Annotated in this window: 44 protein-coding genes and 2 pseudogenes (2 of these 46 only partly in view); 35 read left to right on the top strand and 11 right to left on the bottom strand. The window is 64.2% G+C overall.

Features of this window, described 5'->3' with window-relative positions:
- The 4 genes from hpaD to hpaH all read right to left on the bottom strand — a co-directional run.
- Positions 1-706 carry the 5' portion of a 3,4-dihydroxyphenylacetate 2,3-dioxygenase gene (hpaD, locus tag IVA88_RS07280; protein WP_247496600.1) on the bottom strand. 278 nt of this gene lie to the left of the window's left edge, so 706 of the gene's 984 nt are visible here — the first part of the coding sequence; the start codon lies at positions 704-706; the stop codon falls past the left edge of the window.
- Between the two features lie 105 nt (positions 707-811).
- A complete protein-coding gene (gene hpaE / locus IVA88_RS07275) occupies positions 812-2,350 on the bottom strand; it encodes a 5-carboxymethyl-2-hydroxymuconate semialdehyde dehydrogenase (protein ID WP_247496599.1) in 1,539 nt (512 codons plus the stop codon).
- Positions 2,343-2,741 carry a 5-carboxymethyl-2-hydroxymuconate Delta-isomerase gene (locus IVA88_RS07270; RefSeq protein WP_247496598.1) on the bottom strand — a complete coding sequence of 133 codons (399 nt, stop codon included), beginning with the start codon at positions 2,739-2,741 and terminating at the stop codon, positions 2,343-2,345. The genes hpaE and IVA88_RS07270 overlap by 8 nt, the downstream gene beginning before the upstream one ends.
- 28 nt (positions 2,742-2,769) lie before the next feature.
- On the bottom strand, positions 2,770-3,576 hold the full coding sequence (hpaH, locus tag IVA88_RS07265) for a 2-oxo-hept-4-ene-1,7-dioate hydratase (protein ID WP_247496597.1): 807 nt from the start codon (positions 3,574-3,576) through the stop codon (positions 2,770-2,772).
- Positions 3,577-3,686: 110 nt separating this feature from the next.
- Here hpaH and hpaR point away from each other — a divergent pair, with 110 nt between their 5' ends.
- From hpaR to IVA88_RS07185, 16 genes and pseudogenes are all read left to right on the top strand, one after another.
- Entirely contained in the window at positions 3,687-4,205 is a 519-nt protein-coding gene (hpaR, locus tag IVA88_RS07260; protein WP_247496596.1) for a homoprotocatechuate degradation operon regulator HpaR, read from the top strand.
- A 311-nt stretch (positions 4,206-4,516) separates the two neighbouring features.
- Positions 4,517-5,293: an aldolase/citrate lyase family protein gene (locus IVA88_RS07255; RefSeq protein WP_247496595.1), complete on the top strand. Its 777-nt coding sequence runs from the start codon at positions 4,517-4,519 to the stop codon at positions 5,291-5,293.
- Positions 5,294-5,459: 166 nt separating this feature from the next.
- Entirely contained in the window at positions 5,460-6,983 is a 1,524-nt protein-coding gene (locus IVA88_RS07250) for an altronate dehydratase family protein (RefSeq protein ID WP_247496594.1), read from the top strand.
- 104 nt (positions 6,984-7,087) lie between these two features.
- Positions 7,088-10,357: a transglutaminase family protein gene (locus IVA88_RS07245; RefSeq protein ID WP_247496593.1), complete on the top strand. Its 3,270-nt coding sequence runs from the start codon at positions 7,088-7,090 to the stop codon at positions 10,355-10,357.
- Between the two features lie 27 nt (positions 10,358-10,384).
- On the top strand, positions 10,385-12,910 hold the full coding sequence (locus IVA88_RS07240) for a circularly permuted type 2 ATP-grasp protein (RefSeq protein ID WP_247496592.1): 2,526 nt from the start codon (positions 10,385-10,387) through the stop codon (positions 12,908-12,910).
- Complete coding sequence (locus tag IVA88_RS07235; RefSeq protein ID WP_247496591.1) at positions 12,907-13,785, top strand: transglutaminase family protein; 879 nt, start codon at positions 12,907-12,909, stop codon at positions 13,783-13,785. Before IVA88_RS07240 ends, IVA88_RS07235 begins: the two co-directional genes overlap by 4 nt.
- A 215-nt stretch (positions 13,786-14,000) precedes the next feature.
- Positions 14,001-14,828, top strand: a complete 828-nt coding sequence (locus tag IVA88_RS07230) for an HD domain-containing protein (RefSeq protein ID WP_247496590.1) — start codon at positions 14,001-14,003, stop codon at positions 14,826-14,828.
- A 10-nt stretch (positions 14,829-14,838) separates the two neighbouring features.
- Positions 14,839-15,729, top strand: coding sequence for an alpha/beta hydrolase (locus IVA88_RS07225; RefSeq protein WP_247496589.1), 891 nt, complete (start codon positions 14,839-14,841; stop codon positions 15,727-15,729).
- A 138-nt stretch (positions 15,730-15,867) separates the two neighbouring features.
- Positions 15,868-16,494, top strand: a complete 627-nt coding sequence (gene folE / locus IVA88_RS07220; protein WP_018456940.1) for a GTP cyclohydrolase I FolE — start codon at positions 15,868-15,870, stop codon at positions 16,492-16,494.
- 26 nt (positions 16,495-16,520) lie between these two features.
- A complete protein-coding gene (locus tag IVA88_RS07215) occupies positions 16,521-18,044 on the top strand; it encodes an FAD-dependent oxidoreductase (protein ID WP_247496588.1) in 1,524 nt (507 codons plus the stop codon).
- A 72-nt stretch (positions 18,045-18,116) separates the two neighbouring features.
- A pseudogene (locus IVA88_RS07210) lies at positions 18,117-18,776 on the top strand (acyl-CoA dehydrogenase family protein); the annotation flags it as partial.
- A gap of 186 nt (positions 18,777-18,962) precedes the next feature.
- Positions 18,963-21,146, top strand: a complete 2,184-nt coding sequence (locus IVA88_RS07205) for a PAS domain S-box protein (protein ID WP_247496586.1) — start codon at positions 18,963-18,965, stop codon at positions 21,144-21,146.
- Positions 21,139-21,504 carry a response regulator gene (locus IVA88_RS07200; protein ID WP_247496585.1) on the top strand — a complete coding sequence of 122 codons (366 nt, stop codon included), beginning with the start codon at positions 21,139-21,141 and terminating at the stop codon, positions 21,502-21,504. Before IVA88_RS07205 ends, IVA88_RS07200 begins: the two co-directional genes overlap by 8 nt.
- 269 nt (positions 21,505-21,773) lie before the next feature.
- A complete protein-coding gene (locus tag IVA88_RS07195; protein ID WP_247496583.1) occupies positions 21,774-23,171 on the top strand; it encodes a PAS domain S-box protein in 1,398 nt (465 codons plus the stop codon).
- Entirely contained in the window at positions 23,164-23,556 is a 393-nt protein-coding gene (locus IVA88_RS07190; protein WP_247496582.1) for a response regulator, read from the top strand. Before IVA88_RS07195 ends, IVA88_RS07190 begins: the two co-directional genes overlap by 8 nt.
- A 642-nt stretch (positions 23,557-24,198) precedes the next feature.
- Entirely contained in the window at positions 24,199-24,690 is a 492-nt protein-coding gene (locus IVA88_RS07185) for a septal ring lytic transglycosylase RlpA family protein (protein ID WP_247496581.1), read from the top strand.
- A gap of 126 nt (positions 24,691-24,816) precedes the next feature.
- Here IVA88_RS07185 and IVA88_RS07180 read toward each other — a convergent pair whose 3' ends face one another.
- Positions 24,817-25,725 (bottom strand): LysR family transcriptional regulator, encoded by a 909-nt coding sequence (locus IVA88_RS07180; protein ID WP_247496580.1) that lies wholly within the window; start codon positions 25,723-25,725, stop codon positions 24,817-24,819.
- Positions 25,726-25,855: 130 nt separating this feature from the next.
- Here IVA88_RS07180 and IVA88_RS07175 point away from each other — a divergent pair, with 130 nt between their 5' ends.
- The 3 genes and pseudogenes from IVA88_RS07175 to IVA88_RS07165 all read left to right on the top strand — a co-directional run.
- The gene (locus tag IVA88_RS07175; protein WP_247496579.1) at positions 25,856-27,070 is read left to right on the top strand and encodes an MFS transporter; all 1,215 of its coding nucleotides are present in this window, start codon (positions 25,856-25,858) and stop codon (positions 27,068-27,070) included.
- A 99-nt stretch (positions 27,071-27,169) separates the two neighbouring features.
- Entirely contained in the window at positions 27,170-27,583 is a 414-nt protein-coding gene (locus IVA88_RS07170) for a cupin domain-containing protein (protein WP_247496578.1), read from the top strand.
- Between the two features lie 7 nt (positions 27,584-27,590).
- Positions 27,591-27,698 (top strand): annotated as a pseudogene (locus IVA88_RS07165) (IMP dehydrogenase); the annotation flags it as partial.
- A 216-nt stretch (positions 27,699-27,914) separates the two neighbouring features.
- Here IVA88_RS07165 and IVA88_RS07160 read toward each other — a convergent pair.
- Entirely contained in the window at positions 27,915-29,654 is a 1,740-nt protein-coding gene (locus IVA88_RS07160) for a HAMP domain-containing methyl-accepting chemotaxis protein (RefSeq protein WP_247496577.1), read from the bottom strand.
- A gap of 222 nt (positions 29,655-29,876) precedes the next feature.
- Between IVA88_RS07160 and IVA88_RS07155 the strand changes: the two genes are divergently transcribed.
- The 4 genes from IVA88_RS07155 (at position 29,877) to IVA88_RS07140 (ending at position 36,363) form a co-directional block, all read left to right on the top strand.
- Positions 29,877-31,259 carry an ethanolamine ammonia-lyase subunit EutB gene (locus IVA88_RS07155; protein ID WP_247496576.1) on the top strand — a complete coding sequence of 461 codons (1,383 nt, stop codon included), beginning with the start codon at positions 29,877-29,879 and terminating at the stop codon, positions 31,257-31,259.
- Positions 31,260-31,411: 152 nt separating this feature from the next.
- Complete coding sequence (locus IVA88_RS07150) at positions 31,412-32,998, top strand: B12-binding domain-containing radical SAM protein (RefSeq protein ID WP_247496575.1); 1,587 nt, start codon at positions 31,412-31,414, stop codon at positions 32,996-32,998.
- 6 nt (positions 32,999-33,004) lie between these two features.
- Positions 33,005-33,790, top strand: coding sequence for an ethanolamine ammonia-lyase subunit EutC (eutC, locus tag IVA88_RS07145; protein WP_247496574.1), 786 nt, complete (start codon positions 33,005-33,007; stop codon positions 33,788-33,790).
- A gap of 206 nt (positions 33,791-33,996) precedes the next feature.
- Entirely contained in the window at positions 33,997-36,363 is a 2,367-nt protein-coding gene (locus IVA88_RS07140; protein ID WP_247496573.1) for an MMPL family transporter, read from the top strand.
- A 122-nt stretch (positions 36,364-36,485) separates the two neighbouring features.
- Here IVA88_RS07140 and IVA88_RS07135 read toward each other — a convergent pair whose 3' ends face one another.
- A complete protein-coding gene (locus tag IVA88_RS07135) occupies positions 36,486-36,983 on the bottom strand; it encodes a hypothetical protein (RefSeq protein WP_247496572.1) in 498 nt (165 codons plus the stop codon).
- A gap of 461 nt (positions 36,984-37,444) precedes the next feature.
- On the opposite strand from IVA88_RS07135, the gene IVA88_RS07130 reads away from it, so the two are divergent.
- From IVA88_RS07130 to IVA88_RS07105, 6 genes are all read left to right on the top strand, one after another.
- Entirely contained in the window at positions 37,445-37,678 is a 234-nt protein-coding gene (locus IVA88_RS07130) for a hypothetical protein (protein WP_247496571.1), read from the top strand.
- A 193-nt stretch (positions 37,679-37,871) separates the two neighbouring features.
- Complete coding sequence (gene hpnC / locus IVA88_RS07125) at positions 37,872-38,756, top strand: squalene synthase HpnC (protein WP_247496570.1); 885 nt, start codon at positions 37,872-37,874, stop codon at positions 38,754-38,756.
- Positions 38,746-39,585 carry a presqualene diphosphate synthase HpnD gene (gene hpnD, locus IVA88_RS07120; RefSeq protein WP_247496569.1) on the top strand — a complete coding sequence of 280 codons (840 nt, stop codon included), beginning with the start codon at positions 38,746-38,748 and terminating at the stop codon, positions 39,583-39,585. The genes hpnC and hpnD overlap by 11 nt, the downstream gene beginning before the upstream one ends.
- The gene (hpnE, locus tag IVA88_RS07115; protein WP_247496568.1) at positions 39,585-40,853 is read left to right on the top strand and encodes a hydroxysqualene dehydroxylase HpnE; all 1,269 of its coding nucleotides are present in this window, start codon (positions 39,585-39,587) and stop codon (positions 40,851-40,853) included. Before hpnD ends, hpnE begins: the two co-directional genes overlap by 1 nt.
- A 51-nt stretch (positions 40,854-40,904) precedes the next feature.
- Positions 40,905-42,872 carry a squalene--hopene cyclase gene (shc, locus tag IVA88_RS07110; RefSeq protein WP_247496567.1) on the top strand — a complete coding sequence of 656 codons (1,968 nt, stop codon included), beginning with the start codon at positions 40,905-40,907 and terminating at the stop codon, positions 42,870-42,872.
- Positions 42,869-43,618, top strand: coding sequence for a phosphorylase (locus tag IVA88_RS07105; protein WP_247496566.1), 750 nt, complete (start codon positions 42,869-42,871; stop codon positions 43,616-43,618). The genes shc and IVA88_RS07105 overlap by 4 nt, the downstream gene beginning before the upstream one ends.
- Before the next feature lie 107 nt (positions 43,619-43,725).
- Here IVA88_RS07105 and IVA88_RS07100 read toward each other — a convergent pair whose 3' ends face one another.
- Positions 43,726-44,988, bottom strand: a complete 1,263-nt coding sequence (locus tag IVA88_RS07100; RefSeq protein ID WP_247496565.1) for an ROK family protein — start codon at positions 44,986-44,988, stop codon at positions 43,726-43,728.
- Positions 44,989-45,241: 253 nt separating this feature from the next.
- On the opposite strand from IVA88_RS07100, the gene IVA88_RS07095 reads away from it, so the two are divergent.
- The 4 genes from IVA88_RS07095 to IVA88_RS07080 all read left to right on the top strand — a co-directional run bounded on the left by IVA88_RS07095 (position 45,242) and on the right by IVA88_RS07080 (position 50,335).
- Positions 45,242-46,204, top strand: coding sequence for a sugar-binding protein (locus IVA88_RS07095; RefSeq protein WP_247496564.1), 963 nt, complete (start codon positions 45,242-45,244; stop codon positions 46,202-46,204).
- A gap of 50 nt (positions 46,205-46,254) precedes the next feature.
- Positions 46,255-47,781, top strand: a complete 1,527-nt coding sequence (locus tag IVA88_RS07090) for a sugar ABC transporter ATP-binding protein (protein WP_247496563.1) — start codon at positions 46,255-46,257, stop codon at positions 47,779-47,781.
- Positions 47,778-48,836 carry an ABC transporter permease gene (locus tag IVA88_RS07085; protein ID WP_247496562.1) on the top strand — a complete coding sequence of 353 codons (1,059 nt, stop codon included), beginning with the start codon at positions 47,778-47,780 and terminating at the stop codon, positions 48,834-48,836. The genes IVA88_RS07090 and IVA88_RS07085 overlap by 4 nt, the downstream gene beginning before the upstream one ends.
- A gap of 152 nt (positions 48,837-48,988) precedes the next feature.
- Positions 48,989-50,335 (top strand): carbohydrate porin, encoded by a 1,347-nt coding sequence (locus tag IVA88_RS07080; protein ID WP_247496561.1) that lies wholly within the window; start codon positions 48,989-48,991, stop codon positions 50,333-50,335.
- A 207-nt stretch (positions 50,336-50,542) separates the two neighbouring features.
- Here the strand turns inward: IVA88_RS07080 and hpnH are convergent, their stop codons facing one another.
- Complete coding sequence (hpnH, locus tag IVA88_RS07075; protein ID WP_247496560.1) at positions 50,543-51,703, bottom strand: adenosyl-hopene transferase HpnH; 1,161 nt, start codon at positions 51,701-51,703, stop codon at positions 50,543-50,545.
- A gap of 35 nt (positions 51,704-51,738) precedes the next feature.
- On the bottom strand, positions 51,739-52,665 hold the full coding sequence (gene ispH, locus IVA88_RS07070; protein ID WP_247496559.1) for a 4-hydroxy-3-methylbut-2-enyl diphosphate reductase: 927 nt from the start codon (positions 52,663-52,665) through the stop codon (positions 51,739-51,741).
- Positions 52,666-53,128: 463 nt separating this feature from the next.
- Between ispH and IVA88_RS07065 the strand changes: the two genes are divergently transcribed.
- Entirely contained in the window at positions 53,129-55,717 is a 2,589-nt protein-coding gene (locus IVA88_RS07065) for an MMPL family transporter (RefSeq protein ID WP_247496558.1), read from the top strand.
- On the opposite strand, the gene IVA88_RS07060 is transcribed toward IVA88_RS07065, so the two are convergent.
- A complete protein-coding gene (locus IVA88_RS07060) occupies positions 55,685-56,317 on the bottom strand; it encodes a DUF2147 domain-containing protein (RefSeq protein ID WP_247496557.1) in 633 nt (210 codons plus the stop codon). The genes IVA88_RS07065 and IVA88_RS07060 overlap by 33 nt on opposite strands.
- 141 nt (positions 56,318-56,458) lie before the next feature.
- Here IVA88_RS07060 and hpnO point away from each other — a divergent pair, with 141 nt between their 5' ends.
- A protein-coding gene (hpnO, locus tag IVA88_RS07055) for an aminobacteriohopanetriol synthase HpnO (protein WP_247496556.1) crosses the window boundary here: on the top strand, positions 56,459-57,671 show its 5' portion. It continues 179 nt past the right edge of the window; only the first 1,213 of its 1,392 coding nucleotides appear in the window; its start codon is at positions 56,459-56,461; its stop codon lies off the right edge, out of view.

Here is a 57,671-nt window from a genome sequence, read left to right as displayed (position 1 = left end):
CGAACCCTTGCGAGGCCATGACGTCGCAGAGATGGATGATGTTCATCGCCGTCGGCGTCCAGTACGCGAAGTGATGCAGCCGCGGGCCCTTGCCGTTGGTGATGGCAAAATCGTGGACATTGCCCTTGCGGTGCATCCAGGCAGCCGCGATGCGCCCGTTAGGTCCGTCTTCCTCGGCGTATTCGGTGAGACGGAAGCCGAGCCGGGCATAGAATTCGACGGTGTCCTGCACCTCGGCGGCGAAGACGTTGAAATGGTCGAGCCGCTGCGGGTGGCAGCCCCTGTAGAGGTCGTAGCGACGCAGCAGATGCGGCCGCCGGTCCATCGACGCATACAGCTCGATCTGGAAACCGAAGGGATCGGTGAATTGCAGCGTGCGGCCCTGGAAAGGCTGATCGACGAAGGCGTAGCCAAGGCCGTTCTCGGAAAGGAACTTTGCGGCCTTGTCGAGATCCCCGTCATTGCCGACCTTGAAGCCGAGCCGGTTGCAGGCAGGCACCGCCGCCTTGCGCAAGACCAGCGAGTGATGCTGATGCTCCTCGGCGGCGCGCAAGTAGACGACCTTGTCGTCGGCGTCCTCGACATGCAGGCCGACAACGCTTTCATAGAACTCGCGGCTGAGCTTCAGGTCAGTGACGTCCAGCACGGCATGGCTGGAGCGGATGATGTTGAACGGCGGCTCGAAGATATGTTGCGGCACGGGCATGGTGTTTCCCCTCTCTGGACCCCGTCATTCCGGGGCGGTCCGTCAGGACCGAAGCCGGAATCTCGAGGTTCCGGGTTCGCTTCGCGCCCCGGAACGACGGTGATTCTAGATTCCCAGCTTTTGAATTTTGTGCGTGCCCCGCGCGAGCGAGACGTGCTTGGTTTCCATGTAGAAGTCGAACGAGTAATCGCCGCCGTCGCGGCCGATGCCCGACGCTTTCATGCCGCCGAATGGGGTCGGCAGATGGCGGACGTTTTCTGAGTTCAGCCAGATCATGCCGGCTTCGAGTGCATCGGCAACGCGCAAAGCGCGGCCGAGATTGTTGGTCCAGACGTAGCCGGTGAGCCCATAACGGATGTCGTTGGCGATCTCGATCGCGTCTGCCTCGTCCTTGAAGGACAGCACGGTGAGGAAGGGGCCGAACACCTCTTCCTGTGCCACCCGCATCTTGCCATGCGCTCCGGTCACCAGCGTTGGCTCGACATAATGTCCGCCGCCCGGGCCGTCATAGGCCTTGCCGCCGACCGCGATCGTCGCGCCGTCCTGGCGTGCGATGTCGAAATAGGAGCAGACTTTTGCCAGGTGCCGCTCGTGGATCAGCGGCCCGATCTCGGTCGCGGGATCGAGGGGGTGGCCGACCTTCAAGGCTTTTACGCGCGCGGCCAGCTTCTCGATGAATTTTTCGGCAATGCTGGCCTGGATCAGCAGGCGGCTCGACGAGGTGCAGCGCTCGCCGTTGAGCGAGTAGATCATGAACACGACCCCATCGAGCGCGCGGTCGAGATCGGCGTCGTCGAATACGATCACCGGGTTCTTGCCGCCGAGCTCGAAATGCACGCGCTTCAGCGTCGGTGCGCCCTGAACCATGATCGCCGAGCCCGTCGCGCTCTCGCCGACGAAGCCGATCGCCTTGATGGCGGGATGCTCGGTCAATGCCTTGCCGGCCTCTTCGCCAAAGCCGTGCACGGTGTTGAGCACGCCGTCGGGAACGCCGGCTTCCTTGACGAGCTTTGCCAGAATGGCCGCCGTGACCGGCGACCACTCCGCCGGCTTGTGCACCACGGTGCACCCTGCTGCGAGAGCAGGCGCAATCTTCCAGGTCGAGAGCATGAACGGCGTATTCCACGGCGTGATCACGCCGACCGGGCCGATCGGCACGCGGGTCGAGACGTTCCAATGCTCGTCGCTCGGCGTGTTCTGGCCGTCGCGCGCCTCGCCGCATCTGTCGGCAAAGAAGCGGAAGTTTTCGGCGGCGCGGATCGCGGCCTTGGCCATGAAGCGATAGGCCTGGCCGGTGTCGATGCATTCGAGCACCGCGATGTCGTCGGCATTGTCCTCGATGGCGTCGGCGACCCGATGCAGCAGCTTCTTCCGCATCGCCGGTGCCATGTCGCGCCAGGACTTGAAGGCAAGGGCGGCCGCGGTGGCGGCGCGATCGATATCCTCGGCATTGCCGCGGGCAACGCTTGCGAGCGTCGCGCCGTCGACCGGCGATTTCGTCTCAAATGTCTCGCCTGAGATCGACGGCACGATCTTGCCATCGATCATGTGGCCGATGCCGTCGGCGCGCAGCGTCTTCAGCAGCGGTGCGACGCGTTCGCGGTTGGCCTGGAACACATCGGCTTTGGGCGTGGGCTTATCCATTGGCGGCCTCCATTTTCAGGGCGTCGTGGATGTTGTTGCGCTTCCAGCTCGTGTCCTTGTCGTTGATCTGCATGTCGAACGACAGGGCGAATTTCGAGCTTGCGAAGACGGGATCCAGATGCCGGGAGAGCGCCTGGAACACGTGCTCGCCGGCCTCCTTGCGGGTCTTGAGGTCGCGGCCTTCGCCGATGCGCAGCACCATGTCGAGAAAGCCGTAATCCTGCCTGTTATCGGCGATGGCATAATGCTCGCACCTGACGGCGCGGACGCGGATGCCGCCGAGCGGGAAGATGCCGGTCTCGACCGCCGCCTTGCGCACCACCTCGCACGCCGCGCCGATGTCGACGCGGCCGTCGAGATTGGCCGAATATTCGATCGTGAAATGCGGCATCGCGGTTTCACTCCCTATTTTTGTTGGCCTAAGCGAAGTAGCAGCTCACCGAGCCATAGGCGCCGTAATCGGCCTGAATTGTGTCGCCCTTGCGGGTCTCGATCGGACGGATGAAGGAACCGGCGAGCACGACCTGTCCGGGCTCGAGCGCAAGACCGAGCGGTGCGATCTTGTTGGCGAGCCAGGCGACGGCGGTCGCGGGATGATTGAGCACGCCGGCGGCAAGGCCGGTCTCTTCGAGCTGGCCGTTCTTGAAACAGAGCGCGCCGATCCAGCGCAAATCGGCGTCCAGCGGGCGGATCGGCCGTCCACCCAGCACGATGCCGGCATTGGCCGCGTTGTCGGCGATGGTGTCGAAAATCTTTCGCGTTGCCTTGGTCTGGGGATCGACGCGCTCGATCCGCGTGTCCAGAATCTCGAGCGCCGGCACCACGAACTCGGTGGCGTTCAGCACGTCGAATAGCGTGCAGTCGGGACCCGCGAGGCGCTTGCTCATGACGAAGGCGAGCTCGGCTTCGACGCGCGTCGCGATGAAGCGCTCCGTCGGGACGAAGCCACCATCGGCGAAGAACATGTCGTCGAGCAGCACGCCGGAATCCGGCTCGTTGATGGCGAGCGCACTCTGCATCGCCTTCGAGGTCAGGCCGATCTTGTGTCCCCTGACGATGCGCCCCTCGGCGATCTTGACGTCGACCCAAGCCTTCTGAATCGCGTAGGCGTCAGCGATGCTGATGTCGGGAAAATCCTGCGAGAGCTGCCGGATCTGCGTGCGGGTCTTCTCCGCCTGGTGCAGACGGTTCGCGCAAGCTCGGATATCGTCGTTGGATAGCGCCATTTGTGATCTTACAAATCGGGGTGCGGGAAGATACTTAACATGTTAAGTGAATGCGTCAATCGAATTGTGGGCTTGCTGCACTGCAACATTTCACGGATTGAAGGGGCATTATGGTGAAGAGACCGGCTGATCCAGCGGACGACGGCGCAGCCGCCGTGCGGCAGGTGCCGATGCGCGACTTCTCGCGTTCGCTGCCGATGTCGCTGCTGCGGGCACGCGAGGCGGTCATGCGGCAATTCCGTCCCTCGCTGCGCGAGCATGGCCTGACCGAGCAGCAATGGCGCATCCTGCGCGCGCTGGCCGCGATCGACACGGTCGAGGTCACGGAACTCGCGCGCACTGCGTTCCTGCTCGGTCCGAGCCTGTCGCGCATCCTGCGCGACCTGGAGGCGCGCAATTTGATCGAGCGCAAGACCGCGAAGGCGGACCAGCGCCGCAGCATGGTCTCGATCTCGGAAAAGGGCGTGAAGCTGATGGCTTCCGTCGCGCCGTCCTCCGAAGCGATCTATGCGGAGATCACGCGGCGCTTTGGCGCACGCAAGCTCGCCGAACTGCAGGAGATGCTCGGCGAACTCGAACGGAGTCTTGCAGGGCTTGGCGCGGCCGAAGAGGCAAGTGCCGGGGAGTGAAAGCAGATATGCGCGAGCGCGCGGCAACAATCATGGACATCGCCGCATTTTTTCGCTCAAGTGCCGCTCAAGCCGATGCGCAAAAATCGGCGGCCCTTGCCGGGCGGCAGCTGGGCGGCGATAGTGAACACCGCCCGCAAGGTCGGCGTCAGCGAAGTCAGCATCCAGAGGGCGACTGCATAGGTCTTGCGTCATTGCGAGCGTAGCGCGGCGCCTCGGTTCGCGGTAACAGCGGGTCTTGCCGTCGTGGCACGCCTTATGGTGACGATGGTCCCGACAACACGGTCCAAACAACGAAGAAGGAAGGCAACGTGGCGAACAAGGTCAAGGAAATCTGGAAGTCGGGCAAGGCCGTGGTCAACGCGTGGCTCGCGATTCCCTCCGGCTTCTCCGCCGAGATGATCGCGCAATGCGGCTTCGACAGCGTCACCGTCGACATGCAGCACGGGGTGCAGGATTATCTCTCGATGGTGCAGTGCTTCCAGGCGATGGACAAGCATCCGATCACGCCGATGGTCCGCGTGCCCTGGAACGAGCCCGGCATCATCGGCAAGGTGCTCGACGGCGGCGCCTATGGCGTGATCTGCCCGATGGTCAACACGCCGCAGGAAGCCAGGAACCTGGTTTCCTATGCCAAATATCCGCCGAAGGGCGTCCGCTCCAACGGCCCGATCCGCGCCGGCATGTACGGCACCGCGGGCTCCTACCAGAAGACGGCGAACGACGACATCGTGCTGCTGCCGATGATGGAGACCAAAACCGCCGTCGAGAACATGGAAGCGATCTTCGACGTCGAAGGGATCGACGGCGTCTATATCGGCCCGTCCGACCTCGGCTTCTCCTATGGCCTCGAGCCGAAGCTCGATCGCAGCGAGCCGGAGATCCTCGCGATCTACGACAAGATCATCAAGGAATGCGGCAAGCGCGGCCTCAATCCCGGCATCCATTGCAGCGGCGCCGAGGGTGCCGCGCGCGCCATCAACATGGGCTTCAAGCTGGTGACGCTCTCGAACGAGGTCGGTTTGATGACGACCTACGCGAAGATGCAGGTGAATGCGACCCGCAAGGATGCGGGCGGCAAAGCCTGAACTCCCTGTGTCCCGGACGCGGTGCGGCGCGCAGTGCCGCTCCGCAGAACCGGGACCCAGTCGTTTGCAACGTACGTGACGTGACAAGTGGACCCCGGATCAGCAGCGCACCGTTTCACGCTGCGCTGCGTCCGGGGCACGATAGTTTCGATACAGGAGACCTCCCATGACCATCAGCCCCGTCATTCGCCTGCATCCCGATGATGGCGTGCTGATCGCGCGCGCGAGCCTGCCGCCGGGAACGTTGGTGGCCGACGGCGTAACCACGGTCGAGCGCATTCCCTCCGGCCACAAGGTCGCGATCAAGCCGATCGCAGTCGGCGAGCCCGTGATACGCTACGGCCAGATCATCGGCTTTGCGACGGTGCCGATCGGGCCGGGCCAGCACGTGCACGTGCAGAATTGCGGCATGGGCGATTTCGCCAAGGACTACGCCTATTGCGTCGACGTCAAGCCGACGCCGAATTTCGACCTGCCGGCGACCTTCGAGGGCATCCGCCGCCCGGACGGCCGCGTCGCCACGCGCAACTATATCGGCATCCTGACTTCGGTGAATTGCAGCGCGCATGTCGCGAGCCTCGTCGCCGACGTCTTCAAGAAGAATCCGTTCACCGGCGCCAATCCGCTGGCCGACTTCCCCAATGTCGACGGCGTTGTCGCGCTGACCCACAAGACCGGCTGCGGCATGACGCAGAACGAGCCGCTGGCGCTGCTCCGCCGCACGCTCGGCGGCTATGCGCGGCACGTGAACTTCTCTCATGTGATCGTGCTCGGCCTCGGCTGCGAGGTGAACCAGATCGGCGGCCTGATGGAGGAGCAGAAGCTCGCGGGACGTCTGCGCGCGATGGACATCCAGGAGGTCGGCGGCACCCGCAGGACCGTGGAAGCCGGCATCGCCTTCGTGCGCGAGGCGCTTGCGGATTCCAACAAGGTCAAGCGCGAATCCGTGCCGGTGAGCGAATTGACCGTGGCGCTGCAATGCGGGGGCTCGGATGGCTATTCCGGCGTATCCGCCAATCCGGCGCTGGGTGCGGCCAGCGATCTCATCGTGCGTCACGGCGGCACCGTGATCCTGTCGGAGACGCCTGAGACCTATGGCGCCGAACATTTGCTCACGCGCCGCGCCGTCAGTCGCGAGGTCGGCGAGAAGCTCGTCGATCTCATGCGCTGGTGGGACGAATACACGACGCGCGAAGGCGCCGAGATGAATGCCAATCCGAGCCCCGGCAACAAGGCCGGCGGTCTCACCACCATTTTGGAGAAGTCGCTCGGTGCAATGGCGAAGGCCGGCACCACCAACCTCGTCGAGGTACTGCGCTATGCCGAGCCCATCACCAAGAAGGGTTTCGTCTTCATGGACACGCCCGGCTACGATCCTGTTGCCGCGACCGGGCAGGTCGCCGGTGGTGCCAATCTCATCTGCTTCACCACGGGCCGCGGCAGTGTGTTCGGCTGCAAGCCGGCGCCCTCGATCAAGCTGGCGACCAACACGCCCATGTACAAGCGCATGGAGGAGGACATGGACGTCAATTGCGGCACCATCCTCGAAGGCGAGGAGAGCGTCCAGCAATGCGGCCAGCGCATCTTCGAACTCATCCTGAAGACCGCCTCCGGCCAGCCGACCAAGAGCGAGAGCTTTGATTTCGGCGGTGCCGAGTTCGCGCCCTGGGTGCTCGGCGCGACGATGTAGCAAAGCCGCAGCCCGTGCCATAGGCACGGTCTGCCCGTTGTTAGTGCTTGATCGAGGTCACCAGCGGTGTTCTGCTCAAAAAAGCTGCTGGAGTACCGCATCCCGTGTCGATCTACGTCGCATTACACCACGTCACGCACTACAAATACGACCGCCCGATCGATCTCGGCCCGCAGACCATCCGTCTGCGGCCGGCGCCGCATACGCGCACGCCGATCCTGAGCTATTCGCTCAAGGTCACGCCGGCCAATCATTTCGTGAACTGGCAGCAGGATCCGCTGGGCAATTGGATCGCGCGTTACGTCTTCCCGGAGAAGACGACCGAGCTCAAGATCGAGGTCGATTTCACGGCGCAGATGACCACGGTCAATCCGTTCGACTTCTTCGTCGAGCCCTACGCCGACAGCTTTCCGTTCGAATATCCGCAAGATCTCAAGACGGAACTCGCGCCTTATCTCGAGACCGTCAAGCCGGATCGGCTGTTCGCGAAATATCTCGACACGATCCCGCACGAAGCCCCGAACACCGTCAACTTCCTGGTCGATCTGAACAGAGAGTTGCAGAAAAGGATTGGCTACGTCATCCGCATGGAGGCGGGCGTGCAGACGCCGGAGGAGACGCTCTCCTCCGCGGCCGGCTCGTGCCGAGACTCCGCCTGGCTTCTGATCCAGACCTTCCGTCACCTCGGTCTCGCCGCCCGTTTCGTCTCCGGCTATCTGATCCAGGTCCGTCCCGACATCGATCCGATCGAGGGGCCGCCGGAGGTCGAGAATGATTTCACCGACCTGCACGCCTGGGCGGAGGTCTACCTGCCGGGCGCGGGCTGGATCGGCTTCGACGCGACCTCGGGCATGCTTGCGGGCGAGGGCCACATCCCGGTCGCCGCGACGCCGCACTACCGCTCGGCGGCGCCGATCTCCGGCGGCGCCGGATTTGCCGAGGTCGAATTCGCCTTCGACATGAGCGTCCGGCGCATTCGCGAGGCGCCGCGCATCACAAAACCGTTCTCGGATGAATCCTGGATACGGCTCAACGATCTCGGCGAGCAGGTCGACGGCGATCTCGCCGCGCAGGACGTGCGTCTGACCATGGGCGGCGAGCCGACCTTCGTCTCCGTCGATGATCTCGAAGGCGCCGAGTGGAATACGGACGCCGTCGGCCCGACCAAGCGCGGGCTCGCCGACGATTTGATCCGCCGCCTGCGCGCGCGCTTCGGACCGGGTGGCCTGCTGCACTTTGGTCAGGGCAAATGGTATCCCGGCGAAAGCCTGCCGCGCTGGGCCTTTGGCCTGTACTGGCGCAAGGATGGCGTGCCGATCTGGAAGAATGCCGACCTCATTGCCAGCATCGAAAATCCGCGGCCGGCCCAGGCCAAGGACGTCAAGGCGTTCGTGGAGGGCACGGCGTTGCGGCTCGGGCTCGATCCCGGCTACATCATGCCGGCCTATGAGGACACCGCGTACTGGCTGCAGAAGGAATCCGAGCTTCCCGTCAACGTCGACCCGTCCGATTCCAAATTGTCCGATCCGGAGGCCCGCGCGCGGATGGCGCGGGTGTTCGAGCAGGGGCTCAACAACCCTCGCGGCTTCGTGCTGCCGGTGCAGCGCTGGAATGCGCCGCCACGCTGGCGCAGCGAGCGCTGGCAGCTCCGGCGCAGTCATCTGTTCCTGATGCCGGGCGATTCGCCGCTCGGCCTGCGCTTGCCGCTCGACTCGCTCGGCTATGTCCCGCCCGATCAATATCCCTACATCGTCGAGCGGGATCCGATGGAGCCCCGCGGCAAGCTGCCGGTGTTCAGCCTTCCGGCGCGTCCGGACTCGTCGGAGCAGCTCGAGCCCGAAGAGCTCAACACCTCCGTCCCGGTCCGCACCGCGATGTCGGTCGAGGTCCGCGACGGCGTGCTCTGCGCCTTCATGCCGCCGGTCGAGCAGATCGAGGATTATCTCGAGATGATCGCAGCGCTCGAAGCGACCGCCGAGGAGATGCAGCTCCAGGTCCATGTCGAAGGCTATCCGCCGCCGTTCGATCCGCGCGTCGACGTGATCAAGGTGACGCCTGATCCCGGCGTGATCGAGGTCAATGTCCAGCCGGCGAAGAACTGGCGCGAGGCCGTCGACATCACCACCGGGCTCTATGAGGATGCAGGCAAGACACGCCTCGGCGCCAACCGCTTCCTGGTCGACGGCCGCCACACCGGGACCGGCGGCGGCAATCACGTCGTGGTCGGCGGCGCCTCACCGCAGGACTCGCCGTTCCTGCGCCGGCCCGATCTGTTGAAGAGCCTGGTGCTGTATTGGCAGCGTCATCCCTCGCTGTCCTATTTCTTCTCCGGCCTGTTCATCGGCCCGACCAGTCAGGCACCGCGCATCGACGAAGCGCGCCACGACAGCATTTACGAGCTCGAGGTCGCGCTCTCGCACGTGCCGCCGCCGGGCTACCAGGCGCCGCTGTGGCTGGTGGATCGTTTGTTCCGGCATCTCCTCGTCGACATCACCGGCAATACCCATCGCGCCGAGATCTGCATCGACAAGCTCTATTCACCGGATGGCTCGACCGGCCGGCTCGGCCTCGTCGAATTCCGCGCGCTCGAAATGCCGCCGGATCCGCGCATGTCGCTGGCGCAGCAGCTCCTGATCCGGGCGCTGATCGCAAAATTCTGGCGCGAGCCGCAACAAGGCAAGTTCGTGCGCTGGGGCACCGCGCTGCACGATCGCTTCATGCTGCCGCACTTCATCTGGGAAGATTTCCTCGATGTGCTCTCCGAGTTGAAGCAGTTCGGCTATCCGTTCGAGCCCGAATGGTATCTGGCCCAGCTCGAATTCCGCTTCCCCGCTTTCGGCCGCATCCATCATGGCGGCGTGACGCTGGAGCTGCGGCAGGCGCTGGAGCCTTGGCACGTGCTCGGCGAGGAGGGCTCGGCCGGCGGCACCGTGCGCTATGTCGACTCATCGGTCGAGCGGCTCCAGGTCAAGGCGGAAGGCTTCGTCGAGGGCCGCCATATCGTCAGCTGCAACGGCCGCCGCCTGCCGATGACCTCCACCGCCCGCTCGGGCGAGGCGGTGGCCGGCGTCCGTTTCAAGGCCTGGCAGCCGGCCTCCGGCCTGCACCCGACCATTCCCGTTCACGCGCCCCTGACCTTCGACCTCATCGACACCTGGAACGGCCGCTCGCTCGGCGGCTGCGTCTATCACGTCGCCCATCCCGGCGGCCGCAGCTACGACACCAAGCCCGTCAACACCTACGAGGCCGAGGCGCGGCGGCTGGCGCGGTTCCAGGACCACGGCCATACGCCCGGTCCGATGCAGCCGCCGCCCGAGGAACGCACAAATGAGTTTCCGCTGACCCTCGACTTGCGGACTCCGCTCCTGCAATGAGTATGATGCCGGGGCAGGGAGAGGCGCATGGCCGAGGGCGCAGCCGAAGAGGACGACAAGGCGGGTAGGGCGCAAGGCCAGCGTGAAGGCCAGCGCCGCTTCGCGCAATGGGTCCGCGACTACAGCCGCCTGCCCGGCATCCCCGACGAGTTTCTCGGCCCGGACGGCAAGCCCCGCGCGGTCTGGAGCCGCTTCTTCGATGCCTTCGGCGCACTCGCGCCCGACGAGGTCGAGCGGCGGTTTGGCATGGCCGACCGTCATCTCCGCGAAGCCGGCGTCACCTATCGCGCGCCCGGCGAGAGCGCCGACCGGCCCTGGTCGATCAGCCATCTGCCGCTGCTGATCGACGAGGCCGACTGGAAGCAGCTGTCCGACGGCATCACCCAGCGCGCCGAGCTGCTCGAGCTCGTGCTGCGCGACATCTATGGCGAGGGCCGCCTCGTCGCCGAAGGCGCGCTGCCGGCGGCTGCGATCGCCGGGAGCCCCGAATATCTCCGCCCCGTCTGCGGCGTGCCGCCGCCGGGCGGGCGCTATCTCTCGCTCTATGCCGCCGATGTCGGCCGCGGGCCCGACGGCCGCTGGTGGGTGCTCGGCGACCGCACACAGGCGCCGTCGGGCGCGGGCTATGCGCTGGAGAACCGCCTGGTGCTCTCGCGCGCCTTCTCGGATCTCTACAAGTCGATGAACGTCCCGCGCGTCGCGCCGTTCTTCGAGGCGTTTCGCGACAGCCTTCGCGCGCGTGCCGACCGCGACGAGCCGCGGATCGGCGTGCTCACGCCAGGCAGCTTCAGCGAGACCTATTTCGAGCACGCAACATTGGCGCGCTATCTCGGCTTTTTGCTGGTCGAGGGCGATGATCTCGCCGTCAGCGACAATCATATCCACATCCGTACGGTCGCGGGCCTCAAGCGCCTCGACGTGCTGCTGCGCCGTGTCGATTCCAATTCGCTCGACCCGCTCGAGCTCGATGCCTCCTCGCGGCTCGGCGTGGCCGGCCTGATCGACGTGCTGCGCAAGGACGGTGTCGTCGTCGCCAACATGCCGGGCTCGGGCGTCCTGGAGGCGCGCGCAATGCTCGGCTTCCTGCCGGCGCTCAGCCGCCGCCTGCTCGGCGAAGAGCTGAAGATGCCGCACATCGCGACCTGGTGGTGCGGCCAGCGCTCGGCGCGCGACGAGGTGCTGTCACGACTCGACGAGGTCGCGATTGAAGGCGCCTATCGGCGCGGCGTTCCCGGTTTCGACAGCAACGGTCCGGTGCTCGCCAGCGAGCTCGATGCCGCCGGGCGCCAGCGCCTGATCGACGCCATCGCCGCGCGCGGCATGGACTATGTCGGCCAGGAGGTGGTGCGGCTCTCGACCATGCCGGTGTGGGATCAGGGGCAGATCACGCCGCGTCCCTTCGTGCTGCGCGTGTTCGCTGCCGCGACGCCGGACGGCTGGGCCATCATGCCCGGCGGCTTCTGCCGGATCGCCGAGCAGGCGGATGCGCGCGCGGTGTCGATGGGCGACGGCGCACGCTCCGCCGACGTCTGGGTGGTTTCGGACAAGCAGGTCTCGACCGCGACGCTGCTGCCCGCGGTCGACAAGGTGCGCATCCGCCGTATCGCCGGCGTGCTGCCGAGCCGCGCCGCCGACAATCTGTTCTGGCTCGGCCGCTATCTCGAACGCGCCGAGGCGACGCTGCGGCTGGTGCGGGCGCTGGGCTCGCCGAGCGGACCCAACAAGGGCACCGCGGCCTCGCTGCAATCGGCGGAACGTATCCAGCGCCTGCTGGTGACCTGGGGTGCGATCTCGCAGACCTCGCGCGCGGCGCCCGGCCGCATCGTTGCCGAAGCGCTGCAGAGCCCGGAGCGTTTCGGCTCGGCACTGTCGCTGGTCCGCGCGGCCCAGCGCACGGCGACCTCCTTGCGCGAGCGGCTGTCGCCCGATGCGTGGCAAGTCATCACCGAGATGACCGAGCGGCTGGCCTGGGAGGTCGAGGACGAGGACAGCGTGCTGAGCGCGGCCGAGCTGACCTTGCAGGAGCTCGCGAGCTTTGCCGGCCTGGCGCATGAGAACATGAACCGCGCCGCCGGCTGGCGCTTCCTCGATATCGGCCGCCGCACCGAGCGTGCCATCAACACCACGCGCTTTGCCCGGCAGTTTGCCTATGACGAGGCCGGCGACGAGGATCTCGATATCCTGCTGACGCTGGTGGATTGCCAGATTACCTACCGCTCGCGTTATCTGCTGGCGCCGATCCTGGCGCCGGTGCGCGACCTCGCCGTGCTCGACGGCTACAATCCGCGTTCGGTGGCGTTCCAGGTGACGGCGCTGAACGAGCATATCGCCGCGCTGCCTAGCCTGAAGGAGCACGGCCTGATCGAGAAGCCGCAGCGGCTTGCGGTCGCGATGCAGGCGATGCTCGCGACCGCGGAGGCCGAGAAGCTCGAGGTCAAGACGCTGTTCGCACTTGAGCAGGATCTGCTCAGCCTCGCCGAGGCGGTCGGGCAGCACTATTTCCCGCACGGCCCCAATGCCAGCCGCCCGGAAAAGCTGACGGGGCTGGCGTGATCTACGACATCCGTCACGTCACCACCTATGAGTATGAAAGCCCGGTCAGCTTCGCCCGATGCACGCTGCGGCTGGAGCCGAGGAGCGGCAATGGCCAGGAGCTGATCTCGCACCATGTCGAGATCCGTCCGCGCCCTGCGGAGCGTAGCGTCCGGCGCGATTTCTTCGGCACCCTGACCGAGAGTGTCGTGATCGAGGCCGCGCATCGCACTCTGCGCATCGATTCTCGCTCTCGCGTGAAGGCGTCGCGCCAGCCGCCGGCGCGCGCCGCTGTCAGCCCGGACTGGGAAAGCATTCGCGACATGGCTTTCGAGGCGACGAGCCTCGGGCCGTCCTCGCCGGTCGGCTATGTCTTTGCGAGCCCGCTGGTACCGGTGCTGGCACCGGTCAGCGCCTATGCGGCGGAGAGCTTTGCGCCCGGCGTGGGCATCCTCGCCGGGACGGTCGATCTGATGCATCGCATCCGTACCGAATTTCGCTACGACCCCAAGGCGACGGTGATCTCGACGCCGCTCAACGAGGTCTTTGCCAAGCGCCATGGCGTCTGTCAGGATTTTGCCCATGTGATGATCGCGGGGTTGCGCGGGCTGGGCCTGCCCGCGGCCTATGTCAGCGGATATCTGCGCACCATTCCGCCGGCGGGCCAGCCGCGCCTGCAGGGCGCCGACGCTACTCATGCGTGGGTGTCGCTGTGGTGCGGGGAGGAGCTTGGCTGGGTCGATTTCGATCCGACCAACGATCTTATGGTCGCTGGCGACCATATCGTCCTCGCGGTCGGCCGCGACTTTTCCGACGTTTCGCCGGTCGACGGCATCATTGTCGGCTCGCCGAAGCAAAAGCTCGACGTCGCCGTCGACGTGCTGCTGGTAGAGTGACGCGGTTTTGCCGCTACGGTGCCGTCGGCGCTTTGGATGTATCGAGTTGTAATCGCAATCTTATGTTGCGTGGCACAACAGTAATATATTTCCGTGCTGTCGCCCCAGGATTTGGTCAGTCGGCCCAAGATGGGCTATGCTGGCGCTTGCGTCGAGGACGAGAATAAGACGTCGGGAGTTGGCGTGGAACACCACCGACAGACGGGGCTGCATCCATGATGACGTTACCGAGACTGGCGGCCGAGACCTTGGAAAGGTTGCTGGGCTCGTTCATGCGGCGCCGCTACGACGAGTCCTACGCCAGGGTGCTGGAAGGCTCGACCCGCACGGCGATGGAATGCATCGGCAACAGCGACGCACTCTATCACAATATCGAACATACGATGCTGGTGACGCTCGCCGCTCAGGCGATCCTCATGGGACGCAATCTTCACACGCATCTTGCGGCAGAGGACTACATCCACGTTTTGATCGCCTGCCTCGCGCACGACATCGGTTACGTCCGCGGTCTGTTTCCGGAGGATGACGAAGACGGTTTCATCATCGATGATTCCGGCACCAAGGTGTCGTTGCCGCGCGGCGCTTCGGATGCCAGTCTGATGATGTATCACGTCGATCGCTCGAAGCTGTTTGTGCGGCGGCGGCTGCCGCCGGTCCGGGGCGTTGACAGCGAACGCATCGCTCGCGCCATCGAGGGCACGCGGTTTCCGGCCCGGGAGGGCCAGGACTATGACGACGAGGCCTCGATCCTCCGTGCCGCCGACTTCATTGGGCAGCTTGGCGACCCCAACTATCTGCGCAAGGCCAACGCGCTCTACTACGAGTTCGAGGAGGTCGGCATGAACCGCCAGCTCGGCTACGATTCGCCTGCCGACATCGTGAACCGCTATCCCCAATTCTACTGGAACAGCGTCGCACCGCATATCCAGACCGAGATCGGCTACCTCAACAAGACCGAGATCGGCCGGCAGTGGATCGCCAATCTCTACAGCAACGTGTTCCGCGCCGAGCGTGACATCTCGCTGTCCGGGCCGCAGAAATAGCTTCGCTTGTATGCAGCAAAAAACCGCCACCACGGATATCCTCGATATCGCCTATCGGGAATACGGCGCGCCGGACGGCTGGCCCTGCATCCTGGGCCACGGCTTTCCCTACGATGTGAACGCCTATGCCGACACCGCGTCGATCATTGCGCAAGCGGGCGCGCGGGTGCTGGTGCCCTGGCTGCGCGGCTACGGGCCGACGCGGTTCCGCTCCGCTGCGACGTTGCGCTCCGGCGAGCAGGCGGCGCTTGGCGCCGATCTCCTGGCCTTCATGGATGCGCTTCACATCGAGCGCGCGGTCGTCGGCGGTTATGACTGGGGCGGGCGCGCGGCCTGCGTGGTCTCCGTGCTGCATCCCGAGCGTGTGATCGCCCTCGTCTCCGGCAATTCCTACAACATCCAGGACATCGCGCGTTCGATGGAGCCGGCCTCACCTCCGGAGGAGGCGGCGCTCTGGTATCAATATCTCTTCCACAATGAGCGCGGCCGCCGCGCGCTGGAGCGCAACCGGCGCGGTTTTGCGCGCCAGCTCTGGGCGATGTGGTCGCCGAAATGGGCCTACGACGACGCGACATTCGAGACCAGCGCCATCTCGTTCGACAATCCCGATTTCGTCGATGTCGTGATCCACTCCTATCGTCACCGTTACGCGCTGGTCGCGGGCGACCCCGCTTATGCCGCGATAGAGGCGAAGCTCGCCGCGCAGCCGCCGGTCCATGTCCCGACCATCGCGATCGACGGCGACAGCGATGGCGTCAATTCCGGGACCGCGCACCACGCGCGCAAGTTCGAGGGATTTTTCGAGCGGCGCGTCTTTACCGGCGCCGGCCACAATTTGCCGCAGGAGCGGCCGGCCGAATGGGCGCAGGCCGTGATCGATGTGCGGAAAGCGGCCTCATAGAGCCGGGTTTCTGGTCCCGCTGTCTTGCCGCTCCGCCAGCCTTCCAATTTTTCCTGATCCTGGGAACCTTTTCCAACCGCAGCCGTCCAAGCTGTTGGGCCGCCTTCTGTACGCGGTTCGTTGCAGGGGAGGCTCTCGATGAAGACACAAACGCGCAGGCTGGAACGTGTCGCGGTCGCGCAGGCGCCGAGCGAACGGCCTGAGAGGGCGGAGGTCGAGCAGGCGATCCGGACCATGATCCGCTGGGCCGGCGACGATCCCGCGCGCGACGGTCTGCGTGACACGCCGGACCGGGTCGCGCGCGCCTTCGAGGAGTATTTCTCCGGCTATGCGCAGGATCCGACCGAAATCCTGCAAAAGACGTTTGAGGAGATCGAAGGCTATGACGAGATGATCGTCCTGCGCGGCGTTCGCTTCGAAAGCCATTGCGAGCACCACATGGCGCCGATCGTCGGCCGCGCCTGGGTCGCCTATATCCCGCAAGGGCGCGTCGTCGGCATCTCCAAGCTCGCGCGTCTCGTCGACATCTACGCCAAGCGACTTCAGATCCAGGAGAAGATGACGGCGCAGATCGCCAACACGATCAACGATGTGCTGAGGCCCGAAGGCGTCGGGGTCATCATCAAGGCAACGCATCACTGCATGACCACGCGCGGCGCGCACAAGCCCGGGACCGATCTCGTCACCAGCCGCATGCTCGGCGTGTTCCGCGACAATGCGTTGACGCGTCAGGAGCTGCTGGGGCTGGCCAATTCGGACGATTGATCCGCGACAGCTCAAGGAAGCACGTCATGACCGAGGATGAGAAGCCGAGCGGGCCTGACCTGAGCAGGGGCGTGTCGCTGGCCGAGTTCAAGGACAGCAAATTGCTCGGCCATGTCGGCGAGGAAGACGTCCTGCTGGTGCAGGTCGGCAGCGAGATCTTTGCGATCGAGCCGGCCTGCAGCCACTATCACGGACCGCTCGCCGAAGGGCTGGTCGTTGCCGACACCATCCGCTGCCCCTGGCATCACGCCTGCTTCTCCTTGCGATCAGGCGAGGCGACCCGTCCGCCGGCGCTGAACGCGCTGGCGGTGTGGGAGGTCTCGCGCGATCAGGACAAGATCATCGTAGAGCGCAAGCGCGAGATGCCGAAGCCTTCGGTGTCTCACCGTACGGCACCGGCGCCGGAAAAATTCGTCATCGTCGGCGGCGGCGCGGCGGGTTTCGCGGCGGCGGAGACGCTCCGCCGCGAGGGCTTTGCCGGCGCTATCACCATGCTCAGCAATGACAGCGCGATGCCGGTGGACCGGCCCAATCTCTCCAAGGATTACCTCGCGGGCAGCGCGCCGGAGGATTGGCTGCCGCTGCGGGGCGAGGACTACTATCAAGACGCCGGCATCGACCTTAGGCTCAACACGAATGTCTCGGCGATCGAAGCCAAAACGCGCAGCGTGACGCTGGGCAACGGCGACAGGCTGCCGTTCGACCGGCTGCTGCTCGCGACCGGCGCCGAGCCGATCAGACTGCAGATTCCGGGGGCGGACCAGCCTCATGTCTACACCTTGCGCTCGGTCGCCGACAGCCGCGCCATCATCAAGGCGGCCGGCAGCGCGAAGCGTGCGCTGGTGATCGGCGCCAGCTTCATCGGCCTCGAAGTTGCGGCCTCCCTGCGGGCGCGCAAGATCGAGGTGCACGTGGTCGCGCCGGAAGAACGGCCGATGCAGAAGGTGCTCGGTCCCGAGATGGGCGACTTCGTGCGCGCGCTGCATGAGGAGAATGGCGTCAACTTCCATCTCGAGGACACCGTGGAAAAGCTGGACGGCACGCGCGCCACGTTGAAGAGCGGTGGTGTGATCGAGGCCGAACTGGTCGTGGTCGGCATCGGCGTCAAGCCGCGCCTCGCGCTCGCCGAGCGGGCGGGGCTTGCGGCCGACCGGGGCGTCAGCGTGAGCGAATATCTGGAGACCAGCGTATCGGGCATCTTCGCGGCCGGCGACATCGCGCGCTGGCCCGATCCGCATTCGCGGCAAACCATCCGCGTCGAGCACTGGGTCGTGGCGGAGCGGCAGGGCCAGACGGCGGCGCGCAACATGCTCGGCAAGCGCGAGCGCTTCGACGCCGTGCCGTTCTTCTGGTCGCAGCACTATGACGTGCCGATCAACTATGTCGGCCACGCCGAGAGCTTCGACGACATCGCGATCGACGGCAGCATTTCCGGCAAGGACTGCCTGCTGAAGTACCGCAAGGGCGGCCGCGTCCTTGCGGTCGCGTCAATTTATCGCGATCTCGATAATCTCAAGGCCGAGCTGGAGATGGAGCGGACGCGCGGCTGAGGCCGTATCCGATCTTGACTTGCGTCAATGGTGCCGCTGGCAGGGGCTGCTGTGCAGGCTGCCGTCCCGGTGCACCGCCAGCAATCCATGATCCTGGTGCCGAAGGCGACGCCCGGCGTGCGCATCGTGCGCGACATGCTCACCTACGGCTATGACGATGCGCCGGTCGGCCATCCCGAGATCGTCTACGAGAACGTCCGTGTGCCCGCGGAGAACATCCTGCTCGGCGAGGGCCGCGGCTTCGAGATCGCGCAAGGTCGCCTCGGCCCCGGCCGTATCCACCATTGCATGCGGCTGATCGGCTGCGCCCAGCGCGCGCTCGAATTGATGTGCCAGCGCGCGGTCTCCCGCACAGCCTTCGGCAAGCCGCTCGCAGACCAAGGCTCGGTGCGCGAGGACATCGCGCACTCCTTCTGCGAGATCGCACAGGCGCGGCTCTTGACGCTGCAAGCCGCCGACAGGATGGACCGCGAAGGCAACAAGATAGCGCGTGACCTGATCGCGGCCGCCAAGATCGTGGTGCCCAGCATGGCCGCCCGCGTCATCGATCGCGCCATCCAGATCCACGGCGCCGCCGGCGTCTCGCAGGACACTTTCCTGGCGCGTGCCTACGTTTACGCCCGCTTCATCCGCATCGGCGACGGACCGGATCAAGTGCATCTTGCGGCGTTAGGTAAGGAGGTGATCAAGCGCGGCGGCGTGATGACGGGTAGGGTGTCAGTCTCTTGGTAGAGCTTCCGAACGGCCGGCAGGCGCGTTCAAACGGGGTTCGACGAAGGATGTAGGGCTCGCTGGGGAACCGCTTGCCGCGTGGGACGTTAGGGATCGTTCGGCGGGCCCACAGGGGGGCGGTCGACCTTCCATTTCGAGACTGGCGGAACTCGCGTCCGGCCGCCGCCTCCACGCCGAGGGCACCCCATGTCGAACGTCGAAGAATTTCCGCTCTCCGCTCGGCACGGGCCCACGGAGTTCGAGGCGCTGGTTGCGGCCGGCCACGCCGCGCTCGATGCCATTCCCGGAGCGGTCTATCTCTGTGACGCGGAGGGACTGCTTGTCGCCTACAACGCTGAAGCCGTGGAGTTGTGGGGGCGAACACCTGATATTCCGAAGAAGGAGCGCTTCTGCGGTTCGCATCAGCTCTACCTGTTCGATGGAACTCCGCTTGCCCATTCCGACTGTCCCATGGCCACGGCGGTTCGTGTGGGAACGCCGACGCGCAATGCCGAAGTCATCATGGCGCGGCCGGATGGATCTCGCTTCTCGGCCCTGGTCAACATCCGCGCTTTGCGCGACCATTCTGGCCGGATCCAAGGCGCCATCAATTGCTTCCAGGACATCACCGGACGCAAGCAGGTCGAGGAAGAAGTCCGCCGGACCACTCAGGATCTGGAGGATTTCTTCGACAACGGCGCGGTGGGCCTTCATATCGTCAGCGGCGAAGGAATTATCCTTCGCGCTAATAAAGCCGAATTGGATCTGCTTGGGTACGGGCCCGAGGAGTACATCGGCCGCCATGTTGCGGAGTTTCATGCCGACGCTCCGGTGATCGGCGATATCCTCCAGCGCCTTTCGTGTGGCGAGCCGCTCCATCGCTATCCTGCCCGGCTGCGCGCCCGCGACGGCACGGTCAAGCACGTCCTGATTACCTCGAACAGCCGCATGGTGGACGGCAAGTTCGTCAACACGCGCTGCTTCACAACCGACGTCACTGAACTGCATGTTGCTGAAGAGGCACGGCGAGCCAGCGAAGCCCGGCTGGCGGCAACCTATGAGGCCGCCAGCGTCGGCATCTCCGAGACCGACGAGAACGGCCGCTTCTTGCGGGTGAATGATTCCCTCTGCCGCATCACGGGACGCTCGCGCGGCGATCTGCTCGGAATGACTTTCTTTGACTACACCGATCCCGACGACCAGGCGGAGGATGCCGAACTGTACGCGCGGCAGGTCCGCGGCGAAATCGAGAACTACACGGTTCGCAAGCGCGCATTGCGGCCCGACGGGTCCGTGCGCCATCTCGATATTTTCAGTTCGTCGGTGCGGGATACGGCAGGTCGCTTCCTTTATGGCGTACGTGTCGCGCAGGATGTCACCGCTACCAAGCAACTGGAGGACCGCCTGCGCGATGGCGAGCAGCGCATGCGCGATCTCCTGGAGGCACTGCCGGCAGCCATCTACACGACGGACGCCGAGGGTCGCATCAATTTCTACAATCGAGCCGCGGTCGAGATGGCGGGAAGAACTCCTCAACCTGGCGACGAGTGGTGTGTGACCTGGAAGCTCTATTGGCCCGATGGCACGCCGTTGCCACACAATGAATGCCCGATGGCCGTCGCGCTACGCGAAAACCGGCCGGTCCGCGGTGCCGAAGCGGTGGCCGAGCGCCCGGACGGCAGACGCGTACCGTTCATTCCTTATCCAACGCCGCTGCGCGACGCGGCGGGGAATCTGGTCGGCGCCATCAACATGCTTGTCGACATCAGCGAGCGCAAGCGCGCCGAGAACGCCCAAAAGATCCTCATCGACGAACTGAACCACCGCGTGAAAAACACGCTCGCCACGGTGCAGTCCCTTGCGAACCAGACGGCTCGCCATGCTGCCGACTTGCAGGAATTTTTGCCGACCTTCATGGGACGGCTGCTTGCGCTCGCGCGCGCGCACGACCTGCTCACCAGGCGAAACTGGCAGGATGCCCCTTTCGAAAGGCTGGTCCACGATATCGTCGCTCCAGTGTCGGGCGGACGTGTCGCGACAGGCGGGCCTCACGTCGATCTGGACGCGCGCACCGCGCTGAGCATCACCATGGTGCTCAACGAGCTTCTGACCAACGCCGCGAAATACGGCGCCCTCTCGGTGCCGGAGGGGGCCGTGTCCCTCACCTGGCGGGTTGGCACCGGCGAGCGGCCGCAAGGCGTTGTCGAGTGCGAATGGCGCGAACGCGGGGGACCATTGGTCACTCCGCCCAAGCGCCGGGGATTCGGCACGCGGCTGATGGAGCGTTGCGTCGAGCATGACCTCGCCGGAGAGTTCGATCTGGTGTTCGAACCGGAGGGCACCCGCTGCCGCATGGTGTTTCCCATTATGCTTGCAGCGTCCAATGGTTGAGCTGTCCGGCGCCAGGGCGCTCCTGGTCGAAGATGAGGGTCTGGTGGCCCTCATGCTCGAAGACATGCTCGAGGAACTGGGGCTGAAAGTGGTCGCCTCGGCCGCTCACTTGCCAAAGGCATGCGAACTTGCCACCACCGCATCGTTCGATGTGGCGCTCCTCGACGTCAACCTTGCGGGGCAGTTCGTTTTCCCGGTCGCCCACATCCTGCGCGCACGGAAAATTCCCTTCCTGTTCAGCACGGGGTACGGCGGACCGCCGCTGGAGGAAGAGTTCAGGAATACGCCGGCAATCGGCAAGCCGTTCTCGATCGACCAATTGGAGGAGAAACTGCGTACGCTCTTGCCGCGCCCGTAAATGCTCGCTCAGATAGCAGGCGGGCCGCGAGGAGTGGCCAGTCCGGGCCGGTGCACACCGCCATTATATGTCTCTCTCGATGCTCTCGCCGAGGCGAATGCCGGCCTCGGTACTTATAGGCCCTCCTGTCCGGCGCCGTCAGCGCGATCGGACGTCGCTCGATCCTCCGGAACCTGGGTCGTGAACCAGCTTAGGAACGTCCTTGGACTCTCGCGATTGTCGCTGGCGAGTTGGCGCGCTGCCCAGCGCGAGTGCTGGAGATTGTCCGCGTGCAGGAGAGCAATCATCCGACAAAACGTTCGGCACCCCCGGACAATGAACTGTTGCGCCTCGTATTCGAGAGCGCGACGGACTTTGCTATCTTCACAACAGACCCGAACGGCATAACCACCAGCTGGAACCCGGGCGCCGAGCGGTTACTCGGGTACAAGACCGACGAGATTCTAGGAAAATCGGCGGATGCGATTTTTCCCACCGAGGAGGGTGGTTTTGAGGCGGCAGCCGAAGAACGACGTAGCGCGCTAGCTCAGGGCCGCGCCGAGGACGAACGCTGGCAGATGCGCAAGGACGGCACGCGGCTCTGGGCGTCGGGCCTGCTGATGCCGCTGGCGGACCGGGACGCGGGTTTCGTGAAGATGCTGCGCGATCGCACCAGCCAGCACCGTGCTGCGGAGCAGCTCGCGCAAAGCGAGGAGCTGTTCCGCGTTCTCGCCACCAATATACCCCAGCTGGTTTTCCGCTCGAAAGGTGATGGTGAGCGCATCTGGGCCAGTCCGCAATGGACCATCTTCAGCGGTCTGAGCTTCGCTGCCAGCATCGGCCTTGGTTGGCTCGACGCGATCCATCCGGATGATCGCAAAGAAACCCAGGCGGCCTGGCTGGAAGCGCGCGCCAAGGGCGAGTATTACGTCGAGCACCGTGTCAGGCGTTCCGCCGACGGAGAGTTCAGGTGGCATCAGACCCGCGCGGTACCGATGAAAGTCAGTTCGGATGCAGACGCTGTCGATTGGGTTGGCACGATGACGGACATCCACGAACTGCGTATGCTTCAAGATCGGCAGAAGGTTCTCTTGGCCGAACTGCAGCACCGCAGGCGCAACCTGCTCGGTGTCGTCCAATCACTTGCCCGGCAGACGATCAGATCGAGCCCGTCTCTGGACGACTTTGCGGACGATTTTGAAAGCAGGTTGGGCGCCCTCTCCAGGGCCCAAGGTTTGCTCGCGCAAAGCGACAATAGGCCGATCGAACTGGGTGATCTGGTTAGGGCCGAATTGGAGGCGCACGCCAGTGCCGACGCGGGGAAGGTGATGACCGAGGGGCCGGCGGCGCCGTTGCCGGCGATCTCGGCGCAATCGATGGCGCTCGCGCTGCATGAACTCGCCACGAATGCGGTAAAGTACGGCGCCCTCGGCCAACCCTCAGGCCGGCTGATGGTGCGGTGGGAGGTCAAGAACGATCGATCCAGGCGGCAAGCGATCGTGGTATGGCGCGAAAGCGGGGTTGCAATGCCTGAGGGCGGGCCGGCGAGAAAAGGCTACGGAAGCGAATTGATCGAGAGAGCACTTCCTTATCAGCTCGGTGCCAAAACGAAGCTTCGGTTCGAACCTGACGGCGTTCATTGCGAAATCGCCGTGCCGCTAGCGAGCGAGGAGAAGCGTGATGACTGAGTCGCAATCACTCCGAGGCCGGCGGCTCCTCGTCGTCGAAGACGAGTACATGATTGCCGCCGACCTCGCGCGTGCGCTGGAAGACCGTGGCGCTCACGTCATTGGGCCGGCCGGTTCGGTCGAGGACGCCCTGAATCTGGTTACCGCCGAACAGCAGATCGATGGCGCCGTGCTCGACATCAATCTTCGCGGCGAACGCTCCTATCCGGTTGCCGACGCACTTCGGACGCGCGGGGTGCGGTTCGTGTTCACCACCGGTTATGACGCTTGGGCGATTCCGGATGCTTACGCAGCCGTGCCACGTGTCGAAAAGCCAGTTAATATCAAGGCGCTCAGCGGGCTGTTCTCGATCGATCAATCGGACGAGAAACCTCAGACGCTCTAGCCAAGCCCGTAGCAGGGCAGGGCCGCGGGACGGCGGCTATGTCGATTATCCCGCTTCCGGACCGTACTCCGACAAGAAGAGTGCGGCCCTACCGACTTCAGCCCTCCGGCACGCCTGCGATCCGCATTCCCTGAGAGATGTGTTCCCGGCCTGCAAGATAGGTCGGATTATCGCTTGCCGCATTCACGCGATAGCGCGTAGCAGACTTGCCAAGGCGAGGATTGCAAGTCCGATCAAACGGAGCGGGGTGATGGAGTAGGGGCGACCTCTTCTTCCTTCGACAGGAGGGCACCGCCTGCACAGCAGCGTATCTGCATTGATCGCTACTGCGGAAACGACGGTCGATGAGAAAGAAAACGAGGTCAGGCGGGCGAGTGGAACCATCAATGTGATTGGTGAGCGCCGCGAGACTCATGTGGCCGCGCAATCTCGCAGCGGCGCTTCTTGTCACGCTGTTGACGCAATGTCCGTCTTAGACGGCGACAACTAAAAACATCGTTAGGAACCATTCTGGTTCCTGCAATGGTTCCGCAGCCGGGGTTGGCTCGTCTCAAAAGATTGGCAAGTTCCTGAACGCTTCGCGTTCGCTTGATCATGTTTTGCGGCATCGGAACTGGTCGATCGAAAATCACAGGAGATATAATGCTGTTCCGATCCAGCGCCGCGATTTGCGGCGCCGTGGTTGCGCTTGCCGTTTCCGTTACTGTTGCTCGATGTGAAGCTGCTGGAGTTCACTCAAGCGCTGTTGTCAACGCCGCTTCCGGGGAAGCGATCGTCGGCGCGGCGTCCACGTACAATCCGTTCAAGCCGGGTAAAGAGGAGGGCGGCCCGAAGACAGCCTCCGGCGAGCGCTATGATCCCTCGGTCTGGTCGGCTGCCATCAAGACGAATTTGCGCAAGAAATTTGGTGGGGTCCAATTTGGCGCGAAGCCGAAATACGCCCTCGTGGAGGCCGTTGGCAAGAAGGTCATCGTCAAGATAAATGACGTGGGACCGCTAAGGCCTGGCCGCATCATCGACTTCAACGAGCGTACGATGCGCCATTTCGATCCGAGCCTGGAGCGCGGGGTCATTCCTGACGTAAAAGTTCGGCCGCTTGCCGGCGGCGATTGGACCGCCGGACCTGTTGGCTGAACCGTCGAACTAGGGGGCGCGCAGCGTGGCCCTTCCAGAGCAGTCAAAACGCCTCGATGGCTCTTCAGGCGACGACAGCAGGATAATCGTTTCCATGCTCGGCGCGGCCTGCGGGTCGCGTCGGCGCTAGCCGCGTCGTCTTCGCGCTTCGTGATGGCGTAGCGCGTCGACGATCACCTTGAACGCCGCCGAGTTCTGCCGCGAGGTTGGATAGTAGATATAATAGCCATCGAACTTCGGCGACCAATCGTCGAGCACGATGACGAGTTCACCCGACCTGACCCGCTGCGTCACCATGTCTTCGGGGACATAGGCGATGCCGAAGCCCTTCACGGCGGCTTCGATCATTGCGCGCGAGTCGTTGAAGGTCACTTGCCCCTCGACGCGTACCCGCAACTCAGGACCGTTCTTGGCGAATTCCCATACATAATGGCCCCCGGCCGCCTCGCGCCGTTTGATGCAGATGTGATGCAAGAGATCTTGCGGATGCTTTGGTTTGGGATGCTCTCTCAGATATCCGGGCGAGGCGACCGCGACGAGCCGCCAATCCGGGCCGATGCGCACCGCGATCATGTCTTTCTCGACGCTTTCCCCGAGGCGAATGCCTGCATCGAAACCGTCTTCGACGATGTTGCGGAAGGCCGTGTCGAGGCTGAACTCGACCTTGAGGTCGGGGTATTTTTTCAGGACCGGCGACAGCTTTGGCCAGACGACCGTTTCCAGCGCATGGTCCGAGAGCGTAATCCGGACGGTGCCCGACGGCTTGTCGCGCAGGGACATTAGCACCGCGATATCGCGCTCGATCTCCTCGATGCGGGGCGCGACTGATTGCTGAAGCCGCTCGCCCGCTTCGGTCAGGCCGACGCTCCGGGTCGTGCGCGTGAGGAGCCGCAGGCCCATCTGCGATTCCAGCCGCTTGATAGTATGGCTGAGCGTCGACTGCACGACGCCCAGTTTCGCGGCGGCCTTCGTAAAGCTGCGCTCGCGGGCGACGGCTACGAAAGCCAGCAGATCGTTAAAATCCCGGCTTGCCATGGCTTCCACTATTCATGGCCGAGATCGATCAGTGCAAGCAAATTATACCGGCTAATCGAACGCCGCCTCCGGCCCTATGTGTCGCCATGAACAGCGCCAGCTTGGGCGCTTCTCGACACATGGATACCCGATGGAACTCACGACCAATCAACAAGCCTCGCAGCCAATGGCCGCGTGGAGTGCAGTTTTCGCGCTGTCGCTTTGCGCCTCGACGCTCGTCGCGTCCGAGTTCATGCCTGTCAGTCTGCTCACGCCGATCGCCAGCGGCCTTCGCCTGACTGAAGGACAGGCAGGACAGGCAATTTCCGTTTCCGGACTATTTGCCGTTCTCGCCAGTCTGTTCATTTCAGCGGCGACGTCTGGTTTCGATCGTCGCCCGCTCTTGCTGTGGCTGACCGGCCTGATGCTGGTATCTGGCGTTATCGTAGCGTTCGCTCCTAATTATCCTGTCTTCATGGCCGGACGGGCGCTTGTCGGGATCACGATTGGCGGCTTCTGGTCGCTGTCCGCCGCGACGATGATCCGCCTGGTCCCGACCACCGATGTACCGCGCGCTCTTGCGGTTCTGAATGGCGGCAATGCGCTGGCGACCACGATTGCCGCGCCGCTCGGCAGCTTTCTCGGTCAGTACATCGGCTGGCGCGGCGCGTTCTTCTGTGTCGTTCCCGTCGCCGCGCTGACCTTTCTCTGGCTGTTCCTCACGCTGCCCACGATGCCGAGCCAGGAGCGGGCCAGCGCGGCGGCAGCGTTCAAGGTCTTGCGCCGCCCGCAAGTGCCTCACGGCATGCTCGCAGCAGCGCTGTTCTTCCTCGGACAGTTCGCACTCTTCACGTATTTGCGGCCGTTCCTCGAAACGGTGACGCGCGTCGATGTCACGACGATCTCGGCGCTCCTTCTTCTCATGGGGGTTGCGGGTCTCATCGGCACGTCGATCATCGGGTTCGTCATCCGCGAACGCCTCTACGCGTCCCTCATTGTCATGCCCTTCGCGATGGCTTTGATAGCCGTCGCAGTGACGGCATTCGGCGCCTCACCGATTGCAATTGCCCCGCTGATGTTCCTGTGGGGCTTCATCGGGACGGCGGCGCCCGTGGGCTGGTGGACATGGGTCAGCAAGGCGTTGCCCGATGATGCGGAAGCAGGCGGCGGCCTGATGGTGGCGGTGGTGCAACTGGCCATCACCACCGGAGCGGCCGGCGGCGGCGTTCTCTTCGACTACAGCGGCTATCAAAGCACCTTTCTGTTCAGCGCCGTCATTCTCGCTTTCTCGTCTTGCGTCATTTTGGTCGGAGCCCTTCGGCGCAAGGCGAGAGCCGACGCGCGATGCGCTGCTTGCGTGTCGTAGAGCCCCGCATTGTGACGCAGCCGCACCGACGGCGTTTGAAACGAGCGCCCGGCTGGAGCATTGGCGCAAGCAGGAAAGACGACATCAAGGAGGTATCAGATGCAAATAAGACAAGCGGGTTCCCAGCCTTCAGCCCAAGGCCCGGCGGAGTATTTCACCGGCACGGTCCGTGTTGATCCCTTGTTTCAGGCCGCTGAGCCTTCGCGGGTATCCGGCGCTCACGTCACCTTTGAGCCCGGCGCGCGGACCGCGTGGCACACGCATCGATTTGGCCAAACGCTCATTGTCACCTCCGGTCTTGGACGTGTGCAGCGTTGGGGCGGCCCGATCGAGAACATCCGTCCAGGTGACGTGGTGTCGTTCGAGCCAGGCGAAAAACACTGGCACGGCGCGTCGGCGAACACAGCCATGAGCCATATCGCCATTCAAGAGGCGCTCGACGGCAGCCCGGTCACGTGGATGGAAAAGGTAAGCGACGAACAGTACGGCGACCACGCCGGAAAAGGAGCATAACAATGACATACAGCCGGGCAAGGTGTTCGATCTCACGCTGCCGATCGACCAGGTCGCAGAAGGCTACAAGGCGATGGACCAGCGCCGCGCGATCAAGACGCTGCTGACGGTGTGAGGTGGGGCTTGTTAAGGCTAGGACGGCGCCATCGCCATGGTGACATCATGCCGGTGTTTTGCCCGACGAGTCAAATATCATTTCGTAAAATGCGAAAACCTTCGGGCCTTGAGCCAAGCCATTGATATCGCTGTCCCCGGCTACTGTGCATGGGGTTGTTTTCGCGCTTTTGGTGGAGCGACCCCACCGCCGGCTCCGCTGGCGGTGGACGTCCTGTCATCCCGCCTTGGCGATGCGGCCGTCCGCCGCGCCTGACCGCAGGTTCTCGAAGAACTTTTCCACCTCCCGTGACAGCGTGTCCGCCGTCGCGGTCAGGCTGCTCGCCGCCGTCAGCACCGAGGATGCCGCCGTGTCGGTCTCGCCGATGGCGTCGCGGAGCGAGGTGATGTTGGCGACGAGGGTCTCGTTGCCTTGGGCGGCCGATTGCGCGTTGGACGAGATCTCGCGCGTGGCGGCGTCCTGCTGGCCGATCGCGCCGGCGATCGCCGAGGTGACGTCGTTGATCTCGCGCACCGCGCCGCCGATCTCGCGGACGGCGTCGACCGCGTTGCGGGTGGAGGTCTGGATCATCGAGACGTTCTCGCTGATGTCGGCGGTCGCCTTCGCGGTCTGGCCGGCGAGTGCCTTCACTTCGTGCGCAACGACGGCAAAGCCGCGGCCGGCGTCCCCGGCGCGCGCGGCCTCGATGGTGGCGTTGAGTGCGAGCAGATTGGTCTGCTCGGCGATCGCCTGGATCAGGCTGAGCACGCCGTCGATGCGTTGCGTGGCAGCCGCCAGGCTCTCGATCTCGGCGATCGATTTCTCGGTGCGCTGGCCGGTCTGCTCGACCGCGCTGGCCGATTGCCGCACCTGCCGGCCGATCTCGACCACCGACGCCGACAGCTCCTCGGCCGCGCCCGCCACCGCCGTGACGTTGTGGGAGGCCTGCTCGGTAGCGTTAGCCGCCGTGCCGGCCCGGCTGCTCGCGTCCGCCGTGACGCGGGTGATGGTCTGCGCCGTCTCGCGCATGACCGAGGCATTGTCGCTGAGGCCGCGCATGATCGCGCCGATCGCCTCGCGAAACGTGTCGACGGATTGTTCGATGTGGCGGGTGCGCTCCTCGCGCGCGGCGGAGTCCTGCGAGACCTGCGAGGCGAGGTTGCGGTTTCGCCCCATCGCGTCCTGGAAGATCTGGATGGCGCGCGCCAGCGCACCGATTTCGTCGGCGCGGTCGCTGTGCGGCACCACGACGTTCTCGGCGCCGTCGGCAACTTGCTTGATGGTCGCGGTGATGGCGGAGAGGGGACGTGCGATCGAGCGGGCGATGATGACGATGCCGATCACGACGAGGGCGAGCGCCACGCCGCCGAGGCAGGTCAGGACGAAGGAGAGGGTGCGGTTGGTCTCGGTCTCGTGCGCGATCTGCCTGCCGCGCTCGGCATAGACCTTGGACAGCGCCTCGAGATCCTTGTTCAGCGCCGAGCGCACGGCGCGGTTGGCGTCGTTGTCGCCCCATTCGCGTCCCGCGGCCGCATTGATCTCGACGCCGCGGCGCACCAGCTCCTTGCGGAAATCGACGAACTGCTCGATGCGCTTCTTGAAGGTGGCGAACTGCTCGGCATCGTCAGCCCTAACGATGGTCTCCCAGCGCTTCACGACGCTCAGGATCTGTTCGTTGAACTTGAGCAGGCCCTCGCCGTACTTCTTCACAACGGCGGGTTCGGTCGACATGTAGACGCCGCGCGATTCCATCACGACCGCATAGACCAGCGAGTTGACCCGCTCGACGTTCAGCGCGGCGGCGTTCGCGGTCTCGATCGCGGTGGTCAGCTCGGCAGCGCGGCGGCTGTTGTAGTCGGACAGCATCGCGATCGCCGCCGTGAGCAGCGCGAACAGCGCGAAGATGGCGTAAAGCCTGGAGGCAAGCGTGAAGCGGCCGGCGAGACCGGCGGCATTCCCAGATTGGTCGATGGTCATGATGTCCCAAGGCCCGGAATGGCCTGAAGCGGCCGGTGAGCACGGTCGTACGAATTTGATGCAAAACTATGCAGAACGAAGATGGATGCAGTGTTAACGCCACGCTTGGCCCCTTCGCCCTTGGCCGAAAGAAAGGTAAGATATTTCAGCGCCTTGATCTGAAGGTACAGTTTCAGGATCGCCCTGGACTCGGTCATCGGCCGACGAACCCCGGAGAGACCATTGGTCTACCGCCACACCATCGACGCCACGACCTTTACGTTCCCGGATTTGCGCGACCTCCTCGCCAAGGCGGCCCCGCCGCGTTCCGGCGACCGGCTGGCCGGGATCGCCGCCGCCAGCGCCGAACAGATGATCGCAGCGCGGATGGCGCTGGCCGACGTCCCGCTCGGGCAGTTCTTGCAGGAAACCGTCATCCCTTATGAGACCGACGAGGTCACCCGCCTCATCATCGACAGCCATGACACAAAAGCCTTTGCGCCGGTGGCTTCGCTGACGGTCGGCGCGTTCCGCGACTGGCTGCTGTCGGATGCCGCGACGCCCGAAATCATGCGCAAGCTGGCAGCCGGCATCACGCCGGAGATGGCGGCTGCGGTCTCGAAGCTGATGCGCAACCAGGATCTGATCCTGGCGGCACGGAAATGCGAGATCACCACCGCGTTCCGCAACACCATCGGCCTGAAGGGCCGGATGAGCACCCGGCTTCAGCCCAACCATCCCTTTGACGACGCCAGGGGCATCACCGCCTCCATCCTCGACGGCATCCTGCTCGGCGCCGGCGATGCCTGCATCGGCATCAACCCGGCGAGCGACGACCCCGCCGGGATCGGCCAATTGCTGCGGCTGCTCGACGAGATCATCGCGCGGCTGGAGATCCCGACCCAAGGCTGCGTGCTGACCCATGTCACCACGACGCTGTCGCTGATCGGGCAGGGGGTGCCGGTCGACCTCGTCTTCCAGTCGGTCGCCGGCACCGAGGCCGCCAACCGCAGTTTTGGCGTCGACCTCGCGCTTCTGAAGGAGGCGCACGAGGCCGGCCTGTCGCAGAGGCGCGGTACGGTTGGCCAGAACGTGATGTATTTCGAGACCGGGCAGGGCTCGGCGCTATCGGCCAATGCCCATCACGACGTCGACCAGCAGACCTGCGAGGCGCGCGCCTATGCGGTTGCTCGCGCCTTTGCTCCGCTTCTGGTCAACAGCGTGGTTGGCTTCATCGGCCCCGAATATCTCTACGATGGCAAGGAAATCATCCGGGCCGGGCTGGAGGATCACTTTTGCGGCAAGCTGCTCGGCCTGCCGCTTGGGATCGACATCTGCTACACCAATCATGCCGAGGCGGACCAGGACGACATGGACAATCTGCTGACGCTGCTCGCTGCCGCCGGCGTCACCTTCATCATGGGCGTCCCCGGCGCCGATGACGTCATGCTCAACTATCAGTCCACGTCTTTTCACGACGCGCTCTATGTCCGAGACGTCTTCTCCTTGCGCCGCGCGCCGGAGTTCGACGACTGGCTGGTGCGGTCCGGCATTGCGGGCCCCGATTTCCGTCTTGTCGGCGATGCAGGCCTGCTGCCCGATTTTGCCTCACGGCTGATCGCTTGACGCGGCGGAAGCACCCGGCGGCCTGAGGAAACCATTGGCGTCTCCGGGAATTATGCTCATGCCACAATATTGAGAAATTCCGGCGGCAGCATTACGCTATGTGTCTGTCTGGCAATTTCCGCAGCTAAGTCGAGCGTGGCGGGGGAGCTTTGATGCGAGCTGAAAGTAACGGTACGTCCCGGCGGATTCTCTGCGTGTTTCCGCGATACACATCCTCGTTCGGGACGTTCGAGCATTCCTACCCCCTGACCGATGGCGTTCGCGCCTTCATGCCGCCGCAGGGACTTTTGCTGCTCGCGGCCTATCTGCCGAGGGAATGGCAGGTCAAATTCGTTGACGAGAACCTTCGCCGCACGACAAGGGAAGAGTTCGAATGGGCGGAGGCGGTCTTCGTCAGCGGCATGCACATCCAGCGCCAGCAGATGAACGACATCTGCCGCCGTGCCCACGAGTTCGATCTGCCGGTCGCGCTCGGCGGTCCCTCCGTCAGCGCCTGCCCCGATTACTATCCGTCCTTCGACTATCTCCATGTCGGCGAGCTCGGCGACGCCACCAATCAGCTGCTCGAGATATTGTCGCGCGATACCTCGCGTCCGGAAGCGCAGGTGGTGCTGACCACCAAGGACCGAGTGCCGATGACGGAGTTTCCGATCCCGGCCTACGAGCTCGCCGATGTCAAGAAGTACTTCCTCGGCAGCATCCAGTATTCCAGCGGCTGTCCGTATCAGTGCGAATTCTGCGACATCCCCGGCCTCTACGGCCGCAATCCGCGCATCAAGTCGCCGGACCAGATCATCGCCGAGCTCGACCGCCTGCGCGAATGCGGCATGACCGATACGGTCTATTTCGTCGACGACAATTTCATCGGCAACCGCAAGGCGGCGCTGGACCTCTTGCCGCATCTGATCGAATGGCAGAAGAAGACCGGCTACGTGGTGCGGCTCGCCTGCGAGGCGACGCTCAACATCGCCAAGCGGCCGGAAATTCTCGAGAAGATGCGCGAGGCCTATTTCGTCACCATCTTCTGCGGCATCGAGACGCCCGACCCTGATGCGCTGAAGGCGATGCACAAGGACCACAACATGATGGTCCCGATCCTCGAGGGCGTGCAAACCATCAACTCCTACGGCATGGAGGTCGTGTCCGGCATCATCATGGGGCTCGACACCGACAAGCCGAACACCTCGGAGGCGCTGCTCGCTTTCGTCGAGGAATCTCGGATTCCGCTGCTCACGATCAACCTGCTTCAGGCGCTGCCGAAGACGCCGCTGTGGGACCGTCTGGAGCGCGAGGGTCGCCTGGTCGAGGACGACGGCCGCGATTCCAATGTCGATTTCCTGTTGCCCTATGACGACGTCGTCGCATCCTGGAAGCACGCCATGGGCGTCGCCTACGAGCCCGAGAAGGTCTACGCGCGCTTCCAGTATCAATGCGACCACGTTTACGTGCACCGCCTGAAGATGCCGACGCCGGACGAGATGAAGACCTGGCGCAACATCAGGCGCGGCCTGGTCATGCTGCGAAACATCTTCTGGAAGGTCGGCGTGCTCGGCGACTACAAGCGCGTGTTCTGGAAGTTCGCGCTCGGCCGCATCAAGCGCGGCGATCTCGAAGGCCTGATCGGCTGCACGCTGATCGCGCACCATCTCATCACCTTTGCGCGGGCAGCATCGAGCGGCAAGCAAAACGCCTCGAACTATTCGCTGCGGCTGCGCGAGGCCTCCGTTCCCGCCGAATGATGCAACATGTCTGACCCGGCCGTCCCGCGCCGCCCGACCCTCGATCTGCGGTCGCTCACGCCTGCGCGCGTCGCGCTTGGGCGCAGCGGCGCGAGTCTGCCGACGCGCGCGCTGCTCGATTTCACGCTGGACCATGCCCGCGCCCGCGATGCCGTGCATGCCGTCTTCGATGCGCCACGGCTGATCACAGATCTCCGCGCGCTTGGCCTGGTCGTTACCCAGGTGACGAGCCTGGCGGTCGACCGCAGGGACTATCTGCGGCGGCCCGATCTGGGCAGACAGCTCGATGCCGGATCAGTCGAAGCTCTGGCGCGAAGCGCCTCGGAGCCGTGCCAGCTCGCGGTTGTGATCGGCGACGGCCTATCGGCGGCGGCGGTCCACGCCCATGCGGCCGCGCTGGTGAGGGGCCTGCTGCCGCTGCTCGCAGCTGACGACGGTGTCGCGATTGGCCATGTCGTCGTCGCCTCAGGCGCGCGCGTCGCGCTCGGCGACGAGATCGGCGCCATTCTCGGCGCGCGCATGGTCGTGACGCTGATCGGCGAGCGGCCGGGCCTGTCGGCGCCCGACAGTCTCGGCGCCTATTTGACTTTCGCGCCGAAGCCGGGCCGCACCGATGCTGAGCGCAATTGCGTGTCGAACATCCACAAGGCTGGGTTGAGCTACGACGAGGCTGCCTTCAAGATCGCCTGGCTGGTCCGCGAGGGGCTCGCCCGGGAGGCGACGGGTGTGGCGCTGAAGGACGAGAGCGCGGACCGCGCGCCGCGTCGAATTGGCACGGCTTTGCCCGAATGACGGGCTTTGCGGCAAAATCGCCACAACTTGATCGATTTGGCCACACTTCGCCTGCTTGCGAGAAGGGTGACTGACCTGCTAAACCCCACGCGGCGATTTTCCGCGTATTTTCAAAGGGCAAGCCTCCCATCGGTATGGCATTTTCAAGCCGTTCGCGGGGCGCAACAAGCTCACAGACCGAGCCGATTTAGGAACTGGACAAAGGCATGCTCGAAAAGCACAGCGAGAGTGAGGTTCATGTCGACAAGGTCGAGCAGGGACCTGCGTCCTCGATCGCCTTCGGGCTGGAGCGCATCGGGCTGATCGCCGTCCGGGCGCCGATCGTCTCGTGCATCATCCTGCTCGTCCTGATTGTCGGCGCCGTGTTCGGCATCCACCGGATCAAGATCGACGATTCGCTGTCGCAGCTGTTCCGCTCCAACACGCCGGAATTCCGCCAGTACGAAGCGGTGACGAAGAAGTTCCCCGCCGAGGAATTCGACGTCCTCGTCGTGGTCGAGGGCAAGACCCTGCTGGCGCGGAACAACCTCGAGAAGCTGCGCGACTTCGTCACCGACATGCAGCTCGTCGAGGGCACGCGCGGGCTGGTCTCGCTGTTCTCCGCGCGTCAGGCGCCGGCGCCGGGCAAGCTTCCCGCCGCACTGTTCCCGCCCGAGCTCCCCGAGGGCGCGGCGTATGACAAGTTCATCGAGGGCGTCAAAGCCAACGAGATCATCCGCGGCAAGCTGCTGTCGGAGGACGGCACGCTAGCGCTGATCGTGTTGTCGCTCGATCCGGAGGTGGTCGCCTCCAGCAAGCTCACCAAGACCGTCGCCGACATCCGCGCGCTGATGAAGGAAGACCTCAGCGACACCGGCCTCAACGTGCAGCTCTCCGGCGTGCCGGTGATGCAGCTCGAGATCCGCAACGCGGTCGAGCGTGACGGGCTCACCTACAACATCCTGGGCATTCTCGCCGGCTGTGTCATCGCCATCATCTTCTTCCGGAAGATCTCGTTCATGGTGGCGGCGGCGTTCCCGCCGATGATCGCGATCCTGCTGGCGCTCGGCGCGCTCGGCTGGGCCAATTTCAATCTCAACATGTTCCTGAACGTGATGACGCCGCTCATCATGGTCATCAGCTTCTCGGACTCGATGCAGCTCACCTTCGCCGCGCGCGACCGGCTCATCGCGGGCCAGGACAAGTTCACCGCGTTCAAGAACGCGGTGCTGGTGGTGGGACCGGCCTGCGTGCTGACGCACGGCACCGCCGGCATTTCCTTCATCGCGCTCCAGTTCTCCGACTCCGACCTGATCCGCAAGTTCGGCGAGGCGGGCCTCGCCGCCACCATCATCGCGCTGGTCGCGGTGCTGTCGCTGGTGCCGGTGTTCGGCGTGCTGCTCGTGCGCAACGAGAATGTCTTTGCGACCAAGTTCCAGAGCGCGGATGCCGGCGTGCAGGCGCTGCGTAATTTCTGCTACTGGATCGCGGTGCGCATGGTGGGCCGCCCCGGCCTGTTCAGCCTGATCGCGGTGCTGTTCGTCGCCGGCCTCGGCGTCATCTACGCCAATCTGGAGCCGCGCTACCGGCTCGCCGACCAGGTGCCGGACAAGCGCCAGGCGGTCGCCGCCAGCGACCGGCTCGACGCCAAGCTCACCGGCGCCAATCCGGTCAACGTGCTGATCCAGTTTCCCAAGGGTGAAACGCTGTATTCGCCGGAGACGCTTCAGACCATCGCGGACGTGCACGCGACGGTGGAGAAGGCGGCCGGTGTCGGCAATGTCTGGTCGGTCGAGACCCTGCGCCGCTGGCTCGCGGAGAAGGCCGGCAGCGCCGACGTCGCGACGCTGAAGGAATATGTCAGTGTCATTCCGGAGCATCTGGTGCGTCGGTTCATCGATGCCGAACAGGACGCCGTCGTGGTCGCAGGCCGCGTGCCCGACAAGGATTCCAGCCAGCTGCTGCCGATCGTCGACAAGCTCGACTCCGAGCTCGATGCCGTCCGCAAGAAGCATCCCGGCTATGAAGTGGCCGTCACGGGTCTTGCCGCGATTGCAGCGCGCAACTCGGCCGGCATGATCGAGAAGCTCAACCGCGGGCTCACCGTCGAATTCGCGCTGGTCGCAATTTTCATCGGCCTAGCCTTCCGCTCCTGGGTTGTGATGTTCGCCTGCATCCTGCCCGGCATCTTCCCGGTGGTGATGTCGGGAACGGTCCTGTGGGCGATGGGTGAGGGGCTGCAATTCGCCAGTGTGGTGGCTCTGACCGTATCGTTCGGCCTGGGGCTGAGCGCGACCATCCACTTCCTCAACCGCCTCAGGCTCGAGAGCAGGCCGGGCGTCGGCTCGGCGCTCGCGGTGGAGCGCGCGACCGTGCTGGTCGGCCCGGCGTTGATCCTGACCACGCTGGTGCTGGCCTGCGGTCTCGTCGTCACCGTGTTCTCCGACCTGCCGTCGCTGCGGCTGTTCGGCTGGCTCAGCGCCTTCTCGATGGTGATGGCGCTCGTCGCCGACCTCTTCATCCTGCGGCCGACGGCGATGTGGCTGATCAATCTGCACGCCAAGCTTCAGGGCACCGACAAGCCGGCGATCTGAGCGGCTTCATCCATCGGACATGGAAATCGGCACGGTCTGGGCGACTGCGCCGAGTTTCCGAAAAACAACAAGCCCCGGTTCGCGAGAACCGGGGCTTGTTGCTTTCGAAGCGGTAAGAGCTGTCAGCCCTTCGTCATCGTGATGTTGACGCCGCGGATCTCGCCCTTGGATGAGATCTGCACCGTCTGCTTGGTGCCGTTGGTGCGCAGCGACAAATTGGCGGCAAAGCCGTTGGCCTCGACGAACACCTCGATGGAGCCGCCGCCGGCGGTGCCCTGGAGATTGCCGAAGATGTTGCGGCTGGCCTCGCTCCAATTGCCGGAGATGCGGTCACCCTGGCTCGTCACGTCGCTGGTGAGGTCGAACTTGTAGCTGTCGGACGCGCAGTGCAGCGCCTGTTTGAGGTTGAGGCCGCTGCCGGCGACCTTGTAGTCAGCCTTGCAGCGGATGCGCTCGGTTGAGCCGTCGGACAGCGACACCGTCCCGGTGCCGGTCCACGCGCCGTCGAAACCGGCAAAGGGTCCGGACGACTGAGCCTGACCTGCCGAAACCGAGAACAGCAGCACGGCGCCGATGCCGGCCGCCTTGATTGCCAGTTCAGATCGCCCAAAGAATTTCATCTCAAATATCCCGTTTTGGAACGACGTCCGCTTATCACAAAGAACGTCTCGCCACATCGAAGGTTTAGTGTTCCGAGCCTGTGTCAGGTTCAATGTGTGGCCGCCCCACATGTCGGCATCGCGAAGAGCGTTTGCCATGGTTCGCCTCCGGATTCCCTGCGTTTCCGCATGTTTCTGGCGCTCAGCGCAGGGTGGAGAGATGCAGCTCTGCAACAGGTGCGCAGCAAAACGCGGCGTGCCTGAATTATGACGTAGTATCAATCTCTTACATTTGCCAATGAAGGCGCAGGGAAGACCTGATTTGGTGGGGGTGGCGCCAATTTGGCCGCATTTACCAGTGCTTGTGCCTTCTCCGAGGCCGCTACTTCCGCGGCGACTTGCCATCAGAACAATCCCTTCCGGTCGTCCGCCCTGTGCTGTCCGGGACCGGTGCGATTCTGCCGTCAGAATGAAGGAATACAATGCGTAAGCTTCTCGTCGCTCTCACCCTGCTGTCGGCATCCCTTTCCACGGCGGCGTTTGCCCAGCAAGGGCGCGGCACGGACAGCGAGCAGAAGGCCTGCACACGCGATGTGCAGAAGTTCTGCCGTCCGGTCATCGACCAGGGCGATTTCACCATCCTGGCCTGCCTCAAGGAGAACCGGGCCAAGATCTCGCAGGCCTGCGACCAGGTTCTGAAGAACCACAACCAGTAAGCTCGGCCACTGGCCCACAAGGGCGGCCTCCGGGGCCGTCTTTTCGGGCCTGATCCGCAAAGGGCAGCCATCGAGAGACAGGATTGGTTTTGCGGCCGTATTCCCCTATATGGGGGCCGCGGCGGCATCGCCGGCACGGGCCCGCGCGAGCGAAAAAGCCCTTCCTGTCCAAACGATTGTAGACCAGCCCTCGATGACCTCTGCGAGCGAATTGCGATCCGGCAAGGGTGAGCGCGACGAGAATTTTCCCGTCGCGTCCTGGATCATTCATCCGCGTCATCGCGCGCTGATCCTGGCCTATTACAATTTCGTCCGTACCGCCGACGACATCGCCGACCACGCCACGCTGCCGGGCGACGAGAAGCTCGCTTATCTCGACCTGCTCGAGGCGGAATTGCTCGGCACGGGCGACACCCAGGCCGAGGCCGTCAGCTTGCGGCGCGCGCTGGCCGAACGCGGAATGGCGCCGCGCCATGCGCTCGACGTGCTCGTCGCGTTCCGCATGGACGTGACCAAGCTGCGCTACGAGAATTGGGACGAGGTCATCCACTATTGCCGCTACTCGGCAATGCCGGTCGGCCGCTTCATGCTCGACGTCCATGGCGAGAGCACCTCGACTTGGCCCGCGTCGGATGCGCTCTGCGCAGCGCTGCAGATCAACAACCACCTACAGGATTGCGGCAAGGATTTTCGCGAGCTCAATCGCGTCTATCTGCCGCGCGATGCGCTGGCCGCCAGTGGCGCCTCGGTCGAGCAGCTCGGGCTGGCGCAGTCACCGCCGGCGCTGCTGGCCTGCCTTCAGGCCCTCGCCGTGCGCAACGAAGCGCTGCTCGACGAGGGCCGGTCGCTAGCTGCGGAGATCCGGGATTTCCGCCTCGGTGTCGACGTCGCGGTGATCCAAGCCTATGCCGACCGCATCGTGCGCCTGTTGAAGGTGCGCGATCCCCTGCGCGAGCGCGTGCATCTGAACAAGCTCGAGCTCCTAACCTTCAGCCTCGCCGGCATGATCGGCGAAGTCGGCCGCCGCGCGATCGGACGCAAGACCATTTCCAGACCGGGGACCGCACATGACGCTTGAGGCGACCTCGCCCGGCGCCAATTATGGCTCGACCGCATCCGGCAGTTCGTTCTACGCCGCGATGCGCATCCTGCCGCACGACCAGCGCGAAGCGATGTTCCAGATCTACAGCTTCTGCCGTCAGGTCGATGACATCGCCGATTCCGATGGCCCGCGCGACCAGCGGCTCGCCGCCCTTCAGGCGTGGCGCAACGACGTCGATGCGCTCTACCAGGGCAATCCGCCGCCGCGGCTGAAGGACTACGTCGCCTCGGTGAAAACCTTCGGCCTCAAGCGCGAGGATTTCCTCGCCATCATCGACGGCATGGAGATGGACGTGCCGCAGGACATCCGCGCGCCCGACATGGCGACGCTCGATCTCTATTGCGATCGCGTCGCGAGCGCCGTGGGGCGGCTGTCGGTCCGGGTCTTCGGCCTGCCGGAAGAAGACGGCATCGAGCTCGCCCATCATCTCGGCCGCGCGCTCCAGCTCACCAACATCCTGCGCGACATCGACGAGGACGCGGGCCTCGGCCGGCTCTATCTGCCGCGCGAAGCGCTGCTGCATGCTGGCATCACCTCCAGCGATCCGGACCGCGTGATCGTCGAGCGGGCGCTGCCGAAGGTGTGCCTGCCGCTGGCGCAGCGCGCAAAGGTGTATTTCGAGAAGTCGGACGAGATCATGAACCGCAACCGGCGCCGCGCGGTGCGCGCGCCGCGGATGATGTCGAAATACTATCATGCCATTCTGGATCTCCTGATCGCGCGCGGGTTCAACGCGCCGCGTGAGCCGGTGCGTGTGTCGAAGGTCACACGCATCGCCATCCTGCTCCGTTACGCTCTCATCTGATGCAAAAAACAGCTCACATCATTGGCGCTGGAATTTCCGGCCTCTCTGCCGCCGTGCGGCTTGCCAATGCCGGTTTCAAGATTGCCGTACACGAGGCGACGCAGCAGGCCGGCGGCCGTTGCCGTTCCTATTTCGACGGCGCCACCAATCTCACCATCGACAACGGCAATCATCTGCTGCTGTCCGGCAATAGCCATGCGCGCGCCTATGCGCGCTCGATCGGCACCGAGGCGGGCCTCGTCGGTCCGGAGCGCGCGCAGTTTCCCTTCGTCGATATCACGACCGGGCAGCGCTGGCAGATCGATCTCGGCGACGGCCGGCTGCCGACCTGGGTGTTCGACGAGAGCCGCCGCGTCCCCGACACCGCCTTGACCGATTATCTGAAGCTGGCGCCGCTGATCTGGGCGTCGGAAGAGACGCTGGTCGGCAAGTCCATTCCCTGCGAGGGCGTGCTCTATCAGCGCCTGGTGCAGCCGCTGCTGCTCGCGGCGCTCAACGTCGATCCTCCCGAAGGCTCGGCGGGGCTTGCCGGCGCGATCGTGCGCGAGACGCTGCTCGCCGGCGGACAGGCCTGCCGTCCCCTGATCGCGCGCGACGGGCTCAGCGCGGTGCTGATCGAGCCTGCCGTGACGTTCCTGCAGGAGCGCGGGCACAGCGTTCAGCTCGGCCATGAGCTGCGCTCGTTTGCGACCAAAGATGGCAAGGTCGGCGCGCTGAATTTCGGCGGCGAGGATGTGATCCAGATCGGCGACGGCGACGTCGTCGTGATGGCGGTGCCGCCGCGCGCTGCCTCCAATCTGCTGCCGGGCCTGAAGACGCCGACCGAATTCCGCGCCATCGTGAACGCGCATTTCCGCGTTGAGCCGCCGGCGGGATCGGCTCCGATCCTCGGCGTGATCGGCGGCATCGTGGAATGGCTGTTTGCGTTCCCGAACCGGCTTTCCGTCACCATCAGCAATGGCGACCGTCTGGTCGACATGCCGCGCGAGGAACTCGCGCAGGTGATCTGGAACGACGTCTGCAAGGCGGGCGGTGTTTCCGGCGAGCTGCCGCCTTGGCAGATCGTGCGCGAGCGCCGTGCCACATTTGCGGCGACGCCGGCGCAGAATGCCCTGCGTCCAGGACCGGTCACTGCGCTGAAAAACCTGTTTCTTGCAGGCGATTGGACTGCTACGGGATTGCCTGCAACCATCGAGGGGTCGGTCCGATCCGGTGATCGCGCCGCCGATCTGGTTCTGGCCGCCAAGGATACTGACAGGCGGCCCTGACGGGCATTTGTCCCGGTCAATTTCAATCGACTATCGGAGCAATCGAGCGAGATGGATTCCGTGAACGCGACCAGCCGCGAAGCCCAAGAATTCAGGAGCTTGGAATCGAGCATTGCGTCGGCCACCGAAGGCGTCCTCGGCTTCCAGCAATCCGACGGCCATTGGGTGTTCGAGCTCGAGGCCGATTGCACGATTCCGGCCGAATACGTCCTGCTTCGCCATTATCTCGCGGAGCCGGTCGATGCCGTGCTCGAAGCCAAGATCGCCAATTATCTTCGCCGCGTTCAGGGCGCCCATGGCGGCTGGCCGCTGGTGCATGACGGCGAGTTCGACATGAGTGCGAGTGTGAAGGCGTACTTCGCGCTGAAGATGATCGGAGATTCCATCGACGCGCCGCACATGGTGCGTGCGCGCGAGGCGATCCATCTGCGCGGCGGTGCCATCCACAGCAACGTCTTCACGCGTTTCATGCTCGCGATGTTCGGCGTCGTGACGTGGCGCGCCGTGCCGGTGCTGCCGATCGAGATCGTGCTGCTGCCGTTCTGGTCGCCGTTCCACATCAACAAGATCTCCTACTGGGCGCGCACCACCATGGTGCCGCTGATGGTCATCGCCGCGCTGAAGCCACGGGCGAAGAATCCCAAGGGCGTCGGCATCGACGAGCTGTTCCTGCAGGATCCGCGCTCGATCGGCATGACCGCCAAGGCGCCGCACCAGAGCCTGGCCTGGTTCGTGCTGTTCCGCGCGCTCGACGGCATCCTGCGCGTGGTTGAGCCGATGTTTCCCAAGAGCCTGCGCAAGCGTGCTATCGACGCGGCGCTCGCCTTCACCGAGGAGCGGCTGAACGGCGAGGACGGCATGGGCGCGATCTATCCGCCGATGGCCAATATCGTCATGATGTACGACGCGCTCGGCAAGGACGAGAACTTCCCGCCGCGTGCGGTCACGCGCCGGGGCATCGACAAGCTGCTCGTGATCAATGACGATGAAGCCTATTGCCAGCCCTGCGTCTCGCCCGTGTGGGATACGACGCTGACCGCGCACGCGCTGCTGGAAGCCGGCGGTGACAAGGCGGTGCCCGCCGCCAAGCAGGGCCTCGACTGGCTGATCCCGAAGCAGGAGCTCGAGGTGAAGGGCGATTGGGCGGTGAAGCGGCCCGACGTGCGCCCGGGCGGCTGGGCCTTCCAGTACAACAATGCTTACTATCCCGATCTCGATGACACCGCGGTCGTCGTGATGTCGATGGACCGCATGCGCCGGGAGCACGGTGCGACCGGTTATGACGCCGCGATCGACCGTGCCCGGGAGTGGATCGAGGGCATGCAGAGCGACGACGGCGGCTGGGCTGCCTTCGACGTCAACAATCTTGAATACTATTTGAACAACATCCCGTTCTCCGACCATGGCGCGCTGCTCGATCCGCCGACCGAGGACGTCACCGCGCGCTGCATCTCGATGCTGGCCCAGCTCGGCGAGACCGCGAAGACCAGCAAGCACGTCGCGGACGGGATCGCCTACCTCCGCAAGACCCAGCACCCTGAAGGGTCCTGGTACGGCCGCTGGGGCATGAATTTCATCTACGGTACCTGGTCGGTGCTGTGCGCCCTCAACATGGCCGGCGTCCGCCACGACGATCCGATGATACGCAAGGCGGCGGACTGGCTGGTCTCGATCCAGAACCAGGACGGTGGCTGGGGCGAGGACGCCGTCAGCTACCGGCTGGACTACCGGGGCTGGGAGGCGGCCCCCTCGACAGCCTCGCAAACGGCATGGGCCTTGCTTGCCCTGATGGCGGCTGGCGAGGTTGATCACCCGGCCGTCGCCCGCGGGGTGGAGTACCTGATTGCAACACAGAACGAAAAAGGACTGTGGGACGAGCAGCGGTACACCGCCACAGGCTTCCCCCGTGTATTCTATCTACGGTACCATGGTTATCCGAAGTTCTTCCCGCTGTGGGCGCTGGCCCGGTATCGGAACTTGCGGGACACCAACAGCAGGGTGGTAGGGGTCGGAATGTGACTTTGGGGACGGGGGACTACCTTACCGCGGGCAATGCCATTGATCCGCGGCCGATATTGATCGTGACTGGACTGGTTCAGGAGGCCCGCATCGCGGCCGGGCCCGGAATGGCGGTCATCTGCTCGTCGAGCAGCCCGGCCCAGTTGCGGGCGCTGCTGACGGTGCTGGATCCCGAGACGATTCGCGGCGTGATCTCGTTTGGCGTGGCCGGCGGGCTCGACCCGACGCTGCGCTCCGGCGACGTGGTGCTGGCGACCGAAGTGCTCGCCGGCGACACCCGCTGGGCCGCCGGGCTGTCGCTCGGCGACGACCTCATCGACCGCCTGACGTCGGGGCGCCGCCGCGTGGTGCGCGGCAGCCTCGCCGGTGCCGAGGAAGTGGTCACGGGGCGCTCCTGCAAGGCGGCGCTGCATTCGGAGACCGGAGCTGCGGCCGTCGACATGGAAAGCCACATCGCGGCGGCCTACGCCGCCGAGGCCGGCTTGCCGTTCGCCGCCGTCCGCGTCATCAGCGATCCCGCCCATCGTGCGCTGCCGGCGCTCGCCCGCGCCGCCATCAAGCCGAACGGCCAGATCGACGTGCTGGCCGTGCTGCGCGGCATCGCGCGCAATCCGACAGCGCTGCATGGACTGGTCTCGACCGGCATCGACTTCAACCGCGCGCTGCGCAGCTTGCGCGGCTGCCGCGACTTCCTGATCGGCACCGAACTCGTGGAGAACGAGGCGCTGGTGTCCGAGGCGGCCTGACCTCTTGATGCGATAAGACAAAAGGCCCGGTCACTCTTGCTGACCGGGCCTTTTGTGTTTTGGACGACCGCGTTGCTGCGGCTCGAACGAGGCGCAGCTTGCGGCGCTCACTCGGTCGCCTCCATGCGGGTTCGGTCCACGACGCCCAGCGTGCGTCGTATCATGCCCTCGACGATTGCCGCCGACTCGCTTGGACGCAGATAGATCGCCGTGGACTTCAGCAGCCATGGCAACACCGCCTGCTCGAGCCGCTCCTCATAGGCGCGGCGCATCATGTCAAACGCCTGCAGGCCGGGTCCCGCCAGGATTACATGATGGGGGCGCAGCACTGATATCGTTGCCGCGACCGCCTCCGCAAGCGCGCGACCGGCCTGCTGGAATACGTGCTCGAGACGGGGATCGCCGCCCCGCGCTCGCTCGCGCAGGAGTGCCATCTGCGCCTCGGAAGGCTGTTGCGCCGCCGCCGGCGGTAAGTCGAGAAAGGTGCGGGCGTCGCGGTAGAGCGCATAGTCGGCGAGATGGGCCTCGATGCAGCCGCGCTGGCCGCAGCGGCATTGCGGTCCGTTCGATCCCAGTTTGATATGGCCAATCTCGCTGCCGGCGCCGGCGCCCCAGCGCGCCTCACCGTCGACAACGACGCCCATGCCGACGCCGTGGCCGACCATGATCGTGGCCGCGAGGCCTTGCGCCAGTGACGGCTCCGCGGCGGCGAGGGCGAGCGCAACCGCGACAGCGTCATTCGCCATCACGACTTGAGCGCCGAAGGCTTGGCGCACCGGCTTCACCAGATCGATATCGGTGACCGACAGCGCCGGACTCCACAGATGCCGGCCAGTGTCCCCATTCACGATGCCTTGGAGGGCTATCCCTATTCCCAGCAGGCGATGGCGCGGCGTGGCGGTCGCCTCGAGCATCGCATCGATCTGCGCGATCACGAGATCGCACAGCGCGCCCGCATCGAGAGCCCGCGTCGCGATTTCGAGCCGCGATTGGGCCAAGCTGGAGCCGCTGAAATCCGCGATCAGCGTCTCAATCAAATTCATGCGCAGCGAGACCGCAATGATGCGGCCGAACTCCGGGTTCAGGGTCAGCAGCACGGCCGGCCGGCCGCGGCGGCGGCCGTTCAGCCCATCCGAATCGCCTTCGTCCGTGTCGTCGGACCACGAGCTTGCCGCGGTCTCGCACAGCAACTCTTCCGCGATCAGTCGCGATGTCAGGCCGGAGACCGCCGGGAAGCTCAATCCCGTACTCCGGGCGAGCTCGACCCGCGGCAACGGTCCCTGACGTCGCAAGGCTTCGACGAGGCGGCCGCGATTCGAGCCGCGCGCGCTGGCTGAATTGCGTCTCGACGGGTCAATTTGGTCAACCATGTTGTCTCTTTAAATTCAAGAAGTGAAATTAATAGGCCGGTCCGAAGTGGTGTTGTCAAAAGAACACAGCCAGAAAACGTCGATCTCAAGCGGTATTTACTAATATCGTACCTCATGTACTATCTGAGCTTGAGGAAGTAGCCAGTACATCCTGTTTTTGGTGCTCTTGCTCTGCGACATTTATTCGCTGTGTAAATAAAAGAGGGCGCAAAAGCGTCGTGAACCCCCATCCGGGGGACCAAGGGAGGTACACATGAACGGATCGATCAAAAGATTGCTAGTGGCGTTGCTCGCCACCGCCGCGCTCGCGATGGCGACGGGAACGGCGCAGGCCCAACAGAAAAAGACCATCGCGCTGGTCACCAACGTCGCGGCCGACTTCTGGACCATCGCGGGCCGAGGGCTCGAAAAAGCGCAGAAGGAACACCCGGACTACAACATCGAATTGATCGTCACCAACGAAGGCACGGCGGCGGGCCAGCGGCGCGAGCTCGACGATCTGCTGGTGCGCGGTGTCGCCGGCATCTCCATCTCGGTCGACGATGCGCCGCACGCGACCGAAGAGCTCAACAAAGTTGCGGCCAAGACCGTGTTGATCACGACGGACAGCGACGCGCCGCAGAGCAATCGTCTCGCCTATATCGGCACCGACAACGTCGCGGCCGGGCGGCAGGCGGGCGAAGAGATCAAGAAGGCGCTGCCGAACGGGGGCAAGATCGCGCTGTTCGTCGGCACGATGGACGCGGACAATGCCCGCGAGCGGGTGCAGGGGATCAAGGACGCGATCGCCGGCACCAAGGTCGAGCTGGTCGACGTGTTCACCGATCAGGTGGACTTCGCCAAGGCCAAGGCGAACGTGGAGAACGTGCTGGTCAAATATCCCGACATTGCGCTGTTGTCGGGCCTTTGGAGCTACGAGACACCGCTGATCTATGACGCGGTCAAGGCGGCGGGCAAGGCCGGCAAGGTGAAGATCGTCGGCTTCGATGAGGACCAGCGCACGCTGCGGGGCGTTTCCGACGGCACGATCGAGTCGACGGTGGTGCAGCAGCCGTACGAGTTCGGCTATCTCTCCGCCACCAACATCATCAAGACGCTGAATGGCGACAAGTCCTGGATTCCGCCGGGCGGCAAGCTGATCGTGCCGACCAAGGTGATCAGCAAGTCCAACGTCGCGGAGTTCACCGCAGATCTGAAGAACCTCCTCAAGAAGTGAGTTTCAGGCGCCCGGCGGCACAGCCGTCGGGCGTCATGCAGGAGGAATGAATGGCGGAAATCCTGTTCGAACTCGCCGGGATCAGCAAGTCCTATCCCGGGGTCATGGCCCTCGATGACGTCAGCCTGCGGGTGTGCCGCGGCGAGGTGTTGGGCCTGATTGGCGAGAACGGCGCCGGCAAATCGACGCTGATGCGCGTGCTGGGTGGCGTTGTCGCGCCGAGCAAGGGCGTGATCCGCATCGGCGGTACCGAACACGCCCGTATGACAGTGAACGAGGCGACGCAGGCCGGCATCGCCTTCGTGCATCAGGAACTGAACCTGTTCGAGAATCTCGACGTCGCCGCGAATGTCTTCATCGGACGTGAGAAGCTTGTCGGCGGCCCGCTCAAGCTAGTGGACAGCGCGGAGATGCGCGCCCGCGTGACGCCGTTGCTGGAGCGGCTGGGCGCCGATTTCACTCCGGACACGCTGGTCGAAAATCTGTCGATCGCCGAACGTCAGATGGTGGAGATCGCCAAGGCGCTCTCGATCGACGCCCGCGTGATCATCATGGACGAGCCGACCTCCAGCCTGACGATTTCGGAGACGGAGCGGCTGCTGGAGGTGATTGCAGATCTGAAGGCGCACGGGATTTCGGTGATCTATATCTCTCACCGGCTCGGCGAGATCACGACTTGCGCCGACCGCGTCATGGTGCTGCGCGACGGGCGCACGGTGGGCGAGCTTGCGCGGAACGAGCTCAGCCATGCCGCGATGATCCGGCTGATGATCGGTCGCGACCTGAAGGCGCTGCATACGCCGCCGAAGCGGCCATCGCAGCCGGGCGGCTGCGACATCGTCGGCTTCGTGACATCGGCGTTTCCCGACCGGCAGATCGATCTTTCGGTCCGGCATGGCGAGATCCTTGGACTTGCAGGGCTCGTGGGCGCCGGTCGCACGTCCCTGGCCCGCGCGGCGTTCGGCATCGACCCGCTGCTGGGCGGCGAGATCAGGATCGACAACGCCCCGATCGCTATCGCATCGCCGCGGGACGCGATCCGGCAAGGCATCTATCTGCTGCCGGAGGACCGCAAGAAATCCGGGCTCGTGCTGGAGCTGCCGATCCGGGAGAACGTCACGCTGGCGAGCCTGCTGAATTATGCGCGGATGTGGCTGGTCAGCGGCCCGGCCGAACGCAAGGTCGCGAAAGAGCAGGTGAGGCGGCTCTCCATCAAGGTGCCGAGCATCGACATGGAAGCCGTGACGCTCTCCGGCGGCAATCAGCAGAAAGTCGTGCTGGGCAAGTGGCTTTCCATGCAGCCGCGCATGATGTTCTTCGACGAACCGACCCGCGGCGTCGACGTCGGCGCCAAGAGCGAGATCTACGCGCTGATGCGCGAGCTCGCCGACCAGGGCGTCGCGATTGTGATGATTTCTTCGGATATGGAGGAGGTCATTGGCGTCTCGGACCGGATTGCGGTGATGCATGAAGGCAGCGTCAGTGGCGTGCTGGAGCGGGAGCAGTTCAGCGAATACAACGTGTTGCAGCTTGCAATCGGCCAGGCGCCGGACACGGTGGAAGCGGCGGCGCCATGAACAAGAAAGATCTCGGCCTCGTCCTGCTGCTCGTGGTGATTTCCGCCGTCACGGGCGCGATCAATCCGGCCTTCCTGTCGCTGGTGAACCTGCTGAACATGGCCAATCTGATCGGCCTGTTCGGTGTGTTTGCGCTCGGCGAGGGACTCGTGATCATCACCGGCGGCATCGACCTCTCGCTCGGCTCGATGTTCGCGCTGCTCGGCGTCGTATTCATCGACCTTCTGACGACTTACGAGGTCCCGTGGCCCCTGGCGCTGCTGGCCGTGCTGCTGGGCGGGCTGGCGCTGGGAGGAATTCAGGGCTTCCTCGTCACCCGGCTGAAGATGCAGCCCTTCATCGTGACGCTGTGCGGCTTACTGATCTATCGCGGCGCCGCTCGCTATTATACGAGCGACTCGACACGCGGCTTCGGCTATGGCGACGAGGCCGCGACGCTGAGCAGCATCGCCTCCGGCAATGTGGCGGGCCTCCCGAACACCTTCATCCTTCTGATCATCCTCGCGCTTGTCCTCGGCGTGCTGCTGCACCGTTCGGTCTACGGGCGCTGGCTCTATGCCGTCGGCAAGAACGAGGAAGCGGCGCGCTTCTCAGGCATCAGCACGAATATCGTGATCGCGACCGCCTATATCATCAGCGGCGGGCTCGCCGGAATTTCAACAGTGTTGTTCGTGTTCTACACGAATTCGGTGTCGCCGAGCTCGTTCGGCAATTTCTATGAGCTCTACGCGATCGCGGCGGCCGTGCTGGGCGGGTGCAGCCTGCGCGGCGGCGAAGGCTCCATTCTCGGTATCGTGCTGGGGACTGCGCTGCTGCAGGTGCTGCAGAACCTCGTGAATATCCTGGGCATCCCCAATTCCCTGAACTTCGCGGTGATGGGGACGGTGATTCTGATCGGCGTGTTGGCGGATCATCAGTTGCAGGCACGACGGCGGCGCAAGATGGCGCTGGCTGGCGTGGTCCGCGCGAGGCCACGGTCGACAGCTGAAAGACAGCAGGGCGCAGCAGCGCGCAACGCGGACGCGTTGCCGGCGAGAACGGGCGACCAGGCATGACGGATCCAGGCTCCAGTCGACACAAAGCAGCTTCGTGGGCGCGCGGCTGCGACGGTGTGGGCTCGGGAAGGAGCGCGTTCCGGGCTTGATGGCTTGGGCAGGAACGTGAGGCAAGGGATGACAAGGCCTGAGACGGCGGGAGGACGAGACAAATGTTGCGCAGGTTTGTGAACACCGCATGTGCGTGCGGTGTGGGGATTGCTTTCTCATCGCTGCTTGGCGGTGCGGTACATGCGGCGGATTTTTCGACCAAGGCCGCTCCTGTTCCTTATGCGGCTGACGATTTCTGGACGAGACCCTATCTGTTCGGCGATCTCGGCAGGACCAAGCTCAAGGAGCAGGGCATCGATATCGGCTTGACGCTCGGTAATGAATCCGTCGGCAACCTTTCGGGCGGAAGCAGGAACACCGCAGCCAACGCGGGCCAGTTGTGGTTTGGCGCGAAGCTGGACATGGGAAAACTTGCCGGCATTCCCGGCGGCACGGTCGGCCTCACGCTGGTCGATCGCTTCGGCAAGAACCTGAATACCGAAGCGGACATTCCCGCCTTGCAGCTGACCAACGAAGTGTTCGGCCGCGGCAATATCCTGCGTCTGACACAGCTCTACTACTCCCAGAAGCTGTTCGATGATCGCCTCGAACTGAAGGGCGGCCGTCTTCCGGTCGGCTCCGACTTCTTCTTCGGTTTGTGCGAGTTCATCAACCTGACCTTCTGCGGCGGCCAGCCCGGCAACATCCAGGGCGGGTACATCTACAACTGGCCGGTGAGCCAGTGGGCCGGTGTCGTCCACTACAAGATCGCGCCGGAATTCACGGTTTCGGTCGGCGTCTACGACGCCAATCCGGGTTACCTGACGACGTCAGACCCTGGCGTCTATTTCTTGCCCGGCATTCCCGCCTCAAATCGCGCCAGTGGCGTGATGGTGCCGGTGGAGTTGGTCTGGGCGCCGAAGGGGCCCTTGACCGGGACCTGGAGAGTTGGCGGCTGGTACGACAGCGCCTCGTCCATTGATGGTGGTCTTCCGGGTGTTATCAGCACCATTCCGGGGGTCGGCGGCGTCCCAGATCAAAATCTCAGCGATCAAAGAGGCCGCTACGGTGTCTACGAGTCGATCCTGCAACGGTTGACCGTCGACGGTCCCGGCGCACAGGGTTGGTACACCTTCCTCAATACGACCGTTGCCGATCATCGGACGTCGTACCAGGATTACCAGATCGCCCTGGGCTTCAGGCACACCGGAACGTTCTCCTGGCGTCCCCAGGACGAAGTCGGCTTCGCGGTGGGCACGACGCATGTGAACACGGCGGCGCTGAGCCCCAACGCCGGCGGCAACGAAGTTCCGATCGAAGTCTGGTACGGATGGCAGGCGGCCGGCTGGCTGAACCTCAAATTCGATGCGCAATATGTGATCAATCCCGGCGGGCGCGGCTACAACGCCGCGGGCGTGAAGACCGACAATGCCGTGGTTCTCGGCATGCGCACCGAGGTTCACTTCTGATGGGACGCTAACGCCTGATGTGAAAGCCCGGGCACGCATGGGGGATATTCATTTTTTTGCATGAGGTCGGCCCAACCCAGCAAGGAGGGGAAGGAGCGTAGCCCCGCACATCGCGTCGGTCTTCCCCTTGGCGCTTGAGCTGAACAAAACAAAAGGCCCGGTCGCCAATGGCGACTGGGCCTTTTTCGTTCGTGTCGGCTCGCGCGCTTACGCAGCAGTCGAAGCCTTCCGCGCGGCCTTCTCCTGCGCGGCGGCGGCCTCGTCCTTGCGAATCTCCGACAGGCGCTTCTGCACTTCGGCCGAGAAGATGTACTGCGCCGGGCGCTGCTTGCTCATGTCGATCTCGGGCGCCATCGGGCCCGTGGTCCTGATGCCGCGCAGCGACACCCACATCGCCTTCAGCGGGTTGTTGATGGCTGCGGTCGCCGCGGTCGGTTCGTAGCCGCAATGGGCCATGCAGTCGGCGCACTTCTCGTACTTGCCGGTGCCGTAGGTCTCCCAGTCGGTGGTGTCCATCAGCTCCTTGAAGGTCTTGGCATAGCCTTCGCCAAGCAGATAGCAGGGCTTCTGCCAGCCGAAGATGTTGCGCGCGGGCATGCCCCAGGGCGTGCACTCGTATTCCTGGTTGCCGGCGAGGAAGTCGAGGAAAAGGGCGGAATGCATGAAATTCCACTTCTTGCCCTTGCCCATCGCAAAGACGTCGCGGAACAGCTTCTTGGTCTTGGTGCGGTTGAGGAAGTGCTCCTGGTCGGGCGCGCGCTCATAGGCGTAGCCCGGCGACATCGAGACGCCGACGCCGAGCTCGGTGGTGAAGTCGAGGAATTTCGCGATCTCCTCGGCCGGATGACCGTCGAAGATGGTGGCGTTGACGTTGACGGTGAAGCCGCGGGCCTTGGCCGCCTTGATCGCGGAGACGGCGCGGTCGAACACGCCCTTCTGCGACACGGCCTTGTCGTGGTGCTCCTTCAGGCCGTCGAGATGCACGGAGAAGAACAGATAGGGCGAGGGCTCGAACAGGTCGAGCTTCTTCTCCAGCAGCAGCGCGTTGGTGCAGAGCGAGACGAACTTCTTGCGCGCGACGAGGCCGCGCACGATCTCGCCGATCTCCTTGTGGATCAGCGGCTCGCCGCCGGGAATGGCGACCATCGGCGCGCCGCACTCGTCGGCCGCGTCCCAGCACTCCTGTGCGGTCATGCGGCGGTTGAGGATCGCATCCGGATAATCGATCTTGCCGCAGCCGACGCAGGCGAGGTTGCAGCGAAATAGCGGCTCCAGCATCAGCACGAGCGGATAGCGCTTGCGGCCAAGCAGTTTCTGCTTGATCAAATAACCGCCGATACGCATTTCCTTGAAGAAGGGGATAGCCATTACAAGTTTCTTTCTGGGCTTGAAATTCAGGTAGGTCAGCTCGCAGCCAGTTGGGCCGGAAGCCGGAATTCGATGTTTTCCTCGCGGCCCGGCAGTACCGAGACCTTGACCGGTCCGATCCGCCGCATCGCTTCGATCACGTCATCCACGAGTACCTCAGGCGCCGAGGCGCCGGCCGTGACGCCGACGGTCCTGGCATCTTTCAACCACTCGGGATTGAGCGCGCTGCCGTCGGCGATCAAATAACTCGCGACGCCGGCCTCAGTGCCAATTTCGCGGAGCCGGTTCGAGTTCGAGCTATTGGCGGCGCCCACCACCAAGATCACGTCGACCAGCTTGCTCAAGTCCCTTACCGCAGATTGGCGGTTCTGTGTCGCATAGCAGATATCCCGGATATCCGGACCTTGAATATCTGTAAAGCGGGTCTGTAGGGCCGAAATGATATCCTTCGTGTCATCCACCGATAGGGTGGTCTGGGTGATATAGGCCACTGGCGTATCTGCCGGCAGCTCAAGGGCCTTAACGTCTTCAACGCTTTGGACCAGCAGTACGGGGGCGGGGACCTGGCCCATCGTACCCTCGACCTCGGGGTGGCCGTCATGGCCAATGAGGATCAGGGTGCGGCCCCTGGCGATGTAGCGCTTCCCCTGATTGTGAACTTTCGTGACCAGGGGGCAGGTGGCATTAAGCACCGGAAGGTCGCGCGCGGCCGCTTCTTCCTCGACGCTGCGGGCCACACCATGAGCGCTGAAGACCGTCACTGCCTTTGGCGGCACCTCTGACAGCTCCTCAACGAAGATGGCGCCTTTGTTTTTCAGGCTCTCGACCACGTACTTGTTGTGCACGATCTCATGGCGGACGTAGACGGGCGGGCCGTACTTCTCCAGCGCCCGTTCCACGATCTCGATCGCACGCACCACTCCCGCGCAAAAGCCACGCGGTTGCGCCAGATAAACTTCCATTGGACGCCCATCACGCAAGTTGAACCAATCCGCTTCCGAAGTCCCCGGGGCACTCCGATACTGACCAATGAGCTGCAATATCCGCACCATCGGTTTGGCACGCGGTAGCCGCCCACCCCCGTCGGGGCTCGGGTGCATGGAAGGCGCAATACTTTGTGTCAAAAAATCGGCAGCTAGGAAAGGAGGAATGAACTTTGGTTCCGTACGGGATCACTTTTGCGGTAGTATAGTAGCGGCTGTCCCGTGAGTAAAATGGCGACATGTGTGCCCGCCCCTTCGTCACTTTCCCGCCTCAACTCCCCGGCTATACCGACCGCGCCCACATGATTTTGCCGCGGTCTGTCGCCGTTTACCTCGAACCTTCTGGCCGCGATAACCACTCAAAACAGCAATAGGTTTCGGCTGGGAACTCCGTTAAACAGCGGGCGTTTCCGGCAAGCTGTTAACCGCAGAAAGAAAAGTAGTGCTGCAAAGCGTAGTCGTTGCCATCGTCAGGGCCTGCACCCGGTTTGCCTCCCTCGTCGTCGTTCTCGGGCTCCTGCTGGCGGTGGGGGCGGGCTACTACACGTCCCGGCACTTCGCCATCAACACCGACATCAATTCGCTGATTGCCCAAAATCTGGACTGGCGCCAACGCGACCAGCAGTTCGATCGCGCCTTCGACCGCGATGCGACGATTACGGCGGTCGTGGAAGCCAAGACGCCGGAGATGGCGACGGCGGCGTCGGACGCGCTCTATGCCAAGCTGAAGGACGACAAGACCAACTTCCAGTCGATGCAGCAGCTCGGCACCGGCGAGTTCTTCGAGAAGAACGGTCTGTTGTTCCTGCCGACCGAGGAGGTCGCCAAGGTCACCGGCCAATTCGAATCCGCCGCGCCCCTGATCGAGATCATGGCAGGCGATCCCTCGATCCGCGGCCTGACCGGTGCACTGGAGACCGGACTTGCCGGCGTCAAGCGCGGCCAGGTCAAGCTCGACAACACCGCGCGGCCATTCAACCAGATCGCCCAGACGGTCGAAACCGTGCTCAACAAGGGCAATGCGACCTTCTCCTGGCGCGAGCTCGTCAGTGACGAGCCGCTGACGGATTCGGACAAGCGCGCCTTCATCGAGTTCAAGCCGATCCTCGACTACAACGCGCTGGAGCCCGGCAAGGGCGCCACCGACGCGATCCGCAAGGCCGCCGCCGATCTGGATTTTGCCACCAAATACCAGGCGCGGGTGCGGCTGACCGGTCCGGTCCCGATCGCCAACGAGGAATATGCAACCGTCCAGGAAGGCGCCATCGTCAACGGCGTCGGCACGGTCCTTGTCGTGCTCCTGATCCTGTGGCTGGCGCTGCATTCGGCGAAGATCATCTTCGCCGTGTTCATCAATCTCTTCGTGGGTCTTGCGCTGACAACCGCCGCCGGCCTGATGATGGTGGGCTCGCTCAATTTGCTGTCGATCGCGTTCGCCGTGCTGTTCGTCGGCCTCGGCGTCGATTTCGGCATCCAGTACAGCGTTCGCTACCGTTCGGAGCGCTACAAGCACAACGATCTCTCGGGCGCGCTGGTGCTGGCGGCCAAGCGCTCGGCGATCCCGCTGTCGCTGGCAGCGATGGCGACCGCGGCCGGCTTCCTCTGCTTCATCCCGACCGACTACAAGGGTATTGCCGAACTCGGCCAGATCGCCGGCGTCGGCATGCTGGTCGCCTTCGTCTCCTCGATCACCATCCTACCGGCGCTGCTGAAGCTGTTGAATCCGCCTGGCGAGAAGGAGCCGGTCGGCTACGCCTTCCTCGCGCCGCTCGACCATTTCCTGGAGAAGCACCGCGTGCTGGTGGTGGGGGGCACGCTGCTCCTGGCGCTCGCCGGTCTGCCGCTCCTCTACTTCATGAAGTTCGACTTCAACCCGATGAACCTGCGCAACCCGAAGGCCGAGTCGATCGCGACCTTCCTCGATTTGCGCAAGGATCCCAACACCGGCGCCAATGCCATCAACGTGATGACGACGTCGGAAGAGCAGGCAAGGCAGGTCGAGGCGAAGCTGGAGAAGGTGCCGGAGGTGTTGCGCGTGATGTCGCTCAACAGCTTCGTTCCTCAAGACCAGCCGCCAAAGCTGAAGCTGCTCGCGCAGGGCGCCAAGGTGCTGAACCCCGCGCTCAATCCCGACCAGATCGACGCCGCGCCGTCGGACAAGGAAAACGTCGATGCGCTGAAATCCTCGGTCGACAATCTGCGCCGGACCGCAGGCGATGCGAAGGGCCCGGGTGCGGTCGCCTCGCGCCGGCTCGCGGACGCGCTGGACAAGCTCGCCAACGGCGACGAGGCCATGCGGAACAAGGCGCAGGACGTGTTCGTGACGCCGATGAAGATCGTGTTCGACCAGCTCCGGAACGCTATGCAGGCCGAGCCGGTCACCCTGAAGTCATTGCCGGCAGATCTCGTCAGCGCCTGGAAGAGCAAGGACGGCATCATCCGCGTCGAGGCGCTGCCGAAGGGCGACCCCAACGACAACGACACGCTGCGCAAATTTGCGGCGGCGGTGCTCGTTGCTGAGCCGACCGCGATCGGCGGCCCGGTCTCGATCCTGAAATCCGGCGACACTGTGGTGAAGGCGTTCATCCATGCCGGAATTTATGCCCTGCTGGTGATCGGCCTGTTGCTCTGGATCACGCTGCGCCGGTTCGTCGACGTGCTGATGACGTTGGTGCCGCTGCTGGTTGCCGGCGCGGTGACCCTCGAGATCTGCGTGCTGATCGGCCTGCCGCTCAACTTCGCCAATATCGTCGCGTTCCCGCTGCTGCTCGGCGTCGGCGTGGCCTTCAAGATCTACTATGTCGTTGCCTGGCGCTCGGGCAGGACAAACCTGCTCCAGACCAGCCTGACGCGTGCGATCTTTTTCAGCGCGCTGACGACGGCGACCGCGTTCGGCAGCCTGTGGCTGTCGAGCCATCCCGGCACGTCCAGCATGGGCAAGCTGCTTGCGCTGTCGCTGGTGACGACGCTCGCCGCCGTGCTGCTGTTCCAGCCTGCCCTAATGGGCAAACCCCGCAATCTCAGGGAGTAGGCAGATGTCGCCGACCTGGTCGGCGGCGCCCTTCTGACCGGGCTTGGCAGTGCCGGCGGGTTTCGGGGCTGCGGGCGCAGGCTGAGGCGCTGCAGCAACCGTCGTTCCCTGGGCTTTCGGGGCAGGTCCGGTGGACTTCGGCGCGCCCTTGGCCATGGCGTTGGCGGGGCTCAAGGGAATCGGGGGGCCGACCCGGGTCCAGGTCTCGCCACCGCACAAGAACCCCATGACGCAGCCCTTGATCTCGAGCTGGTCGGTGCCAACCGGCGTGATGGTTGCGCTGTAGAGCTGGCCGTCCTTGGCGTTATAGACCTGACCTTCCCACTGATCGGCGCCGGGCTTTTTCTTCATGTCGATCAGGGTGGCCATGCCCAGAGTGGGCCTGGTCTTTTTCGACGCGTCCGGATTGTTTTCATCGCGGCCGCCGGGCTGTTTTTCCCAGGAAACCGCGCCCCACATGCTGCCGTTGCATTGGGCGACACGAATGTTGGCGACGCCGTCGGCAACCCGCCAGTCGCCGGTGGGATCGGCCGCGAGCGCCGGGGTCAGGCAGGTGTAACCGCCAGCCAGTATTAGTCCGGTGTAAAGGGCTAAACGCATGATAGTTCCTTGGCAGTGCAACATGGTCTAAAGCTGTGCTTGCGAAGATGGTCCGAAAAAGGGCAAAAGGCCGCACAGACCGTTTTCGGCAACGGTCCGTTTTCAGTTGACGAGACGGCCCTCAACCGAAGTATGTAGCGGATGCACAGCCCAAATCCAGACATGTCTCAGCTGTTCGCGGACCGTCAGGCCCAGCGCAGCGCCCTGCATAATCGGCATTTGAACGAGCAGTTCGTTCGGGTTCTGAAGACCATCGGCTATGATGTCGGCTTCCAGAAGGGGCAGGGACAGTACCTCTACGACCGCGACGGGGCGCGCTATCTCGATCTCCTGTCCGGGTTTGGCGTGTTTGCGATCGGACGCAATCATCCCGTCATGCGCGAGGCGCTCAAGAGCGTGCTCGATGCGGAGCTGCCTAACCTCGTCCAGTTCGACGTCTCGGTGCTTGCCGGCGTGCTTGCCGAGCGGCTTTTGAAGTACGTCCCCTATCTCGACAAGGCGTTCTTCGCCAATTCCGGCGCCGAATGCGTCGAAGCCGCGATCAAGTTCGCCCGCGGCGCCACCGGCCGGCCCGGGATCGTCTATTGCGCCCATGGCTATCACGGCCTGACTTATGGCGCCCTGTCCCTGACGGGTGATTCGAATTTCCGCACCGGCTTCGAGCCGCTGCTGCCGGGCTGCACCTCAATCCCGTTCAACGATCTCGCTGCGCTCGAAAAGGCGCTGGCCTCGCGCGAGGTGGCGGCCTTCGTCATCGAGCCGATCCAGGGCAAGGGCGTCAACATGCCCACCGACGAGTTCCTGCCGGGTGCGGCTGCGCTCTGCAAGAAATACGGCACGCTGTTCGTCGCCGACGAGATCCAGACCGGCATGGGCCGCACCGGCCGCTTCCTCGCGGTCGAGCACTGGAACGTCGAGCCCGACATGGTGCTGCTGTCGAAGTCACTGTCCGGGGGCCACGTGCCGGTCGGCGCCGTGCTGACGCGCAAGAGCATCTTCGACAAGATCTTCAACCAGATGGACCGCGCTGTGGTGCACGGCTCCACCTTCTCCAAGAACGACCTCGCGATGGCCGCCGGCATCGCCACGCTCGACGTCATGGAGTCCGAGAAGCTGATCGAGGCCGCCGCCAAGCGCGGTGCCGAGCTGCGCCTCGCGCTCACGCGCATGGTGCCCGGCTACGAGCTGTTGAAGGAAGTGCGCGGCAAGGGCCTGATGATCGGTGTCGAGTTCGGTCCGCCGAAGTCGCTGCGGCTCCGCGCGTCCTGGAACGTGCTGGAAGCCGCCAACAAGGGCCTGTTCTGCCAGCTCATCACCGTGCCGCTGTTCAAGGATCACAAAATCCTCACGCAAG

This window comes from Bradyrhizobium sp. 149 (assembly GCF_023073915.1).
In the GTDB taxonomy this organism is placed as follows: Bacteria; Pseudomonadota; Alphaproteobacteria; order Rhizobiales; family Xanthobacteraceae; genus Bradyrhizobium.
This window is presented reverse-complemented; position numbering and strand designations above follow the sequence as displayed.

Coding starts and splice junctions, on each gene's coding strand:
- IVA88_RS07180 (WP_247496580.1), bottom strand. CDS start 25,725: ATGGCAAGCCGGGATTTTAACGATCTGCTGGCTTTCGTAGCCGTCGCC.
- IVA88_RS07225 (WP_247496589.1), top strand. CDS start 14,839: ATGCAGCAAAAAACCGCCACCACGGATATCCTCGATATCGCCTATCGG.
- IVA88_RS07190 (WP_247496582.1), top strand. CDS start 23,164: ATGACTGAGTCGCAATCACTCCGAGGCCGGCGGCTCCTCGTCGTCGAA.
- IVA88_RS07135 (WP_247496572.1), bottom strand. CDS start 36,983: ATGAAATTCTTTGGGCGATCTGAACTGGCAATCAAGGCGGCCGGCATC.
- IVA88_RS07250 (WP_247496594.1), top strand. CDS start 5,460: ATGACCATCAGCCCCGTCATTCGCCTGCATCCCGATGATGGCGTGCTG.
- IVA88_RS07205 (WP_247496586.1), top strand. CDS start 18,963: ATGTCGAACGTCGAAGAATTTCCGCTCTCCGCTCGGCACGGGCCCACG.
- shc (WP_247496567.1), top strand. CDS start 40,905: ATGGATTCCGTGAACGCGACCAGCCGCGAAGCCCAAGAATTCAGGAGC.
- IVA88_RS07240 (WP_247496592.1), top strand. CDS start 10,385: ATGGCCGAGGGCGCAGCCGAAGAGGACGACAAGGCGGGTAGGGCGCAA.
- IVA88_RS07150 (WP_247496575.1), top strand. CDS start 31,412: ATGCGAGCTGAAAGTAACGGTACGTCCCGGCGGATTCTCTGCGTGTTT.
- IVA88_RS07230 (WP_247496590.1), top strand. CDS start 14,001: ATGATGACGTTACCGAGACTGGCGGCCGAGACCTTGGAAAGGTTGCTG.
- eutC (WP_247496574.1), top strand. CDS start 33,005: ATGTCTGACCCGGCCGTCCCGCGCCGCCCGACCCTCGATCTGCGGTCG.
- hpnE (WP_247496568.1), top strand. CDS start 39,585: ATGCAAAAAACAGCTCACATCATTGGCGCTGGAATTTCCGGCCTCTCT.
- IVA88_RS07170 (WP_247496578.1), top strand. CDS start 27,170: ATGCAAATAAGACAAGCGGGTTCCCAGCCTTCAGCCCAAGGCCCGGCG.
- hpaE (WP_247496599.1), bottom strand. CDS start 2,350: ATGGATAAGCCCACGCCCAAAGCCGATGTGTTCCAGGCCAACCGCGAA.
- hpnD (WP_247496569.1), top strand. CDS start 38,746: ATGACGCTTGAGGCGACCTCGCCCGGCGCCAATTATGGCTCGACCGCA.
- IVA88_RS07200 (WP_247496585.1), top strand. CDS start 21,139: ATGGTTGAGCTGTCCGGCGCCAGGGCGCTCCTGGTCGAAGATGAGGGT.
- IVA88_RS07185 (WP_247496581.1), top strand. CDS start 24,199: ATGCTGTTCCGATCCAGCGCCGCGATTTGCGGCGCCGTGGTTGCGCTT.
- folE (WP_018456940.1), top strand. CDS start 15,868: ATGAAGACACAAACGCGCAGGCTGGAACGTGTCGCGGTCGCGCAGGCG.
- IVA88_RS07175 (WP_247496579.1), top strand. CDS start 25,856: ATGGAACTCACGACCAATCAACAAGCCTCGCAGCCAATGGCCGCGTGG.
- IVA88_RS07130 (WP_247496571.1), top strand. CDS start 37,445: ATGCGTAAGCTTCTCGTCGCTCTCACCCTGCTGTCGGCATCCCTTTCC.
- IVA88_RS07100 (WP_247496565.1), bottom strand. CDS start 44,988: ATGGTTGACCAAATTGACCCGTCGAGACGCAATTCAGCCAGCGCGCGC.
- hpnC (WP_247496570.1), top strand. CDS start 37,872: ATGACCTCTGCGAGCGAATTGCGATCCGGCAAGGGTGAGCGCGACGAG.
- IVA88_RS07090 (WP_247496563.1), top strand. CDS start 46,255: ATGGCGGAAATCCTGTTCGAACTCGCCGGGATCAGCAAGTCCTATCCC.
- IVA88_RS07160 (WP_247496577.1), bottom strand. CDS start 29,654: ATGACCATCGACCAATCTGGGAATGCCGCCGGTCTCGCCGGCCGCTTC.
- IVA88_RS07140 (WP_247496573.1), top strand. CDS start 33,997: ATGCTCGAAAAGCACAGCGAGAGTGAGGTTCATGTCGACAAGGTCGAG.
- hpaH (WP_247496597.1), bottom strand. CDS start 3,576: ATGGCGCTATCCAACGACGATATCCGAGCTTGCGCGAACCGTCTGCAC.
- hpaR (WP_247496596.1), top strand. CDS start 3,687: ATGGTGAAGAGACCGGCTGATCCAGCGGACGACGGCGCAGCCGCCGTG.
- IVA88_RS07085 (WP_247496562.1), top strand. CDS start 47,778: ATGAACAAGAAAGATCTCGGCCTCGTCCTGCTGCTCGTGGTGATTTCC.
- IVA88_RS07080 (WP_247496561.1), top strand. CDS start 48,989: ATGTTGCGCAGGTTTGTGAACACCGCATGTGCGTGCGGTGTGGGGATT.
- hpnH (WP_247496560.1), bottom strand. CDS start 51,703: ATGGCTATCCCCTTCTTCAAGGAAATGCGTATCGGCGGTTATTTGATC.
- ispH (WP_247496559.1), bottom strand. CDS start 52,665: ATGGAAGTTTATCTGGCGCAACCGCGTGGCTTTTGCGCGGGAGTGGTG.
- IVA88_RS07270 (WP_247496598.1), bottom strand. CDS start 2,741: ATGCCGCATTTCACGATCGAATATTCGGCCAATCTCGACGGCCGCGTC.
- IVA88_RS07095 (WP_247496564.1), top strand. CDS start 45,242: ATGAACGGATCGATCAAAAGATTGCTAGTGGCGTTGCTCGCCACCGCC.
- IVA88_RS07215 (WP_247496588.1), top strand. CDS start 16,521: ATGACCGAGGATGAGAAGCCGAGCGGGCCTGACCTGAGCAGGGGCGTG.
- IVA88_RS07060 (WP_247496557.1), bottom strand. CDS start 56,317: ATGCGTTTAGCCCTTTACACCGGACTAATACTGGCTGGCGGTTACACC.